The sequence below is a fragment of the Nocardiopsis sp. NPDC006139 genome (assembly GCF_040614155.1).
Classification (GTDB): domain Bacteria; phylum Actinomycetota; class Actinomycetes; order Streptosporangiales; family Streptosporangiaceae; genus Nocardiopsis; species Nocardiopsis changdeensis.
In genome coordinates this window covers 343,802-384,349 of the sequence record NZ_JBEXTT010000004.1, presented here as the reverse complement: position 1 = coordinate 384,349, position 40,548 = coordinate 343,802, and the positions used below count along the sequence as shown (strand labels likewise).

The 40,548-nt window shown below is 73.6% G+C and carries 34 protein-coding genes and 1 tRNA gene (1 of these 35 running past the window's edge); 21 read left to right on the top strand and 14 right to left on the bottom strand.

The window, feature by feature from the left end:
* Nucleotides 1–625 (top strand): succinate--CoA ligase subunit alpha (locus ABZ249_RS07800; protein WP_355258735.1); only part of this gene is annotated, 625 nt, incomplete at its 5' end.
* Nucleotides 626–735: 110 nt separating this feature from the next.
* Here the strand turns inward: ABZ249_RS07800 and ABZ249_RS07795 are convergent.
* The gene (locus ABZ249_RS07795) at nucleotides 736–1,239 is read right to left on the bottom strand and encodes a DUF1707 domain-containing protein (RefSeq protein ID WP_355258732.1); all 504 of its coding nucleotides are present in this window, start codon (nucleotides 1,237–1,239) and stop codon (nucleotides 736–738) included.
* A gap of 235 nt (nucleotides 1,240–1,474) precedes the next feature.
* Between ABZ249_RS07795 and ABZ249_RS07790 the strand changes: the two genes are divergently transcribed.
* The gene (locus tag ABZ249_RS07790) at nucleotides 1,475–3,067 is read left to right on the top strand and encodes a DUF6350 family protein (protein ID WP_355258730.1); all 1,593 of its coding nucleotides are present in this window, start codon (nucleotides 1,475–1,477) and stop codon (nucleotides 3,065–3,067) included.
* A gap of 105 nt (nucleotides 3,068–3,172) precedes the next feature.
* Here ABZ249_RS07790 and mfd read toward each other — a convergent pair whose 3' ends face one another.
* A complete protein-coding gene (gene mfd, locus ABZ249_RS07785) occupies nucleotides 3,173–6,772 on the bottom strand; it encodes a transcription-repair coupling factor (RefSeq protein WP_355258727.1) in 3,600 nt (1,199 codons plus the stop codon).
* Between the two features lie 345 nt (nucleotides 6,773–7,117).
* On the opposite strand from mfd, the gene cysC reads away from it, so the two are divergent.
* Complete coding sequence (gene cysC / locus ABZ249_RS07780; protein ID WP_355258724.1) at nucleotides 7,118–8,713, top strand: adenylyl-sulfate kinase; 1,596 nt, start codon at nucleotides 7,118–7,120, stop codon at nucleotides 8,711–8,713.
* 68 nt (nucleotides 8,714–8,781) lie between these two features.
* Nucleotides 8,782–9,522 carry a MazG family protein gene (locus ABZ249_RS07775; RefSeq protein ID WP_220563272.1) on the top strand — a complete coding sequence of 247 codons (741 nt, stop codon included), beginning with the start codon at nucleotides 8,782–8,784 and terminating at the stop codon, nucleotides 9,520–9,522.
* Between the two features lie 198 nt (nucleotides 9,523–9,720).
* Here ABZ249_RS07775 and ABZ249_RS07770 read toward each other — a convergent pair whose 3' ends face one another.
* Complete coding sequence (locus tag ABZ249_RS07770) at nucleotides 9,721–10,932, bottom strand: FAD-dependent monooxygenase (RefSeq protein ID WP_355258720.1); 1,212 nt, start codon at nucleotides 10,930–10,932, stop codon at nucleotides 9,721–9,723.
* A 145-nt stretch (nucleotides 10,933–11,077) separates the two neighbouring features.
* On the opposite strand from ABZ249_RS07770, the gene ABZ249_RS07765 reads away from it, so the two are divergent.
* The 7 genes from ABZ249_RS07765 to ABZ249_RS07735 all read left to right on the top strand — a co-directional run bounded on the left by ABZ249_RS07765 (nucleotide 11,078) and on the right by ABZ249_RS07735 (nucleotide 17,422).
* Nucleotides 11,078–11,644 carry a helix-turn-helix domain-containing protein gene (locus ABZ249_RS07765; protein WP_355258717.1) on the top strand — a complete coding sequence of 189 codons (567 nt, stop codon included), beginning with the start codon at nucleotides 11,078–11,080 and terminating at the stop codon, nucleotides 11,642–11,644.
* Nucleotides 11,645–11,749: 105 nt separating this feature from the next.
* A complete protein-coding gene (eno, locus tag ABZ249_RS07760; protein ID WP_355258714.1) occupies nucleotides 11,750–13,033 on the top strand; it encodes a phosphopyruvate hydratase in 1,284 nt (427 codons plus the stop codon).
* A 183-nt stretch (nucleotides 13,034–13,216) separates the two neighbouring features.
* Complete coding sequence (locus ABZ249_RS07755) at nucleotides 13,217–13,588, top strand: septum formation initiator family protein (protein ID WP_355258711.1); 372 nt, start codon at nucleotides 13,217–13,219, stop codon at nucleotides 13,586–13,588.
* A gap of 67 nt (nucleotides 13,589–13,655) precedes the next feature.
* Nucleotides 13,656–14,234 (top strand): DUF501 domain-containing protein, encoded by a 579-nt coding sequence (locus ABZ249_RS07750; RefSeq protein ID WP_355258708.1) that lies wholly within the window; start codon nucleotides 13,656–13,658, stop codon nucleotides 14,232–14,234.
* Nucleotides 14,231–15,217 carry a Ppx/GppA phosphatase family protein gene (locus tag ABZ249_RS07745; RefSeq protein WP_355258705.1) on the top strand — a complete coding sequence of 329 codons (987 nt, stop codon included), beginning with the start codon at nucleotides 14,231–14,233 and terminating at the stop codon, nucleotides 15,215–15,217. The genes ABZ249_RS07750 and ABZ249_RS07745 overlap by 4 nt, the downstream gene beginning before the upstream one ends.
* A 454-nt stretch (nucleotides 15,218–15,671) precedes the next feature.
* Nucleotides 15,672–17,051 (top strand): NAD(P)/FAD-dependent oxidoreductase, encoded by a 1,380-nt coding sequence (locus ABZ249_RS07740; RefSeq protein ID WP_355258702.1) that lies wholly within the window; start codon nucleotides 15,672–15,674, stop codon nucleotides 17,049–17,051.
* Between the two features lie 297 nt (nucleotides 17,052–17,348).
* Nucleotides 17,349–17,422 (top strand) — tRNA-Leu (locus tag ABZ249_RS07735).
* A 17-nt stretch (nucleotides 17,423–17,439) separates the two neighbouring features.
* Here the strand turns inward: ABZ249_RS07735 and ABZ249_RS07730 are convergent.
* The gene (locus ABZ249_RS07730; RefSeq protein WP_355258699.1) at nucleotides 17,440–19,152 is read right to left on the bottom strand and encodes a helix-turn-helix domain-containing protein; all 1,713 of its coding nucleotides are present in this window, start codon (nucleotides 19,150–19,152) and stop codon (nucleotides 17,440–17,442) included.
* A 208-nt stretch (nucleotides 19,153–19,360) separates the two neighbouring features.
* Here ABZ249_RS07730 and pruA point away from each other — a divergent pair, with 208 nt between their 5' ends.
* From pruA to ABZ249_RS07715, 3 genes are all read left to right on the top strand, one after another.
* On the top strand, nucleotides 19,361–20,986 hold the full coding sequence (gene pruA, locus ABZ249_RS07725) for an L-glutamate gamma-semialdehyde dehydrogenase (protein ID WP_355258696.1): 1,626 nt from the start codon (nucleotides 19,361–19,363) through the stop codon (nucleotides 20,984–20,986).
* A gap of 143 nt (nucleotides 20,987–21,129) precedes the next feature.
* Entirely contained in the window at nucleotides 21,130–22,056 is a 927-nt protein-coding gene (locus tag ABZ249_RS07720; RefSeq protein ID WP_355258693.1) for a proline dehydrogenase family protein, read from the top strand.
* A gap of 196 nt (nucleotides 22,057–22,252) precedes the next feature.
* Entirely contained in the window at nucleotides 22,253–23,203 is a 951-nt protein-coding gene (locus tag ABZ249_RS07715) for a Bax inhibitor-1/YccA family protein (protein ID WP_355258690.1), read from the top strand.
* Between the two features lie 101 nt (nucleotides 23,204–23,304).
* Here the strand turns inward: ABZ249_RS07715 and ABZ249_RS07710 are convergent, their stop codons facing one another.
* The 3 genes from ABZ249_RS07710 to ABZ249_RS07700 all read right to left on the bottom strand — a co-directional run bounded on the left by ABZ249_RS07710 (nucleotide 23,305) and on the right by ABZ249_RS07700 (nucleotide 26,249).
* Nucleotides 23,305–23,574, bottom strand: coding sequence for a DUF4287 domain-containing protein (locus ABZ249_RS07710; RefSeq protein WP_355258687.1), 270 nt, complete (start codon nucleotides 23,572–23,574; stop codon nucleotides 23,305–23,307).
* Between the two features lie 275 nt (nucleotides 23,575–23,849).
* The gene (locus ABZ249_RS07705; RefSeq protein WP_355258684.1) at nucleotides 23,850–25,070 is read right to left on the bottom strand and encodes an acetyl-CoA C-acetyltransferase; all 1,221 of its coding nucleotides are present in this window, start codon (nucleotides 25,068–25,070) and stop codon (nucleotides 23,850–23,852) included.
* Nucleotides 25,071–25,202: 132 nt separating this feature from the next.
* Complete coding sequence (locus ABZ249_RS07700; RefSeq protein WP_355258681.1) at nucleotides 25,203–26,249, bottom strand: SGNH/GDSL hydrolase family protein; 1,047 nt, start codon at nucleotides 26,247–26,249, stop codon at nucleotides 25,203–25,205.
* A gap of 324 nt (nucleotides 26,250–26,573) precedes the next feature.
* Here ABZ249_RS07700 and ABZ249_RS07695 point away from each other — a divergent pair, with 324 nt between their 5' ends.
* The 3 genes from ABZ249_RS07695 (at nucleotide 26,574) to ABZ249_RS07685 (ending at nucleotide 30,236) form a co-directional block, all read left to right on the top strand.
* On the top strand, nucleotides 26,574–27,950 hold the full coding sequence (locus tag ABZ249_RS07695; protein ID WP_355258678.1) for a cystathionine beta-synthase: 1,377 nt from the start codon (nucleotides 26,574–26,576) through the stop codon (nucleotides 27,948–27,950).
* Between the two features lie 138 nt (nucleotides 27,951–28,088).
* Nucleotides 28,089–28,829 (top strand): acyltransferase, encoded by a 741-nt coding sequence (locus ABZ249_RS07690; RefSeq protein ID WP_355258675.1) that lies wholly within the window; start codon nucleotides 28,089–28,091, stop codon nucleotides 28,827–28,829.
* A gap of 261 nt (nucleotides 28,830–29,090) precedes the next feature.
* Complete coding sequence (locus ABZ249_RS07685; protein ID WP_220563255.1) at nucleotides 29,091–30,236, top strand: cystathionine gamma-synthase; 1,146 nt, start codon at nucleotides 29,091–29,093, stop codon at nucleotides 30,234–30,236.
* A 180-nt stretch (nucleotides 30,237–30,416) separates the two neighbouring features.
* Here the strand turns inward: ABZ249_RS07685 and ABZ249_RS07680 are convergent, their stop codons facing one another.
* On the bottom strand, nucleotides 30,417–30,686 hold the full coding sequence (locus ABZ249_RS07680) for a hypothetical protein (RefSeq protein WP_355258672.1): 270 nt from the start codon (nucleotides 30,684–30,686) through the stop codon (nucleotides 30,417–30,419).
* A gap of 294 nt (nucleotides 30,687–30,980) precedes the next feature.
* On the opposite strand from ABZ249_RS07680, the gene ABZ249_RS07675 reads away from it, so the two are divergent.
* Nucleotides 30,981–31,709 (top strand): GntR family transcriptional regulator, encoded by a 729-nt coding sequence (locus tag ABZ249_RS07675; RefSeq protein ID WP_220563253.1) that lies wholly within the window; start codon nucleotides 30,981–30,983, stop codon nucleotides 31,707–31,709.
* Between the two features lie 177 nt (nucleotides 31,710–31,886).
* Nucleotides 31,887–32,699 carry a GntR family transcriptional regulator gene (locus tag ABZ249_RS07670; RefSeq protein ID WP_355258669.1) on the top strand — a complete coding sequence of 271 codons (813 nt, stop codon included), beginning with the start codon at nucleotides 31,887–31,889 and terminating at the stop codon, nucleotides 32,697–32,699.
* A 30-nt stretch (nucleotides 32,700–32,729) separates the two neighbouring features.
* On the opposite strand, the gene ABZ249_RS07665 is transcribed toward ABZ249_RS07670, so the two are convergent.
* On the bottom strand, nucleotides 32,730–33,851 hold the full coding sequence (locus tag ABZ249_RS07665; RefSeq protein WP_355258666.1) for a hypothetical protein: 1,122 nt from the start codon (nucleotides 33,849–33,851) through the stop codon (nucleotides 32,730–32,732).
* A gap of 47 nt (nucleotides 33,852–33,898) precedes the next feature.
* The gene (locus ABZ249_RS07660) at nucleotides 33,899–35,314 is read right to left on the bottom strand and encodes a sigma 54-interacting transcriptional regulator (RefSeq protein ID WP_355258663.1); all 1,416 of its coding nucleotides are present in this window, start codon (nucleotides 35,312–35,314) and stop codon (nucleotides 33,899–33,901) included.
* A 144-nt stretch (nucleotides 35,315–35,458) separates the two neighbouring features.
* Between ABZ249_RS07660 and ABZ249_RS07655 the strand changes: the two genes are divergently transcribed.
* Together ABZ249_RS07655 and ABZ249_RS07650 are read left to right on the top strand one after the other, a co-directional pair.
* On the top strand, nucleotides 35,459–36,610 hold the full coding sequence (locus ABZ249_RS07655) for an FIST N-terminal domain-containing protein (protein ID WP_355258660.1): 1,152 nt from the start codon (nucleotides 35,459–35,461) through the stop codon (nucleotides 36,608–36,610).
* 144 nt (nucleotides 36,611–36,754) lie between these two features.
* On the top strand, nucleotides 36,755–38,155 hold the full coding sequence (locus ABZ249_RS07650; protein ID WP_355258657.1) for a hypothetical protein: 1,401 nt from the start codon (nucleotides 36,755–36,757) through the stop codon (nucleotides 38,153–38,155).
* Between the two features lie 215 nt (nucleotides 38,156–38,370).
* Here the strand turns inward: ABZ249_RS07650 and ABZ249_RS07645 are convergent, their stop codons facing one another.
* The 4 genes from ABZ249_RS07645 to ABZ249_RS07630 all read right to left on the bottom strand — a co-directional run.
* Nucleotides 38,371–38,859: an RDD family protein gene (locus tag ABZ249_RS07645; RefSeq protein ID WP_355258654.1), complete on the bottom strand. Its 489-nt coding sequence runs from the start codon at nucleotides 38,857–38,859 to the stop codon at nucleotides 38,371–38,373.
* 10 nt (nucleotides 38,860–38,869) lie between these two features.
* Nucleotides 38,870–39,361 carry an RDD family protein gene (locus ABZ249_RS07640; RefSeq protein WP_355258651.1) on the bottom strand — a complete coding sequence of 164 codons (492 nt, stop codon included), beginning with the start codon at nucleotides 39,359–39,361 and terminating at the stop codon, nucleotides 38,870–38,872.
* Between the two features lie 276 nt (nucleotides 39,362–39,637).
* Complete coding sequence (gene greA / locus ABZ249_RS07635; protein ID WP_220563246.1) at nucleotides 39,638–40,138, bottom strand: transcription elongation factor GreA; 501 nt, start codon at nucleotides 40,136–40,138, stop codon at nucleotides 39,638–39,640.
* A 141-nt stretch (nucleotides 40,139–40,279) separates the two neighbouring features.
* Nucleotides 40,280–40,548 carry the 3' portion of a DUF4307 domain-containing protein gene (locus ABZ249_RS07630; RefSeq protein WP_355258647.1) on the bottom strand. It continues 184 nt past the right edge of the window, so only the last 269 of its 453 coding nucleotides appear in the window; its start codon lies beyond the right edge, outside the window — the gene reads right to left on this strand; it ends in the stop codon at nucleotides 40,280–40,282.

Below are 40,548 nucleotides of genomic sequence, written 5' to 3'. Positions count from 1 at the left end.
CGTGATCGAGGCGATCGACGCCGGGATCGGCCTGGCGGTGGTGATCACCGAGGGCGTGCCGGTGCACGACACCGCCGAGTTCTGGTCCTACGCCCAGAGCAAGGGCAACAGGACGCGGATCATCGGCCCGAACTGCCCGGGTCTGATCACCCCGGGCCAGTCGAACGCGGGCATCATCCCGGCGACCATCACCAAGCCGGGCCGGATCGGGCTGGTGTCCAAGTCCGGGACGCTGACGTATCAGATGATGTACGAGCTGGCCGACATCGGTTTCTCCTCGGCGGTGGGTATCGGCGGGGACCCGATCATCGGGACCACGCACATCGACGCGCTGGCGGCGTTCGAGGCCGACCCGGACACCGATGTGATCGTGATGATCGGTGAGATCGGCGGGGACGCCGAGGAGCGGGCGGCGGCGTTCATCAAGGAGAACGTGTCCAAGCCGGTGGTCGGGTACGTGGCGGGGTTCACCGCGCCCGAGGGCAAGACCATGGGGCATGCGGGCGCGATCGTGTCGGGTTCCTCGGGGACCGCGGCCGCGAAGAAGGAGGCGTTGGAGGCCGCCGGCGTCAAGGTCGGCAAAACCCCCAGCGAAACCGCCAAGCTGGTGCGCGAGCTGTTCTAGCCGCTCAGGTCGTCACGGCCCCGCACCGCGCCTCCGGGCGCGGGCGGGGCCGTCGCCGTTCCCGGACCCGGTCCACGCCGGGGCCGCCGTTCCGCCGAGCCGCCCCCGGCTCAGCCGCCGGTGATCTCGCCCGGGCCGCCCCCGCGGCGCCGGCGGCGGGCCAGGGCGGTGATGAGGCCGGGCACCACCAGCAGGCAGAAGAAGCCCAGGAAGACGGAGATGGCCGTGACGTTGCCGGAGATGAACGTCGGCACGCCCCACACGAAGAGCAGGAACCCGCCCCAGCCCATGACGGACGACAGGTTGTCGTCGTCCTTCTTTTTCTTCTTCGCCACGGACCGGCCGGTCGCGGCCAGGTCCACCGGCCCCTCGCCGTTCGCCGCGGGGACGACCGCCGCGGAGGCGGACAGGAAGCCCGGGTGCAGGTTCGGGGGCAGGTCCTCGAACAGCGGGACCAGGTCCTTGCCGGTGACGGCGCGCAGGGCCGCGGCCGAGCGCTCCTCGTGCTCGTCGACGGTCAGCCGACCCTCCTGGAACGCGGTGCGCAGGGACTCCAGCGCCTCGTCGCGTTCGCCGTCGGAGAGGCGGTAGGGGGCGGGATCCGGGCCTGTCATCTTCGTCCGTTCGAGCGGGGGAACCGGCTTCTCCATCGTATGACGGACGTACCGGCCAGGGGGTTCCGGAACGGTCCCGCGGGGACGGGGAAGCACGACACGCGCGGCGGGGATGGCGCGGAGCAATCCGGTCCCTGGCAGCATAAGTCGGGTGAGCACGCCAGGATCACCCCCCGACCCAGCCCGCCGCACGGGAACCGCGGAAGCGCCGCGCCCGGTCTACTCGACCGGGGGCGTGGCGGCCGCGACCGCCGCGGGCATCGGCCTGGCGGTCATCGTCACCCTGACCATGGTCGGGTGGGTGGCCGCGCCCCACGACACGTTCGGCGAGGAGATCGTCGACCTGCTCCAGGGGGCCGTGCTGGCCTGGCTGGTGGGCCACCACGTGTCGTTCTCGGTGCCGGAGGGGAGTATCAGCCTCCTCCCGATCGGCCTGGTGCTGCTGCCGGGGCTGCTGCTGTACCGGTCGGGGCGGTGGGTGGCGCGCAACTGCGAGATCGCCCGGCTGCGGCACGTGCACCGGGCGGCGATCGCGATCGCCGGGCCGTACGCGGCGATCGCCGGGACGCTGGCGCTGCTGGCCCGCACCGACACGGTGGAGCCGAGCATGCCGCGGGCGCTGCTCATGGGGTTCGTCATCGCGTTCCTGGCCGGGGGGCTGGGGGTGCTGCGCCAGCTGATGCGCGACAAGGGCGTGGTGGCCAGGGACCTGCTGGGGCTGATGCCCGCCCGGTCGCGGTCGCTGCTGGTGGGGATGCTCGCCTCCACCGGGACACTGCTGCTGGGCGGGTTCCTGCTGTTCCTGGTGGCGCTGGCGGTGAGCCTGCCCGAGGCGGTCGAGACCACGCGGCTGCTGGCCCCGGGGTGGGTGGGCGGCCTGCTGCTGCTGCTCATCCAGCTCGCCTACCTGCCCAACGCGGTGGTGTTCGCGGTCTGCTACGCCCTGGGCCCGGGGTTCGCGGTGGGGGAGATGACGGTGGTGGCCCCGACGGGGGTGTCGGTGGGGCCGCTGCCGCTGCTGCCCATGCTGGCGGCGCTGCCGGAGAACGGGGCGGCGCCGGTGTCGTCCCTGGCGGCGCTGGCGGTGCCGTTCGTCGCGGGGGCGGTGGGCGGGGTGCTGACCCAGCGCAGCGCGCCGGACGTGGTGAGCGAGGCCGCGCCGCTGTGGGGGTTCGTGTGCGGGGTGACCACCGGGCTGCTGTGCGCCGCTTTGGGCGAGCTGGCGGGCGGGTCGCTGGGCGGCCACCGGCTGTCGGACGTGGGCCCGTCCGCCTGGCAGGTGGGGCTCGTGGCCGCGCTGGAGGTGGGGGTGGCCGCGGCCATCGCGGCGTGGGTCGCCAACTGGTGGTACACCCGCCGCTCCCCGGCGGCCGCGACCGCCGCCCCGACCGCGACGGCCGGGGACCCGGCCGAGGACGCCCCGGAGCCGGAGGCCGAGCGCGCCGCGCGGGTGGAGCTGCCCGCCGACGTCCCGGTGGGCGAGGGGCTGGCCACGGTCACCCCCCTGCGCCCGCGGGAGGACAAGGGCGGTGGGGTCGCCGTCGAGGAGGCGCCCGAGGCCCCGGCGGAGGACGCCGCGCCGGCCGGGCCCACCGCGGAGGAGGAGCGCGAGCGCAAGGAACGGGAGCGGGCCGAGCGCGCCGAGGCCAGGGCCGCCGCCCGGGCGGCCAGGGCCGCGGACAGGGAGCGCAAGCGCGAGGAGCGCCGCGCCCGCCGGGCCGAGCGCCCCCGCCTGTGGCGCCGCAGGGCCGCCGAGGACGACTCCGAGGACCTGTACGGCATCACCTACGAGGCCGGCCCCGACGAGGTCGACGGCCCCCGCCCCTGACGTGCGCGGACAACCCCGCACCGGGGCCCGGCGTCCCTGGGACACGGCCCCCGGGGCCTGAGACGGGGGCGGGGCCGCGCCGGCGGCGCGGCCCCGTGGGGGTTGCTACTTCTCGGCCGGGACCGGGGGCTTGCGCTTGTCCGGCTCGAAGATGGCGTTGACCAGCTCCGTGCACCAGGCCAGCAGCTCCAGGTCGCGCAGCGGCTTGCCGCCCATGCCGCCCGCCTTGGGGACCGGCACCAGCAGGGTGCGGGTGGCCTCCTTGAGCAGCGACTTGGGGTACATCCGCCGCAGCCGCAGTTCCTGCGACTCCCGCAGCTCCACCGGGGTGAACCGGATCTGGTTGCCCTGGAGCACCACGTCCTGGAGCCCCGCCGCGCGGGCCAGGACCCGGAACCGGGCCACCGCCATGAGGTTGTCCACCGGCTGGGGCGGGGTGCCGTACCGGTCGGTGAGCTCCTCGTAGGCGGCGAGCACGTCGTCCTCGCAGGTGATGCCCGCGATCCGCTTGTACGCCTGGAGCCGCAGCCGCTCGCCCGGCACGTAGTCGTGCGGGATGTGCGCGTTGACCGGAAGCTCGACGCGGGTCTCGGTCTCCTCGGCGGCGCTCTGGTCGCCCTTGAGCTCGGCGACGGCCTCGCCGACCATGCGCACGTACAGGTCGAAGCCGACCCCGGCGATGGTGCCCGACTGCTCCGCGCCCAGGATGTTGCCCGCGCCGCGGATCTCCAGGTCCTTCATCGCCACGTACATGCCCGCACCGGTCTCGGTGTGCTGGGCGACGGTGGCCAGCCGCTCGTAGGCGGTCTCGGTGAGCGGCTTCTCCGGCGGGTACAGGAAGTACGCGTACGCCCGCTCGCGGCCTCGGCCGACCCGGCCGCGCAGCTGGTGCAGCTGGGAGAGGCCGTAGGTGTCGGCGCGGTCCACGATCAGCGTGTTGGCGTTGGGGACGTCCAGGCCGGACTCGACGATGGTCGTGGAGACCAGCACGTCGAAGTTCTTCTCCCAGAAGTCCACCATGACCTTCTCGAGCTGCTGCTCGTTCATCTGGCCGTGGGCGTAGGCGACCCGCGCCTCGGGCACCAGCCGCTTGATCTCGGCGGCGACCCTGTCGATGGACGCGACCCGGTTGTGCACGAAGAACACCTGGCCCTCGCGCATCAGCTCCCGGCGGATCGCCGCGGTGATCTGCTTGTCCTCGTACGGCCCGACGAAGGTCAGCACCGGGTGGCGCTCCTCCGGCGGTGTGAGGATGGTGGTCATCTCCCGGATGCCGGTCAGGCCCATCTCCAGGGTGCGCGGGATCGGCGTCGCCGACATGGCGAGCACGTCCACCTGGGTGCGCAGCCGCTTGAGGGCCTCCTTGTGCTCGACGCCGAACCGCTGCTCCTCGTCGATGATGACCAGGCCCAGGTCCTTGAACCTGGTCTCGGAGGACAGCAGCCGGTGGGTGCCGATGACCACGTCGACCTCGCCGGAGCGCAGGCCCTCCCGGGTCAGCTCCACCTCGGCGTCGGTCTGGAACCGCGACATCGGCTTGACGGTGACGGGGAAGGACGCGTACCGCTCGGTGAACGTGGACAGGTGCTGCTGCACCAGCAGGGTGGTGGGCACCAGCAGCGCCACCTGCTTGCCGTCCTGCACCGCCTTGAACGCGGCCCGCACCGCCACCTCGGTCTTGCCGTAGCCGACGTCGCCGCAGATCAGCCGGTCCATGGGGACGGACCGCCCCATGTCCTTCTTGACCTCCTCGATGGCGGCGAGCTGGTCGGGCGTCTCCACGTAGGGGAACGCGTCCTCCAGCTCCCGCTGCCAGGGCGTGTCGGGGCCGAACGCGTGCCCGGGCGAGGCCTGGCGGGCCGAGTACAGGCGGATGAGGTCGCCCGCGATCTCCCGGACCACCTTGCGGGCGCGGCTCTTGGCCTTGCTCCACTCGGCGCCGCCCATCTTGGACAGCGCGGGCGCGTCGCCGCCGACGTACCGGGTGACCTCGCCGAGCTGGTCGGTGGGGACGAACAGCCGGTCGCCGGGCTGGCCGCGCTTGGACGGCGCGTACTCGATGAGCAGGTACTCGCGGGTGGCGCCCTGGATCTGGCGGCTGACCATCTCCAGGTACCGGCCCACGCCGTGCTGCTCGTGGACGACGTAGTCGCCGGGCTTGAGCTGGAGCGGGTCGACGGTGCCCTTGCGGCGGCTGGGCATGCGCCGCATGTCGCGGGTGGAGGACTTCTGTCCGGCCAGGTCGGTCTCGGTGAGCACGACGGTGCGCACCGTGCGCAGCAGGAACCCGTGGTCGACCAGCCCGGTCGTCACGGTGGCCACGGCCGGGGCGGGCGGCCCGGCGAGGTCCTGGACCAGGTCGGCGCCGAGCCCGGCGTCGCGCAGCATCGCCACGAGCCGCTCGGCGGGGCCGTGCCCCTGGGTGACCAGCACGACGCTCCAGTTGTCGTGCAGCCAGCCCTTGATGTCGGCCAGGGCGCGCTCGGTGTCGCCGCGGTAGGAGTCGGCGGGCACCGCGCCCACCACCACGGCGTCGTCCTCCTCGCGGGTGCCGGCCTCGCCGGAGCTGAACGGGGTCAGCCCCCACCAGGGCGTTCCCAGCCGGGAGGCCAGGGAGCGCAGGTCGGCGATGGACATGTACGCGGAGGCGCCCAGGTCGATGGGTGACTCGCCGCCGGAGGCGGCGTTGATCCAGGACGCTTCGAGGAACTCGGCGCTGGTGGCCTCCAGTTCGATGGCGCGGGTGCGGATGCGCTCGGGGTCGCAGCCCACCACCATGGCGCCCTCGGGGAGCAGCTCCAGGAGCGGTTCCATGCGCTCGGCGAGCACGGGGGCGAACGCCTCCATGCCCTCGACGGCGACGCCGTCGGCGAGCTTGGTGAGGACCTCGGCCAGCGCCGGGTGCTCGGCGGCCAGGGCGCGGGCGCGCTCCCGGACGGTGTCGGTGAGCAGCAGCTCCCGGCAGGGCGGGGCGAACAGCCCGGAGGCGGCGTCGTCGTGGTCGCCGCCCTCGCCGGCCGCGATGGACCGCTGGTCGGCGACCTGGAAGTAGCGGATGTCCTCGACGCTGTCGCCCCAGAACTCCAGGCGCAGCGGGTGCTCCTCGGTGGGCGGGAACACGTCGAGGATGCCGCCGCGCACGGCCATGTCGCCGCGCTTCTCCACCAGGTCGACCCGGGAGTACCCGGTGTCGGCCAGGGAGCGCACGACGTCCTCCAGGGACACCTCGTCGCCCTGGCGGACCCGGACGGGTTCGAGGTCGCCCAGGCCGGCGACCAGGGGCTGGAGCACGCTGCGCACGGGCGCGACGACGACCCGCAGCGGTGTGGTCAGCGGGTCGGAGGGGTCGGGGTGGGCGAGTCTCCGCAGCACGGCCAGGCGCCGGCCGACGGTGTCCGAGCGCGGGGACAGCCGCTCGTGCGGCAGTGTCTCCCACGCGGGGAACAGCGCCACGGAGTTCTCGGGCAGCAGCGAACCCAGCGCGTCGGCCAGGTCGGCGGCCTCCCGCTCGGTGGCGGTGACGGCCAGGACGGGGCGGCCGGCGCCCAGGGGCGCGTCGGCCGCCAGCGCGCCGACCATGAAGGGGCGCAGTGCCGCGGGTGCGACGAGGTCGAGGTGGGGATCGCGGCCGCCGCGGGCGGTCTCGATCGCGCTGTGCAGTGCCGGGTCCCGTGAGACGTCGGCGAGAAGTCCAGTGAGGCTCATAGCACCAAAGAAAGAAGAAGAGTTCCGGTTCAGGCGGAAGGTCGCGGCCTGCACGGTGAGGGGCGGCGGCACGGCTGCGGGCGCCGCCCGGGTCTGTTCAGACTATCGAGTCCGCGGCCCGCACGCGGGCCGGGTCCGGACGGGAGCCGTTGCGGTGTCCCGGTCGGGGACGGGCCGCACGGCGGGCGGTGCCTTCATGGGAACCTTTCGTGACCTGCGCGTATTCCGCCCCTCGTGGGGCCTGGGGGCCGCCGGTGCGGTGCGGCGCGGCGGCGCGCGCCCCGTCCGGCATACGCTAGTGGCGATTTCGGTGAACCCCGGTCGGACCGTCGGAGAGGAAGTCGCGTGGTGAGTGTCGACAGGCGCGGGAGCACGTCGGAGGGGGCCTCCGGGCGACCGGACGCCCCGGTCCTCGCCCCCGGCCCGGACGCGCTCGCGCATCTGGAACTGATACTGAGCGGGGCGTACCCGCTGCCGGGATTCATGACACGCGAGCAGGCGGAGTCGGTGGAGCGCGCGGGCAGGCTGCCCGATGGGCGCGCGTGGCCGGTTCCGGTCATCCTTCCCGTCCCGGCGGATTTCACCGTCGAGGGCGGCACGGTGGTCCTGACCGACCCGGAGGGCGCCCCGCTGGCGGAGCTGGCGGTCGCCGAGCGCTGGAAGGACGGGGCGGGGGAGTACCGCCTGGCGGGGGAGGTGTCGCTGCTGAGGCCGCCCACGTACGGGGTGCTGCGCGAGCTGCGGGCCACCCCGGCGGAGGTGCGCGCCCGCCGCGACCTGGAGGGCCGGGTGGAGGGGCCGCTGCTGGCGGTGGTCACCGACCGGCCGCTGCACCACCGGGCCCTGCACCAGATCCGCGCCCAGGCGGAGGCCCTGGCCCAGGCCCCGGGGGTGGAGGCGGACCGCGCCGAGGTGCTGGTCCTGGTCGACACCGGGCTGGAGGACGAGGGCATGACGGCCGCGGTGCTGGCCGCCCGGCCGCTGCTGCCGCCGCACACCTCGTTCGCGGTGTGCACGCTGCCGCGCGCGGCGGCCCGGGCGAGCGGGCCGTTCGGCGGCCCGTGGGGGGACCGGGACGCGCTGCTGGCGGCGCACGTGGCCGCCGTGTACGGCGCCACCCACCTGGTCGTCGAGGCGGGGCGGGACGGCCCGGACGTGGACCGCGTCATGGCCCGGCGCCCGCCGGTGACGCTGCTGGACCCCGAGCCGTGGCTCTACGACGCCGACGAGGGCCTGTGGGAGCCGCTGACCCGGGTGGACCCGGCCCGGGCCCGCCGGGAGCCGTCCGACGCCGAGGTGGAGGCGGAGCTGGCGCACGGCCGCGAGCTGCCGGTGTGGTTCACCCCGGCGCGGGTGGCCGCGGAGCTGGCGCGGCTGCGCCCGGCGCGCACCCGGCGCGGGCTGACGGTGTTCTTCACGGGGCTGTCGGGGTCGGGCAAGTCGACCATCGCGCGGGGCGTGTGCGACGGCATCCGCCGGGCGGGCCGCACGGTGACGCTGCTCGACGGCGACGTGGTGCGGCGCATGCTCTCGCACGGGCTGACCTTCTCGACGCAGGACCGGGAGCTGAACATCCGCCGGATCGGCTACGTGGCGGCGGAGATCGGCCGCCACGGCGGGGTGGCGGTGTGCGCGCCGATCGCCCCCTACGCCCGGGGCCGCGCCGAGGTGCGGGCCATGGCGCAGGAGGCGGGCGGCGACTTCTTCCTGGTGCACGTGGCGACGCCGCTGGAGGTGTGCGAGGCCCGCGACCGCAAGGGCCTGTACGCCAAGGCGCGGGCGGGGGAGATCCCCGCGTTCACCGGGATCTCCGACCCCTACGAGGAGCCCGTGGACGCGGACTTGGTGGTGGACACCGTGGACGCGGACCCGGCCGACTCGGTGGCGGCGGTGCTGGCCGCGCTGCGCGCGGGCGGCTGGCTGCCCGAGCAGGACCACTGACCCCTCCGCCCGCGGTCGGCCCCCGCGCCCGCGGCCGGCCCCCCTTCGACGATGGACGAGGACCCGATATGACCGAGCCCCAGCCCGCCGGGCACCGCCTGCTGCGCCTGGTGGAGGTGATGCGCACCCTGCGCGCCGAGTGCCCGTGGGACCGGGACCAGACCCACGGGTCGCTGGCCAAGTACCTCATCCAGGAGGCGTACGAGACCCTGGAGACGATCGAGGAGGGCGACTTCGCGCTGCTGCGCGAGGAGCTGGGCGACGTGCTGCTCCAGGTGGTGTTCCACGCGGCGATCGCGGCCGAGCGGCCCGAGGGCGACCCGGCGCGGTTCACGGTGGACGACGTCGCCGACGCGATCATCGACAAGATGACCCGCCGCCACCCGCACGTGTTCGGCGGGGCGGAGGTGTCGGGCACCGACGAGGTGTGGTCGAACTGGGAGGCCATCAAGGCCGCCGAGCGGGCCGCCAAGGCCGAGGCCGCGGGCGGTGCGGACGTCTCCATCCTGGACGGGGTGCCCTTCGCCCAGCCCGCGGTGATGCTGGCGGCCGAGGTGCAGGGGCGCGCGGTGCGCAACGGGTTCCCCGCGGACCTGGTGGGCGACGACGGCGGCGAGGGCGGCGGGCTGTTCGCCGCGGTGGCCGACGAACGCGGCCGCGGCCGCGACGCCGAGACCGACCTGCGCTCGGCGGCCCGCCGCTTCGACGCGCGGGTGCGCGCGGCCGAGGCGGCCGCCCGCGCGGACGGCCGCGACCCGCGGGAGCTGTCCGGGGAGGAGTGGCGCGCCTACTGGGCCGCCACCGCCTGACCGGTCCGCACCGGCCGTCCCCGGCCGCCCGGCCCCGAGCCGCCCCGGCCCCTGTGGGCCCATCCGTCCCGTCCCGACCGTCCCGAGCCCCCGGCCCGTGCGGCCCATCCGCCCCGGCCGTCCCCGGCCGCTCCGGCCCGGGGCGGGATCATCCGCCCGGAGCCCCCGATCCGTGCGGGCCCGTGCGGGCCGCCCGGGTCAGGGCCGGGCCGGGTCCGGGGCGGGGGCGTCCAGGTCCAGGGCCTCGGCGGCGTTGGACAGCCGCCTGTCGAACCGGCCCAGCAGGGAGAGCAGCGGCCCCCCGGCCCGCAGCACCGTGTCGCGCAGCAGGATCCCCCGCCGGGTGCGCGGGGCCAGGACGCCCAGGCCCGCGTCGGCGATGGCCTGGTTGGCGTCCACGTAGGGCCGCATCCGCGCCTCGTAGGCGGCCAGGGCGCCGGCCGCGCCGTCGTGCCGGGCCAGCTCCCCGGCGAGCACGTACGCCCCGACCAGGGCCAGGCTGGTGCCCTGCCCGGACATGGGGGAGGGGCAGTACCCGGCGTCGCCCAGCAGGACCACCCGGCCGGCCGACCAGGTGTCCATGTGGATCCGGGTCACCGAGTCGAAGTAGAAGTCCCCGGCCCCGTCCATGGCGTCCAGGATCCGGTCGTTCTCCCAGCCCAGGCCCGCGAACTCCGCCCGCAGGTACGCCTTCTGCTCGGCGGGCGGCCGGCGGTCGATCCCGGAGGCCGCGGGGGAGCGGAGGAGGAAGACGGCCTTGGCGCCCTCGGCGCGGGGCGTCCGGTACATCCCGGCGGCCTTGCCGGGGACGTTGAAGAGCCGCGCCTCCCGGTCCAGGCCCAGGTGGTCGGGGATCGTGAAGATGCTGATGTAGGCGCCCAGGAACCGGGCGTACCGCCCCTCGGGGCCGAACGCGAGCCGCCGGGTGGCGGAGTGCAGCCCGTCGGCGCCCACGACCAGGTCGAAGGTGCGCGGTGCGGCGTTGAGGAAGGTCGCCCGCACCCGGTCGCCGTCCTGTTCCAGGGCCGTGAGGGTGTCGTCGTACAGGTACTCGGTGTGCGCGGTGGTGGGCGCGTGCAGGATGCGCACCAGGTCGCCGCGGAGGATCTCCAGGGACCGGCCGTCGTCCACCGCGTCGGCCGAGGAGAACCGGGCGGACCGGCGGCCCCGCGCGTCCACGAACGCCGCCCCGTCCATCTCGGTGACGTTGCGGCGGATCTCGGCGAGCGCGCCCATGCGCTCCGCCACGTCGACGGCGACGCCGCGCAGGTCGATGGCGTAGCCGCCGGACCGCAGGTCCGGGGCGCGTTCGACCACGGTCGCGCGGATGCCGTGGTGGTGCAGCCAGTGGGCGAGGGCGGGTCCGGCGACGCCGGCTCCGGAGATCAGGACGTCGTTCACGGCGGGCATGGGGGTCCTCCTCGGGGTCCCGCGGCGGGTGTGCCGTCCCCTTTCACGGTAGAGAGCTACTTACCGGGCGTCAAGTAACTTACCGGTCGGAAGGTCAGGGTTAGACTCGTGGGGACGGTCGGCGGCAGGAACAGGAGTGAGGTCTGTGCCCAGAACGCACGGTGACACCAGGGCGGAGATCCAGGGGGTCGCCCTCGACCTCTTCGGCAGGCAGGGCTACGAGAAGACGAGCCTGCGCGAGATCGCCGAACGCCTGGACATCACCAAGGCCGCGCTCTACTACCACTTCCGGTCCAAGGAGGACCTGCTCCGGGCCCTCGTCGAGCCCCTGCGGCGGGACATGGAGGGGTTCCTGGAGGGCGTGGACGGGCTCGCCCGCGACGCCCCCGAGGAGGTCCTCGGCGCCTACTTCGACATCTGTGTGCGCCACGGCACCCTGCTGACCGCGCTGCTCAACGACCTGGCCTCCCTCAGCCGGATCGGGCTGGTCGGGGACATCATGGGCTGGCGGCGCCGCCTGGACGCCGCGCTCGTGGGGGAGGACGCCGGGATGCCCGCCAGGATGGGCGCCGTCATCGCCCTGGGCGGCCTCCAGGACCTCGCCGTGTACCTGGACCCCGAGGAGGCGGCCGAGTGCCGCGACCGGGCCGTGGCCATCGCGGCGGCCGCGCTGCTGGAGGGTACGGGACCGCGAACGGACGGCATGGACTAGACCAATTTCACAGGGTGCGCGCGCTCACACCCGGGGCGGGTCGCTAGTCTCGTGTGCGGGTCCTGGAACAGTGGTCCACAGAAACACCGAAGAGACGGAGAGACCGTGGCGTCCATCGAGGCAGTTCAGGCGCGAGAGATCCTTGACTCCCGCGGCAACCCCACCGTCGAGGTCGAGGTCGGGCTCGACAACGGCATCATCGGGCGCGCCGGCGTGCCCAGCGGTGCCTCCACCGGCAAGTTCGAGGCGGTCGAGCTGCGCGACGGCGGCGACCGCTACGGCGGCAAGGGCGTGAGCAAGGCCGTCGCGGCCGTCAATGACGAGATCGCCAACGAGCTGCACGGGTTCGAGCCCGACGACCAGCGGCTGATCGACCGCGCGCTCATCGAGCTCGACGGCACCCCCGACAAGTCCCGGCTGGGCGCCAACGCCATCCTCGGCGCCTCCCTGGCCACGGCGCGCGCCGCCGCCCTGGAGGCGGAGCTGCCGCTGTTCCGCTACCTCGGCGGCCCCAACGCGCACGTGCTGCCCGTGCCGATGATGAACATCCTCAACGGCGGCGCCCACGCCGACAGCAACGTCGACATCCAGGAGTTCATGGTCGCCCCCATCGGCGCGTCCACCTTCTCCGAGGCGGTCCGCTGGGGCGCCGAGGTCTACCAGGCCCTGAAGTCCGTGCTCAAGGGCCACGGCCTGGGCACCGGCGTCGGCGACGAGGGCGGCTTCGCCCCCAACCTGGACAGCAACCGCGCCGCCCTGGACCTCATCGTCGAGGCCATCGAGAAGGCCGGGTACACCCCGGGCACCGACATCGCGCTGGCCCTGGACGTGGCCGCCTCGGAGCTGTTCTCCGACGGCGTCTACACCTTCGAGGGCAAGCCGCGCACCTCCGCGGAGATGTCCGCCTACTACGCCGAGCTGGTCGAGGCCTACCCCCTGGTCTCCATCGAGGACCCGCTCGACGAGGAGGACTGGGAGGGCTGGAAGGCCCTCACCGACTCCCTCGGCGACAAGGTCCAGCTGGTCGGCGACGACCTCTTCGTCACCAACCCCGAGCGGCTGTCCCGCGGCATCGAGAGCGGCACCGCCAACTCGCTGCTGGTCAAGGTCAACCAGATCGGCACCCTCACCGAGGCGCTGGACGCGGTCGCCCTCGCCCAGCGCAGCGGCTACACGGCGATGATCAGCCACCGCTCCGGCGAGACCGAGGACACCACCATCGCCGACATCGCGGTGGCCACCAACGCCGGGCAGATCAAGACCGGCGCCCCGGCGCGCAGCGAGCGGGTCGCCAAGTACAACCAGCTGCTGCGCATCGAGGAACTGCTGGAGGACGCCGCCGTCTACGCGGGCGTGTCGGCCTTCCCGCGCTTCGCCCGGCGCGGCTAGTCTGCCCCAGTGTCCCGCGAATCGCAGCAGCCGCCCGCAAAGGCCCGTAAGGCGACCAAAGCCGACAGGCCGCGCGGCCGTGCCGCCCGGCGGGACACGAAGGCACCGGACCGGAAGAAGCAGAAGAAGCAGCAGGGGAGGGCGTCGCGACCGGCGCCCTCCCCGCCCCGGACCGTGCGGCCCATGCTCACCAGCCGGGCCGCGATCCTGGCCCTGGTCGTGTGCGTGATCGCGCTCAGCCTGGCCTATCCGCTGCGCGAGTACGTGGCCCAGCGCGCCCAGATCGCCCAGCTCCAGGAGGAGCGGGCGCGCATGGAGGCGAGCGTGCGCGAGCTGCGCGCCCGCGAGGAGGCCCTGAGCACCGACGAGTACGTCGAGCGCGAGGCCCGGCTGCGCCTGCACTACCAGTACCCGGGCGAGACCGCCTACATCGTGGTGCGCCCCGAGGACGAGGACGAGCCCGGCGCCGAGGCGGGCCCCGGCGAGCCGTGGTTCACCGCGCTGTGGCGCTCGGTGCGCGAGGCCGACGACCCCGCCGCGGGCGGCGCGCCCTGACCGGAGGCCCTCCGGCCCGGCCCCTGGCGGGGCGCGGACGCCCCGGGGGCCCTATCCTGGACCGGTCATGACTTCCGCAGATCAGCCCGCATCCGGGCGTACCGGGGACCCCGTCGACGCGCGCGACGTCGCCGCCATCGAACTCCAGCTGGGCCGCGCCCCGCGCGGCGTGCGCGGGGTCGCGCACCGCTGCCCGTGCGGCCTGCCGGACGTGGTGCGCACCGCGCCGCGGCTGGAGGACGGGACCCCCTTCCCGACCTTGTACTACCTGACGTGCCCGCGCGCCGCGTCCGCGATCGGCCGGCTGGAGAACTCCGGCCGGATGCGCGAGATGCAGGACCGCCTGGCAGAGGACCCGGAGCTGCGCGCGGCCTACACCGAGGCGCACGAGTCCTACATCGCCGAGCGCGCCGAGCAGGCGCGCCGCGACGGCGTGGAGCCGCTGCCGGAGGGGATGCAGAGCACCGGCGGCATGCCCACCCGGGTCAAGTGCCTGCACGCGCTGGTCGCCCACGAGCTGGCCGCGCCGGGGGTCAACCCGTTCGGGGCCCAGGCTCTGGAGGAGCTCCCGCACTGGTGGGACCGGGGCCCCTGTGTGTGCGTCGACGAGAACGCCCCCGAGGGCGCGGAAGGGAACGGGTCATGAGCGGTGTCGCGGCGATCGACTGCGGGACGAACTCGGTCAGGCTGCTGATCGCGGACGTCGTCCACATCGACGGTGACGAGGTCCAGGTCGTGGACGTCGACCGGCGCATGGAGATCGTGCGGCTGGGCGAGGGCGTCGACGAGACGGGGGAGTTCGCTCCCCAGGCCCTGGAGCGCACCTTCGAGGCGCTGCGCGGCTACGCCGAGGCCATCGCCGCGCACGGCATCGAGCTGGGCCCGGAGGCGGTCCGGATGGTCGCCACCAGCGCCACCCGGGACGCGCGCAACCGCGGGGTGTTCATCGACGGCGTGCGCGAGATCCTGGGAGTGGAGCCGGAAGTGGTCACCGGCCTGGACGAGGCGGAGCTGTCCTTCGTGGGCGCCACCGCCGAGTTCGCCGCGGAGGCCGCGGAGGACGGCCACCCCGACCTCAAGCCGCCGTTCCTGGTGGTGGACATCGGCGGCGGCTCCACCGAGTTCGTCCTGGGCGGCGGGACCGGGGACGAGGACGAGCTGGTGCGGGCCGCGCTGTCGGTCAACATCGGCTGCGTGCGGATGACCGAGCGGCACCTGCGCAGCGACCCGCCCACCGCGGAGGAGATCGCGGCGGCGACCGCCGACATCGACGCCGCTCTGGACGAGGTCGAGCGGGTCGTCCCGCTGCGCGAGGCGGGCACGGTGGTGTGCGTCGCGGGCACCGCGACGACGGTCGCCGGGATCGCGCTGGACCTGCCCGAGTACGACTCCGAGCGGATCCACCACACGCGCGTGTCCGCGGAGGAGCTGGACCGGATCACCGGGAGCCTGCTGGCGTCCACGTCGGTGCAGCGGTCGGAGATCGGCGTCATGCACCCGGGCCGGGTCGACGTGATCGGCGCGGGCGCGCTGGTGCTGTCCCGGGTCCTGGCCCGCACGGGGGCGGACGCGTTCACGGCCAGCGAGCACGACATCCTGGACGGCGTGGCCTGGAGCCTGGTCGTCTAGGCCGCGCTCCTCCGAACCTCCGCCCCTTTCCGGCCGTGCCGGGCGCCTCAGGCGCCCCGCGCACGCCGGCGGGGCGGGAGGGCGTGCCGAGAGCCGGGTCCGCCGGTGTCCGGCGGACCCGAGTGCACGGGGGCGGAACCTCGTGTTCTAGGGTTCACCAGGGTCTTTCGGGGTCCGGGCAAGGGACCTCCGGGTGAGACGTGTCACCCCACAGGACCCTTGTGAACGCTTTCACAACCGCTCTGAGCTGCGGAAACGCAATCCGGGTCGGCTGGAAAGTGGTGGGAAGGTGGCCAGGTGTGAACCTTCTCTGTGGGTAGGTGCTTGTGAAAGAATGCACAAGCAGCGACAAAAAGGTCGGGCTCCCGTAACAGCCACGACTCGCAACACGAGTGGGAGCCTCCACCCCCGGGGCAACGGGGGAGGCCGAAGAAACCGTTAGGGCGGATATGCGATGACCGAGAGCAGGAACTACCGGCTGGTGCACGGCGGAGGGGACGAGGCGGAGATCCCGCACATCCTCATCGTCGGTGGCGGTTACCTCGGGATGTACACCGCGAAGCGGCTGGAGAAGAAGCTCGGTGCCGGTGAAGCGCGGATCACCGTCATCGACCCCAACTCGTACATGACGTACCAGCCGTTCCTGCCCGAGGCCGCGGCCGGGAGCATCGCCCCCCGCAACGTGGTCGTTCCGCTGCGCAAGGTCTTCAAGCGGGTCCGCGTCCTGGGCGGCCGGGTCGTGCGCATCGACAACGCCGACCGCACCGTCCGCTACGAGCCCAACCTGGGCGAGCCCGAGACCATCTCCTACGACTACCTGGTGATGGCCGCCGGCGCCGTCTCGCGCACCCTGCCCATCCCCGGCCTGGCCGAGTGGGGCATCGGCATCAAGACGGTCGAAGAGGCCGCCTACCTGCGCAACCACGTGCTCGACCAGCTGGCCATCGCCGACTCCACCGACGACGAGGACGTCCGCCGCAAGGCGCTGACCTTCGTGTTCGTCGGCGGCGGGTTCGCCGGCGCCGAGGCCATCGCCGAGCTGGAGGACATGGTCCGCGACGCGGTCCGCATCCACCCCTCGATCGAGCAGTCGGACGTGCGGTTCTACCTCATCGAGGCCGCCGACAAGATCCTGCCCGAGGTCGGCCCCGAGGTCGGGACCAAGGCCCTCAACCAGCTGCGCCGCCGCGGCATCGACGTCCGGCTCAAGACGTTCCTGGAGTCGGCCGTCGACCAGCGCATCAAGCTCAGCGACGGCGCCGAGTTCGACGCCGGCACCCTGGTGTGGACCGCGGGCGTCAAGCCCAGCCCGGTGGTCTCGGCCAGCGACCTGCCGCTGGGCCCCAAGGGCCACGTCGACACCAGCGAGTACCTCATCGTCAACGGCGCCGAGAACGTGTTCGCCGGCGGCGACAACGCCCAGGTGCCCGACGGCAACGGCGGCTACTACCCGCCCAACGCCCAGAACGCGGTGCGCCAGGCCCCGGTGCTGGCCGACAACGTCATCGCCACCCTGCGCGGCGAGAAGCCCAAGGCCTACCGCCACAAGAACCTCGGCGCGGTGGCCGGGCTGGGCATGCACAAGGGCGCCGCCCAGCTGTTCGGGAAGATCGGGCTCAACGGCCGCCTGGCCTGGTACGCGCACCGCGCCTACCACCTGTTCGCGGTCCCGACCTTCAACCGCAAGTTCCGGGTGCTGTCGGACTGGACCCTCGGGTTCTTCCTGCGCCGCGACTTCGCCGCGCTGCCCGACATGATCGAGCCCCGCCAGGCCTTCGAGGAGGCCAGCAACCCGCAGGTGGTCGAGGGCGGCCACCTGCGCCGGGTGAGCTAGGGCGTGTTCGGCGGATCATTCCGGGTCGCGGCCGCGAGGCTTCCTCTCGCTACGCCGCCTGCGCTTGGACAGCCGAACCCGGGCTGACCTGCGCCGGTCGTCTTGCGAGAGATCGCCTCGCGGCCGCTCCCGGCATTCGGCGCAAGCGCCGAAACGCTCGAAAGCATCCACCGAACACGCCCTAGCGCGGACGAGGACCGGATCGAGGCCGTCCCCCCGGGGACGGCCTCTTCGCGTGTCCCGTTCCGGCCAGTCCGCGGCAAATCGCGCGATCGGCCCGGCCGGTATGATGGGCTCGCCCTCGTAGCCCAATGGTAGAGGCAGGCCCCCTAAAAGGGTCACAAGTGTCGGTTCGAGTCCGACCGGGGGTACTCGCGGGCCCGGCGCCTCACGGCGCGGGCCGTTCCTGCTCCATCAGCAGTTGCAGCTGTGTGAACAGCCGCTCCCCGGGGTCGGACAGGTCGATCCCGCTGACCTCCGCCGCCCGGCGCACCCGGTACCGCAGGGTGTTCGGGTGGATGTGCAGCCGCTCCGCCGCCGCCCGGGCGTCCCCGAACGCCTCCAGGTAGGCCGACAGCGAGCGCACCAGCTCCGCGCCGCCGTCCCGGTCGTACTCCACCAGCCGCGACACCCGCGGGTCCCGCAGCGAGGGCTCCTCGCGCAGCAGCGCCAGCGTCTCCCGGACGAGCACCCGCGAGCGCACGTCCTCGATGGACGCGACCTCCCGGTCGGCGTCGCCGCGCATCGCCTCCAGCACCCGGTCGGCCTCCGCCCGCGAATCGGGGGCGTCGGCCAGCCGCCGCACCGGCGAGCCCACCGCCGCCCGCACCCGCAGGCCCAGGGCCGACCGCGCCGCCTCCACGATCCGGCCGCACAGCGTCATCACCGTGCGCTCGACCCCGTCGCCGTCCCGGGTCAGGTCGGGCAGCAGCGCGTAGACCCGCCCGTTCAGCTCGGTCACCAGGGCACTGCGCCGGTAGGCGGCGGTGTGCACCGACACCAGGTCGAGGAACCGGCGGCGGCGCAGCTCCCGCTCGGGGCGGTCGGCCCGCTCCTGGCCCTCCTCGCCCACCGGGGCGAACGCCGCCACCAGCGCGGCCCGGCGGCTGTGCACCTCCACCGTGTCCGCCAGGGCCGCCGCGTCGATCCGCCCTTCTAGGAGGCTGGACAGCAGGTCCTCGCGCAGCCGCAGCCCGGCGCTGGCCCGGGTGCGCTGGCGGATCATCTGCAGCGCGGCGGTGCGGGCGGCGCCCAGCAGCGCCTCCTCGGCGTGCTCGGACAGGGGGCGCGAGCCCTCCTGCACCCAGATCGCGCCCAGCGGCCGGTCGCCGGCGTGGATGCCCACCGCCAGCCGCCGCCGGATGCCCAGATCCGGGTGCTCGTCGATGCGCACCACCTCCTCGCCCGCGCGCAGCCGGGCGAACACCCCCCACTCGCGCAGCAGCGCCAGGTACGACTCCGGGCCGCGCCGCCCCAGCACCGACAGCCGCCGCAGCTCGTCCACCTCGGCGCCGCTGGAGTAGGCCAGCACCCGGCTCGCCGAGTCCTCGATGCTCACCAGTCCGCCGGTCAGCCGGGCGATGGTCTGGGCCATCGAGAACAGGTCGCCGTCGGCCTCGCCGGTGTCGCCGTCCTCCAGCAGCCGGGCGTCGTCGACGATGCTCTGGCACACGGCCTGGAACCGGTCCCAGCGCACCTCCGGCCGCACCGCCAGCAGCGCGATGCCCGCCTCCTGGGCCTCCGCGCGCAGCGGGGCCAGGTCGTCGCCGCCCACCCGGGGGCGGCGGACCGGGCTCCCCTCGGGCGGGGCCCCGGTCTTGACCGCGACCGCGCTCGCCCCCTGTTCGGCGATCCGCCGCACCAGCCGCCGGGCCGAGCCGCCGCGGGCCCCGATGAGCAGGACCAGGTCGCCGCCGCGCACCTCGGTCCGGTCCTCGGGGTCCAGGATGAGGACGTTGTCCACTTGGACATCCAGCCCCTCCGGGGCCGCGGCCACGTCCAGGACCGGGTCGCCCAGGGCGAGCAGCAGGCGGCGCAACGGGACGCCCGGGCGCGGCTCCGTCGCCTCTCGGTCGTGACCAGCGGGAACGTCAGAAGTCACGGGAGCCTCCGATGGCATGCGGCGAACGGCGGGCAGGACGCCGCGAAACGGGACGGTGGTGGACCTTCGGGTTTCATTTTGTCCTAGAGGACAAACAGGTCGGGCAAAGAGTGGCCCGCTCCACAAGGTTCGCACGGTCCTGTTCTGGGAGCGTTGGATGAGACAGCCCCTGCTCTGTTCAGGGATAAGACTTCCAGGGAGGTGCCCCATGGACGCCGTGACCAACGTCCCGCTGCCGGTGAACGAGCCCGTTCTCTCGTACGCGCCCGGCAGCGCCGAGCGCACGGAACTCGTCGCCGAGCTCGAGAGGCTCGGCAAGGAGCGCATCGACCTGCCGATGCGCATCGGCGGCGAGAGCCGCATGGGCGGCGGCGAGCCGATCGACGTCGTGCAGCCGCACAACCACGCCGCCGTGCTGGGCACCATGCGCAACGCCACCCACCAGGACGCCCGCGACGCCATCGCCGCCGCCAAGGCCGCCGCCCCGGCCTGGCGCGCGATGTCCTTCGACGACCGCGCCGCCATCCTGCTGCGCGCCGCCGAGCTGCTCTCCGGCCCCTGGCGCGCCACCATCAACGCCGCCACCATGCTCGGCCAGTCCAAGACGGCCCAGCAGGCGGAGATCGACGCGGCCTGCGAGCTCATCGACTTCTGGCGCTTCAACGTCGCCTACGCCCGCGAGCTGATCGCCCAGCAGCCGCTGAGCGTCAAGGGCGTGTGGAACCGCATGGAGCAGCGGCCGCTGGAGGGGTTCGTCTACGCGATCACCCCGTTCAACTTCACCGCCATCGCGGGCAACCTGCCCACCGCCCCGGCCCTGATGGGCAACGTGGTCGTGTGGAAGCCCTCCCCGACGCAGCAGTTCGCCGCCGAGCTGACCATGCGCCTGCTGGAGGAGGCCGGGATGCCCCCCGGCGTCATCAACATGGTCACCGGTGACGGCCTGGCCGTCTCCGACGTCGCCCTCAACGACCCGGAGCTGGCCGGTGTGCACTTCACCGGCTCCACCCGCACCTTCCAGCACCTGTGGAAGACCGTCGGCGAGAACATCTCCTCCTACCGCTCCTACCCGCGCATCGTGGGCGAGACCGGCGGCAAGGACTTCATCGTCGCCCACCACACCGCGGACCCGGAGATCCTGCGCACCGCCATCGTGCGCGGCGCCTTCGAGTACCAGGGCCAGAAGTGCTCGGCCGCCTCGCGCGTGTTCGTGGCCCGCTCGGTCTGGGAGAAGATGGGCGACGCCCTCATCGCCGAGACCGAGGCCCTGACCATGGGCGACGTCACCGACCTGTCGAACTTCATGGGCGCCGTCATCGACCGCCGCTCCTTCGACAAGCTGGCCAAGGTCCTGGAGGACGCCAAGTCCGACCCGACCCTGGAGATCGTCGCGGGCGGCACCGCCGACGACTCGGTGGGCTACTTCGTGCGCCCGACCATCATCGTGGGCACGGACCCGTCCAACGACGTGTTCCGCACCGAGTACTTCGGCCCGGTCGTCGCCGTCCACGTCTACGAGGACGACCGCTACAGCGAGATCCTCAAGGTCGTCGACGAGGGCTCGGCCTACGCGCTGACCGGCGCGGTCATCGCCAACGACCGCACCGCGGTCGCCGAGGCGGAGGAGGCCCTGCGCTTCACCGCGGGCAACTTCTACATCAACGACCGGCCGACCGGCTCCATCGTGGGCCAGCAGCCCTTCGGCGGCGGCCGCGCCTCGGGCACCAACGACAAGGCCGGGTCCGCGCAGAACCTGTCGCGCTGGTCCAGCCCGCGCTCCATCAAGGAGACGTTCGTCGCCCCGACGACCTCCTCCTACCCCCACCAGGGGTAGCACCCGGGTTCCGCACCCCTCCCGTCCTGAGGGGTGCGGACTCCCCGCCCCCCGAAGCACCGCCGGCGCGGCCGGGCCGACCCCCGGCCGCGCCCCGCCCGCGCGCGACACGACCGTCCGCGCTCGTCTCCTTCGAGGTCACCATGCTCCGCAAGCCTCTGCTGCTCGCCGCCAGGTCCACCGCCTGCCGCCGGATCGTCGAGCGCACTCCCGTCACCCGTGCCATGGTCCACCGGTTCGTCGCCGGCGAGGACCTGGGCACCGCACTGCCCGCCGTCGAGCGCCTGGCCGGCGACCGCCTCGTCACGCTGGACTTCCTCGGCGAGGACACCAAGGACCGCTCCCAGGCCGAGGGCACCGTCCTGGCCTACGAGGACCTGCTGGCGGCCCTGGGCGAGGCCGGGCTGGGCGACCGCGCCGAGGTGTCGGTCAAGCTGTCCGCCGTCGGCCAGTTCCTGGACCGCGACGGCGAGAAGATCGCCCTGGAGAACGCCCGGCGCATCGCCGAGGCGGCCAAGGCCATCGGCACCACGGTCACCCTGGACATGGAGGACCACACCACCACCGACTCCACCCTGGGCATCCTGCGCGAACTGCGCGAGGACTTCCCGTTCGTGGGCGCGGTGCTCCAGGCCTACCTGCGCCGCACCGAGGCCGACTGCCGCGACCTGAGCGGCGCGGGCTCCCGGGTGCGCCTGTGCAAGGGCGCCTACGACGAGCCCGAGTCGGTGGCCTTCCGCGACAAGCACGAGGTCGACAAGGCCTACGTGCGGGCCCTGCGCATCCTGATGGAGGGCGAGGGCTACCCGATGGTCGCCTCGCACGACCCGCGGATGATCGCCATCGCCGGGGAGCTGGCCGCCGCCAACGGCCGCGGCGCGGACGACTACGAGTACCAGATGCTGTACGGCATCCGCGAGGAGGAGCAGGTCCGCCTCGCCGCCGAGGGCAAGCGCATGCGCGTCTACGTCCCCTACGGCACCGAGTGGTACGGCTACTACATGCGCCGCCTGGCCGAGCGCCCCGCGAACGTGCTGTTCCTGGCGCGTGCGCTGGTCACGCGCAACTAGTTCCACACTGGTCCCACCTGGGACGACGGGGGCACGGGCCGGGGTCGAGACCCCGGCCCGTCATCGTGTTCGCCCGGGGTTCACGCGCCCCGCCCGGAGCCGTTTCCCAACGGTGACCTGCGCGCCGGAACCCCGCCGGAGTCCGGTGCGTTACCTTGTGGGCAGCAATCCACGGTTTCGAAAGGTCTTCCTGGACATGCGGATGCGCAGTTCCAACCCCGTTCTCAAGCGGGCGCTCCAGCAGGCCGGCCCGGCAGGGTACGGCCAGCAGCAGGGTCACCCCCAGCAGGGGTACGGACAGCCGTACCCGCAGCAGGGCTACCCCCAGCAGGGCTACGGCCAGCAGGGTTACGGCCAGCCCTACCCCCAGCAGGGCTACCCGCAGCAGGGTTACCCCCAGCAGGGCTACCCGGGCGGCCCCGCCCAGGGCCACGGCGAAGCCCGGATGACCATCGACGACGTCGTGGTGCGCACGGGCATGACACTCGGCGTCGTGGCGCTCACGGCCGTCGTCAACTACTTCGTCTTCCAGGCCAACCCGGGCCTGGGCCTGGGCCTGTGGATCGTCGGCATCATCGGCGCCCTCGTCCTCGGCCTGGTCATCGCGTTCACGAGCAGCACCAACCCGGTGGCCATCCTGGCCTACGCGGCCTTCGAGGGCCTGCTCGTCGGCGGTCTGACGGCCTACCTGGCCGCCCTGCTGGTGGGCACCACCGGCGACGCGGGTGCCGGAGGCACCCTCATCACCCAGGCGGTACTGGGCACGGTCCTGGTCTTCGGCGTGATGCTGGCGCTGTACAAGTTCCGCGTCATCAAGGTCACCGACGGCTTCGCCAAGGTGGTCATGTACGCCACCCTGGGCGCCGCGGCCCTGATGCTGGTCAACTTCGTCGCGAGCTTCTTCATCAGCGGCGGCATCGGCATCCGCGAGCCCAGCCCGCTGGGCCTGGTCGTCGGCCTGGTCTTCATCGTCATCGCGGCCTGCACCCTGGCCCTGGAGTTCCGGGGCATCGAGGAGGGCATCAACGCCGGTATCCCGGCCAAGTTCGCCTGGCAGTTCGCCTTCGGCCTGACCGTCTCCCTGGTCTGGCTCTACATCGAGATCCTGCGCCTGCTCTGGATCATCAAGACGATCTTCGCCGAGTAGCCGACGGCGACCGTTCGTCCGCAGTACGGAGAAGGGCCGTTCCGGCAGTGCCGGGACGGCCCTTCGCCCGTTCGTGGAGCGGGTGCGGTCCGGGGCCGGCCTCAGGCCGACTCCGTGCTCCGCTCGCCCGCGCGGCGCGGTGCGGGGATGGAGCGGTTGCGTCGTCGTCGGTCGTATTCGGTGACGAGGGCCTGGGCGTACCACGGGGGCAGCCCGTACTCGTCGGCGAGCCAGTTGGCCCGGTCGGAGCAGCGGAGCAGGCCCGGTCCCTGGTCGAGGGCGTCGAACCACTCGTGGAGTCCGCGGCCGGTGACGGCCGGGATGCGTTCGATGAGCTTGGCGTGGACTTCCGGCGAGTGGGTTACCGGCATGGGCACCTCCGGCAGTGCGTTGGCGTTTGACGCTTACCTGCGACACTGCATCAGGATCACGGTATGGACAAGCCCCGGACACCGGCTTTTACCTTGCGCGTGCGGGAACGTTTGCCAAGGTGCCCTGGACGACCGTTACCGCCGGTGCTAAGCGGTCCCCGCACGTGTTCCGGAGTCGCCTCGGGCGGCGGGGCGAAAGTCCGGAAAACGCGGAGAGGTGCGGAAAAAGCAGGAGGGGCCGGAGCGCGCGCCCCGGCCCCCTGTACGGGAGCGGGTCAGCTCAGGCGCTCGAAGACGGCCGCCATGCCCTGGCCGCCGCCGACGCACATGGTCTCCAGGCCGAAGGTCTTGTCGTGGAACCGGAGCCCGTTGATCAGCGTGCCGGTGATGCGGGCGCCGGTGCTGCCGAACGGGTGGCCGACCGCGATGCCGCCGCCGTTGACGTTCAGCTGCGCGTCGATGTCCACGCCCAGCTGGTCGGCGGAGGGCAGGACCTGGGCGGCGAACGCCTCGTTGATCTCGACCAGGTCGATGTCGCCGATCGCCATGTTGGCGCGGGCCAGGGCCTGCTTGGAGGCCTCGACCGGGCCCAGGCCCATGATCTCCGGGCTCAGGCCGGTGACGCCGGTGGACACGATGCGGGCCAGCGGGGTCAGGCCCAGCTGCGCGGCCTTGGTGTCGCTCATGATGACCAGCGCCGAGGCGCCGTCGTTGAGCGGGCAGGCGTTGCCCGCGGTGACGGTGCCGTCGGGGCGGAACACCGGCTGGAGCTGGGAGACCTTCTCGTAGGTGGTGCCGCGGCGGATGCCGTCGTCGGTGGTGACCACGGTGCCGTCGGGCAGGGTGATCGGGACGATCTCGCGCTCCCAGAAGCCGTTGTCCAGGGACTTCTCGGCGAGGTTCTGCGAGCGGACGGCGAACTCGTCCTGGCGCTGCCGGGAGACGCCGGTGATCTGGGCGACGTTCTCGGCGGTCTGGCCCATCGCGATGTAGACGTCCGGCAGGGCGCCGTCCTCGCGCGGGTCGGTCCAGGCGGCGGTGCCGGCCTGGGCGCGCTTCTCGGTGCGGGCCTTGGCGTCGGCGAACAGCGGGTTCTCGTTCTGCGGGTTGTCGCTGCTGCCGTTGGCGAAGCGGCTCACGGCCTCCACGCCGGCGGAGATGAACACGTCGCCCTCGCCGGCCCGGATCGCGTGCAGGGCCATCCGGGTGGTCTGCAGCGAGGAGGAGCAGTAGCGGGTGATGGTGGTGCCGGGCACCGTGTCCAGGCCGAGCTGGACGGCGACCACGCGGGCCATGTTGAAGCCCTGCTCGCCGCCGGGCAGCCCGCAGCCGAGCATGAGGTCGTCGATCGAGGACGGGTCCAGCTGCGGGACCTTGGCCAGGGCGGCGCCGATGACCTGGGCGGCGAGGTCGTCGGGGCGGATGTCCTTGAGCGAACCCTTGAAGGCGCGCCCGATCGGGGAACGGGCGGTGGCGACGATGACTGCTTCGGGCATGGCGGCGTCCCTATCGGAGTGGAGCTACAGGTGTGCGACCGGCGTGGTGCCGGACGCGGCAGATCTTGTTACCAGTCAGTAAACCCGGAGGTCGCCCTCCCGCGCCACCCGGGGTCGTCCTTGTCCGTGATCTCACCGATCCCCGGGTTCGGGCCGCGGGGCCTCGGCGGGCGCCCCCGCGTCCGCGGGGACCCGCGCCCGGTCGGCGGAGGGGCCCCGCAGGCCGGCCAGCGGCCGGCGGACCAGGGCCGACCAGCGGCCCCGCCGCCCCTGCGCGGGGTCGCCGGCGGCGGACACCTCGGTGCCGGGGTTCTCCGCGGCGACCACGGCGGCCCGGTCCACCGGCAGGATGCCCGCGGTCGGCAGCGCGTCCGGTTCCGGGAGCAGCCCCAGCGCCGTGCACACCGACGGCAGCACCGCGAACGCCGCCTGGGCGTAGCCGCGCGCCGAAGGGTGGAACCGGTCGGGGCCGAACATGAGCGAGGGGTCGGCCCGGAACTCGTCGGCCAGCAGGTCGCTCAAGGAGACCGTGCGGCCGCCCGCCTCGGTGACGGCGATGGTCTGGGCGGCCGCCAGCTGGCGCGAGGCCCGCCGCGCCACCGAGCGCAGCGGCCACCCGATGGGGCGCACCGTGCCCAGGTCCGGGCAGGTCGCCACCACCACCGCCGTCCCCCGGTCCGTCAGGCTCCGCACGACGTCGCGCAGGTCGGACACCGCGTCGCTGGGCCGCACCCGGCGGATGACGTCGTTGGCGCCGATGAACACCACCGCCACGTCGTAGCGGGTGCCCTCGGCCAGCGCCCCGGACCGCTCCGCCTGCCCGGCCAGGGTGGCCGAGGTGGCGCCCGGGAACGCGGTGCAGCGCAGCCGCACCGGCCGGTCGGCGGCGTTGGACAGGCCGGTCGCCAGCAGCACCGAGGGGGTCTGGGCCGCGGTCTGGACGGCGAACCCCGCCGCGGTGGAGTCGCCCATCATGAGCATGCGGATCGGCGGCCCCTCGCCCTGGCCGTGCAGCCCGTTGACGACGGGCCTCTCCCACTCGGTGACCCCCACCGCCCGGCGGGCCAGCCGGGCCTGGAGGTAGAGGAGGGCCAGCGTTCCCGCGCCCACCAGGGTGAGCCCGCCGCCACCGAACGCGGTGGCCGCGGCTATCCGCCGTGCGCGTGCGGCTCGCAGCATCGGGACGACCTCCGCGGCGTCGGGCCTCCGACCCGCGCCCCTGCGCGGCGGGCCGGTCGGACCATCGAGGCTACCGGCGGGGGGAGGCCTGGTCACGTACCCCGGCGGAACAGCGTCCGAACCCCGGGGTGAGCACGGTCGAACCCGGGGGCCACGGCCCCGTCCGGACCGGGACCGGCCGAGCGCGCGGAACCCGCTGATGGGGGCGTTAGAGTCGGGTGGGAACGGGCCGGACCGGCCCTGTGGCCCCCGGGCCTGCGCCATCGGGGGCGCGAGTCGAACGGCGGGCCGGAACCCGGTCGCCACGATGCAAGGGAGCATGAAGTGCGGGTATACGACTCACTGATCGACCTGGTGGGGAACACCCCGCTCGTCCGGCTGCGGAAGGTGACCGAGGGCCTGGGGCCGAACGCCCCCACGGTGGTGGCCAAGGTCGAGTACTTCAACCCGGGCGGCTCGGTGAAGGACCGCATCGCCCTGCGCATGGTCGAGGCCGCCGAGAAGAGCGGCGAGCTCAGGCCGGGCGGCACCATCGTGGAGCCGACCTCCGGCAACACCGGCATCGGCCTGGCGATGGTCGCCCAGGAGAAGGGCTACCGCTGCGTCTTCGTCTGCCCGGACAAGGTGGGCCCGGACAAGCTCTCGGTGCTGCGCGCCTACGGGGCCGAGGTCGTGGTGTGCCCGACCACGGTCGCCCCCGAGCACCCGGAGTCGTACTACTCGGTCTCGGACCGGCTGGCCCGGGAGATCCCCGGCGCGTGGAAGCCGAACCAGTACGAGAACACGAACAACCCGGAGTCGCACTACCACTCCACCGGTCCGGAGATCTGGGAGCAGACCGAGGGCCGTATCACGCACTTCGTGGCGGGCATCGGCACCGGCGGCACCATCAGCGGCACCGGCCGCTACCTCAAGGAGGTCTCCAAGGGGGCGGTGAAGATCGTGGGCGCCGACCCGGAGGGCTCGGTGTACTCGGGCGGCTCGGGCCGCCCGTACCTGGTGGAGGGCGTCGGCGAGGACATCTGGCCGGGCACCTACGACACCGGGATCTGCGACGAGATCGTGGCGGTCAGCGACAAGGACTCGTTCCTGATGACGCGCCGCCTGGCCCGCGAGGAGGCCCTGCTGGTGGGCGGCTCCTGCGGCCTGGCCGTGGAGGCGGCGCTGCGGGTGGCCCGCGACGCCGGGCCCGACGACGTGATCGTGGTGCTGCTGCCCGACGGCGGGCGCGGCTACCTGGGCAAGATCTTCAACGACGAGTGGATGTCCGACTACGGCTTCCTGTCCGCCGACACGGAGGGGGCCACTGCGGGCGAGGTGCTGGCCGCCAAGGGCGGGGAGCTGCCCGACTTCGTGCACACGCACCCGGAGGAGACCGTCGGCACGGCGGTCGCGATCATGCGCGAGTACGGGGTCTCCCAGCTGCCGGTCATGAAGGAGGAGCCGCCGGTGATGGCGGCCGAGGTGGTGGGCTCCCTCGCCGAGCGCGACGTCCTGGACGCCCTGTTCGACGGCCGGGCGCAGCTGGACGACCGGGTGGAGGCGCACATGGGCCGCCCGCTGGCCACGGTGGGCACCGGCACGCCGGTGGCCGACTGCGTGCGGCTGCTGCGCACGTCGGGCGCCCTGGTGGTGCTGCGCGACGGCAAGCCCGTGGGCATTCTCACCCGGCAGGACCTGCTGGCCCACCTGTCGAACTGACGGACCGGACACGGCACCGCGGGCCCGGACCGCGCTCGGAACCGAGCGTTGTTCGGGCCCCGGTGCGAACGGAACGGACATCGGGGCGCATACTCGAACACTGCTAATGTTCGCGGCGAGGCTACTGGCAGGTAACACATGGGAGCTCGCGTGTCGCGGCTGTTGTCCTGGATCATCCGTTCGCTCTGGTCGTACGCGCGCGGTCACGCGGAGATCCGCTCCGGTTCCCGTGCCGCGCGCAGGTTCGCGCGTTTCGGCGACGGCTCCGCCATCGCCTTCCCCACGGCCACGCTCTACGGCGAGCCCTGGATCGAGATCGGCGCCTTCACGGTGCTGGGCGGGGACATGACCCTGGCCGCCGGGATGGGCCCCGACTACGACCTGGGCCCGGGCACGGTCGTGCGGATCGGCTCGGGGTGCGCCATCGGGCGCGGCTCCCACATCGTCGCCCACAAGTCGATCGACATCGGCGACCACGTGTACACCGGCCCCTACGTGTACATCACCGACCAGAACCACTCCTACGCCAACACCGAGATCCCGGTCGGCCTCCAGTGGCCGGTCGACGACCCGGTGAGCATCGGCGCGGGCACCTGGATCGGCGCGAACGCGGTGATCCTGCCCGGCGTCCACCTGGGCCGCAACTGCGTGGTGGCGGCCGGGACGGTCGTGCGGCCGGGCACCTACCCCGACCACGCGGTCGTCGCGGGCGTCCCGGGCAGGGTCGTGCGCACCTACGAGCCCGAGCTGGGCTGGCGTCCGCCGCTGCGCGACACGGGCACGCCCACCCGCGTGCCCACCCCCGCCGCCGGGCCGCTGCCCGGCGCCCCGGAGAAGCCCCCGCAGCCGGGCACCCCCACCCGCTTCCCGCCGGTCTGACCCCGGCTCCGGGCCGTGTCCCGGTCCGTCCCGGGGGCGATCGGTCGGCCGGGGTGCCGTTCGCGCAGGAGAAGGGGCCGGGGAGACCGGTCCGGTCCCGGTTCGGGGCCGTGGTCCGATCCCGGTTCCGGGCCGCGGTCCACCGCTGGCCCGGGTCGCGGTCCGGCCCGGGGCGATCGGTCGGCCGGGGCGCCGTTCGCGCAGGAAGAGGGGCTGGGGAAAACGGGTCCGGGCGGGTCCGCGGGCACTATCGTGGTGCCCATGAAGTTCGACGGATTCGAGACGCTGGCCATCCACGCGGGCCAGGAGCCCGACGCGGGCACCGGGGCCGTGGTGGTGCCGATCTACCAGACCAGCACCTACGCCCAGGACGGCGTGGGCGGGCTGCGCCGGGGCTACGAGTACTCCCGCACCGGCAACCCCACCCGGGCCGCCCTGGAGGAGTGCCTGGCCGCACTGGAGGACGGCGTGCGCGGCCTGGCGTTCGCCTCCGGCATGGCGGCCGAGGACACCCTGCTGCGCACGGTGCTGTCCCCGGGCGACCACATCATCATCCCGGGCGACGCCTACGGCGGCACCTTCCGCCTGGTCTCCAAGGTGGTCGAGCGCTGGGGGGTCTCCTGGGACGCGGTCGACCAGACCGACACCGAGGCGGTGCGGGCGGCGGTGCGCCCGGAGACCAAGGTGATCTGGACCGAGACGCCCACCAACCCGCTGCTCAACATCACCGACATCGAGACGGTCGCGCAGATCGCCCACGACGCCGGGGCGATCCACGTCGTGGACAACACGTTCGCCTCGTCCTACCTGCAGCGGCCGCTGACCCTGGGCGCGGACGTCGTCGTCCACTCGACCACCAAGTACCTGGGCGGGCACTCCGACGTCGTCGGCGGCGCGCTCGTGGTGGCCGACGCCGAACTGGGCGAGCGGCTGGCATTCCACCAGAACACCATGGGAGCTATTCCGGGGCCCTTCGATTCCTGGCTGACCCTGCGGGGGGTCAAGACCCTGGGCGTGCGGATGGACCGGCACAGCGCCAACGCCGAGAAGGTCGTGGCCGCGCTGGAGGGCCACCCGGCGGTGCGCAAGGTCTTCTACCCGGGTCTGGAGGGGCACCCGGGGCACAAGATCGCGGAGCGGCAGATGCGGTCCTTCGGTGGGATGGTCTCCTTCGCTCTGCGCGACGGGGAGAAGGCTGCTCTGAGGGTGTGCGAGCGTACGCAGGTCTTCACCCTGGGCGAGTCCCTGGGCGGGGTGGAGTCCCTGATCGAGCACCCGGGGCGGATGACGCACGCCTCCACCGCGGGCTCCCCGCTGGAGGTCCCGGCGGATCTGGTCCGGATCTCCGTGGGCATCGAGTCGGCTGACGACCTGGTGGCCGACCTGCTGCAGGCTCTGGAGGGCTGAGGCGCCGGCGGGCCCCTTCGGGGGTCCGCCCGCCGTATCCGCAGCGCCCGAGGTCCTGCCGCGCGGGCTCCTCGGCGACTCTGCCGGGCCCGGCGCGGCGCTCCTGCTCTGTCGACGGGGGTGGGCTGCAACGGGGTGGGCACTCCGTTGTGCCGTGCGGGGTGCTCCTGCCGCCCCGGGCTAGACCGTGGTGGGCGTACGGTCTCGCTCGGGGGCGGGTCGGGGAGCGGGGACCCGGGGGGTGTTCCCGCGCTGGGCGGGGTTGGCGAAGTGCAGGCCGACGACCAGGCTGCCGGTGCGGGAGAGGGCGCTGTTGTCGTCCTCCTCTCGCAGGGAGCGGTAGCCCCCCTTGCCGTCCTGGCGGCGGATGCCGATCGAGACGGCGAGGAAGAACCCGGCCGCCAGGGCCAGGAGGAGGCCGCCTACGGCGATGATGACGCTTGCGAACATGGGCTGTTCTCCGTTTGGGTCCGAGCTGTTCCTTATCGGTCGAGAGTGCCGCCACCCGGGGGGTGGGGCCCGGCACCGCGGGTGCGGTGTCCGTCTGCGGGCGGTTGGTGACCGGTCCTGGGGCCTCGATCGTCGCTTTTCCGTATGACCAACTGGCAGCGCCACCGTGTACTAAGGGTGGCCTTCATCTATGATGGGTTCAACAGAACCGGGCGGACTCGTTTGCTTGGTGTACCGATCACCTTGTTGGTACAAGTGAAGTTGTTCTAGTGCTACCCCCTTGAGGGCTGACTTATGCGGGCAGAAAGCAGATATCGACAGATCGCCCGAGCGCTGCGGCGGGAGATCAGGGAGGGGAGCCTGCCCCTCGGCGGGCAGCTGCCCTCGGAGAAGCAGCTCGAAGAGCGTTTCAGCGCCTCCCGCAACACCGTCAGGCTGGCGCTGGGCATGCTCCGCAACCAGGGGCTGATCGTCAGCCGCCCCGGCCGCGGCCACTTCGTGCAGGACGTCGTCCCCGAGACCTTCCACGCCAACCGCTCCAAGGGCGCCGACGGGTTCAACGAGTCCAACATGGCCGGGCAGACCCTGGAGGAGCTCCAGCTCCTCAGCGCCAACGCCGACCTCGCCAGCCGGCTGCGCGTCCCCGAGGGCGACATGACGGTGGTCCGGCGCATGTACCGCTTCTCCGGCGAGATCTCCGGGTCCATCAGCTCGGCGTTCTACCCGATGGACCTGGTCCAGGGGACGCCGCTCATGCTGCCCGAGGACGTGGAGAGCGGCCTGTCGGTCATGGCCGAACACGGCCACCGGCAGGTCGGGTTCGTGGACGAGCTGGAGACCCGGATGCCCAGCCCCAGCGAGGCCGCCCAGCTGGAGCTGCCCCCCGGGGTGCCGGTGCTGTGGGTCCACCGCACCGACCTCTCCGAGGAGCGGCCGATCCGGGTGGTCGAGACCGTCTACGCCGGTCACAGCATCCGCTACCAGTACGAGCACGGTGACATCAGTGCCTACCACCGCGACTGACCCGCGCGCCCGGCGGGCGCCCGCCGCTCCGGGGCGGGCGTTCCGGTGGTACGCGGGCCCCTCCGCGGGGGAGAACCCGGGACGGGGTCCGTCCGTTGACGGGGAAAGGCCGCCCGCTCCGCGCAGGCGGCCCCCCGCGGCCGACGGCGGCCGGGCGGACGGGACGTAAGGACACGCATGAGCACGTCGAAGAAGACGGTGGTCGCCGATCACCTGCGCGAGGCCCTCTCCCGCGGCGACTTCAAACCGGGCGAGCGGCTACCGGGCGAGGAGGAGCTCGCCGAGCAGTTCGGCGTCTCCCGGGCCACCGCCCGGCTGGGCATGCGCATCCTCCAGGACGAGGGGGTCATCGACATCCAGGCGGGGCGCGGCGCGTTCGTCGCCGACCACCGGCCCATCGTCCACCTGGCCACCCCGGTCTCCGGCGGCACCGACTCCGAGCGCTTCGAGGACGGCTACCAGCCGCACCTGCGCGAGGCCGGGTACGACCTGATCGAGCAGCAGATCAAGGTCAGCCTCGACACCATGCGGCCGCGGGTGGCCAAGCGCCTGCGCTGGGGCGGCGAGGAGCAGGGGCCCAACGGCGGCCTGGTGGTCATCCGCTCCTGCGACCGGTTCGTCGAGGGCGGCCTCTGGCAGTCCCAGGTCACCTTCTTCCCCTTCACCATCGCCAGCAACACCCCCCTCATGTCCCCCCAGCACCTGGAGCAGGGCGTCACCTCCGTGCTGCGCGACCTGGGGTACCGGGAGGAGTGGAACTGGGACATCGTGGGCGCCCGCATGCCGTCCCAGGACGAGGCGGACTCCTTCAACCTGGGCCCGGGCATCCCGCTGCTCGTCCACGAGCGGGTCGTCTACGACGGCGACCGCCCGTTGCGGTTCACCGAGACGATCATGCCCGCCAACCGCCACCAGCTGCTGTACTCCGGCGGCGACGCTCCGGAGGAACTGCTGCTCATGGCCTCGGACGTCAACATCTTCGAGCGCTGAAACGCACGTGCAGAAGCATGTGAGCCCGGCTCATGCACGCGGCCACGGCCGCCCGCCGAGGTAGGAGTCGAGCAGCAGGGGCGCCAGGGCCTCCGCGTCGGCGGCGACCGCGTCCACGCCGCGCCGCCGCACCACCAGGTCGCGGAAGGCTCGCAGCCGCGGGTCGTCGGAGAGCAGGAAGAACGTCACCCGCGCCCCCTCCCGCACCGCGGCGTCCAGCTCGGCGACCGTCACCTCCGCGGTGCGCGGGCTCGCCGGCCAGGAGAACCGGGCGTCGCCGTCCTCTCCCAGGTGGGCGGTGGGCTCCCCGTCGGTGACCACCAGGACGCGGTGGGCCAGGCCGGGGTGGCGCCTGCGGTACCCGCGCGCCAGCCGCAGCGCGTGGTGCAGGTTGGTGCCGGGGACCCGGCCCCACGGGTGGGCGACCAGCTCGGCGGGATCCGTCTCGCGGGCGGTCTCGCCGAACCCCACCCACTGCACCCGGTCACCGGGGTGGCGGCGCACCAGGGCGTCCAGCGCCAGCGCGGTGCGCACAGCGGCCTCGTGCAGGGATCGCGCCGCCATCGAGTGGGACAGGTCCACCAGCAGCGACACCGCCCACCCGGAGGACGGCTCGGTCTGCGCCGACCGCAGGTCCCGTGCCCGCAGCGCGGCGGTGTCGGCGGTGTCGGCGGCCCGGCGCAGCATCGCCCGGCGCATGCTGGCCACCGCGTCCAGCGGCCGGTCCGCCCGGTAGGGGACGTCGCGGCCGGTCGGGTCGGTGCCCGGATCGCCCCGCAGCCCGCCCCGGTGCGGGCCCGGGCGGGGGGCGGCGCGCGCCTCGCCCAGCGCCACCTCGGCCAGCCGCCGCAGCTCGCGCGGGCTCAGCCCGTGGTCGGCGCGGTCCAGCCGGTCCCACAGCTCACGGGCCCCGGGCCCCAGGGCGCGGCCCAGCAGGGCTCCGGGGGAGTCCAGGGCGTTCAGGGCCGACCGGTCGCCCTCCGCGTAGCGGGCCACCGCCTTCTCCACGGCTCCCACGCCGTCGTCGGCGCCGGGGGCCTGCGCGATCAGGTCGAGCAGGGCGCGGGCGGCCCCGACGGCCTCCTCGGGCGGCGGGTCGGGTTCGGCCAGGGGGTCGGGGCCTCCCATGTACTCCCGGTACCGGAACCTCACAACCACTACCTCCAGGGGTGCGCGACGACCCGTTATGTTCCCGGCTTTCAGAACCGGTAGACCCCTCCGTCGGCAACGATGTCCTTGGACAGGCGTCGTTCCAGGTAGAGGCCCTCCAGCGCGAACTCCACCACCGCCGCGGCCAGCCCGGGGGAGGCCGGGCCGTCCTCGTCCTCGGGTGCGGCGGCCGCGATCATCGCCGCCAGCCCGGGCACCGCCCCGATCCGGCGCAGCAGCTCGGCCGCCCCCACCAGGTCGCCGCTCTCCACCGTGCCGCCCGCGGCGAACCGGTCGGCCAGCGGGGCCAGGTCCACGTCCCCCAGCCGGGCGCGGAAGGTGTCGGAGACGGCCCGGCGCAGCAACCCGAGCAGGATCGCCTCGCCGTCCTCCTCATGGCCCATCGCGAACTCCACCTTGCCCAGCAGCGAGGGCACGGCGGAGGCCAGGTCGCACACCCGGGCCACCGGGACCTCCTCCCCGGCCAGCGCGGACCTGCGCAGGGCGGAGGCCGCAACCGTCTCCACCGCGGCGACCGCGAACCGGACCGACACGCCGGAGCGGGGGTCGACCTTGCGGGAGCCGCGGGCCAGCCTCGTGAACCGGGCGACGGCCTCCCACAGGTGCCCGGGGACCACGGTGCCGCCGGGCACCGACGCCTCCTGGCGCAGCACCGCCCGCTCGTCGTCCAGGGTCGGCGGGTAGTGGGTGCGCACCTGGGCGCCGAACCGGTCCTTGAGCGGGGTGACGATCCGCCCCCGGTCGGTGTAGTCGTCGGGGTTGGCGCTGGCCAGCAGCAGCAGGTCCAGCGGCAGGCGCAGCGCGTACCCGCGGATCTGGAGGTCGCGCTCCTCCAGCACGTTGAACAGCGCCACCTGGGCGCGGGCGGGCAGGTCGGGCAGCTCGTTGACGCAGAACACGCCGCGGTTGGCGCGCGGCACCAGGCCGTAGTGGACGGTCTCGGGGTCCCCCAGGGAGCGGCCCTCGGCCAGGCGGGCCGGGTCGATGTCGCCGATCAGCTCGGCGGTGCCGGTGTCGGGGGTGGCGAGCTTCTCCCCGTAGCGCTCGGAGCGGTGGCGCCACACCACCGGCAGGTCGCCGCCCTCCGCGGCGGCCCGCCGCAGGCAGGAGGGGCACACCGGGGCGTAGGGGTGATCGTTCACGGAACACCCGGCGACCGCCGGGGACCACTCGTCCAACAGGCCGGCGACGGCGCGGATGAGCCGGGTCTTGCCCTGGCCCCGCTCGCCGAGCAGGACGACGTCGTGCCCGGCCAGCAGGGCCTTCTCCAGGGCGGGCAGCACGGTGGCGTCGAACCCGTGCGTCCCCGGGAAGCGCGGGCGGCCGGAGGCCATGCGGGACAGCAGGTTCGCGCGGATCTCGGCGGCCACCGTGCGGTGCTCGTGGCCGGACGCGCGCAGTCCGGCCAGGGTCCCGGGCAGTGCGGGGGGAGGCGGAGGTGTCACCCTCCAGAACCTACTCCGTCGGACGGCGGCCGATGGCGGCCGAGGCCGGTCCCGGCCGGGCTCCGCAGCGGGCTCAGGGTGGGACAATGACGGAGTGTGGCACCCGCGTCGGGCGGGTCCGGTGACGAGTGAGGGGTCCAGCCGGTGGCTCGGTTCGGCGATGCACTGACGACCGGGGCGGACCTGGTGAACGCGGCCGAACGCGCGGCGCTCACCGCCCTGGCCCGTCTCGACGGTCCGGCCGACCTGGTGTGCTTCTTCGTCTGCGGCGCCGACACCGAGGAGGTCTCGCTGGCCGGGACCCGCGTGATGGAGCTGGCGGGCGCCGCGCTCACCCTGGGGTGCAGCGCCGTCGGGGTCATCGGCGGCGGCCGCGCGGTGGAGGGCCAGGGGTCGGTCAGCGTGTGGTGCGCCCGGCTGCCGGGGGTGGAGCTCACCCCGTTCCGGCTGGACACGGTGGTGGAGGGCGAGCGGCTCACCGTCGTGGGCATGCGCGAGCCGGGTCCGCGCGACCGGGCCGCCCTGCTGCTGGTCAACCCCTACGAGTTCCCGGCGCGCGAGTTCGTGCGCGAGTCCACCCGGGCGCTGGGCGGGCTGCCGCTGGTGGGCGGCATGGCCGAGGGCATGCTCGGCGAGGGGTCGGTCCGGCTGTTCTGCGACGGCTCGGTGGCCGAGAACGGCGCGGTGGGCCTGCTCATCGGCGGCGAGGGCGTGCTGGGCACCGTGGTGAGCCAGGGCTGCCGCCCGATCGGGCCGGCGATGACGGTCACCGCGGCGCACGACAACGTGGTCGAGGAACTGGCCGGGGAGTCCGCCTACACCCGCCTGGAGGCGGTGCTGGAGACGCTCTCGGACGAGGACCGGGACCTGGCGGAGCACGGGCTGCAGCTGGGCATCGCCATGGACGAGTACGCCGACCACCACGAGCAGGGCGACTTCCTCATCCGCTCGCTGACCGGCGCCGACGCCGGGGCGGGGACGCTGGTCGTCGACGAGTCGGTCGAGGTCGGGCAGACGGTCCGCTTCCAGATACGCGACGCCGGGACCGCGGACGAGGACCTGGCCCTGCGGCTGGCCGACTTCGGCGAGCGCCACCGGGTGGGGGCGGGGCTGCTGTTCTCGTGCAACGGACGCGGTGCCGCCCTGTTCCCGCACGCCGACCACGACGTGCTGGCGGTGCGCCGGGTGCTGGGCGCGGAGGCGGTGGCGGGGTTCTTCGCGGCGGGGGAGATCGGCCCGGTCGGCGGGGTCAACCACCTGCACGCGTTCACGGCCTGCCTGCTGGCCTTCGCCTGAGCGGGCGCCGCCCCCGCCGCGAACCGGACCTTTACCGCCGTATCACCGACACCCGACACGAGTTCCTTGAGTGTGCGCATACCGGGGCGCTTACTAAGAGTGCACTATTTATTCACTCTGTGTGATCAAGGTGAAAGGTTCGTCATGCCCGGGTGCGCACCCACTTCGATCCGCATGCGCGGCAGGCGCTGGGCGGTGGCGGGGGCCCTGGTCCTGCTGCTCCCGGTCGGCCCCCGGCCCGCCTTCGCGGAGACCGGCTGGCTCCCCCAGGACCTGGGGTCCGCCGACCGCATCGGCCTGGTCCTGGCCTCCGGAACGCTGCGCCTGGACGGGGCGGCCGAGCCCCCGGCCTCCCTGCGCCGCGAGCGCGGGGCCCCGGCCACCGGCCTGGCGACCTTCCCCGAGCAGGCCCTGGAACGGCCCACCGACACCGTCGACGTGCGGGTGGGCTCCTCCGGCGACCCCGAGGACGTGCTGGCCGAGGTGCGCGGCGTCCGCGCCGACGGCATGTGGACCGAGTGGTACCCCGCCCCCGACCGCGGCGGCCGCATCACGCTGGACGCCGACGTCTCCCGGGTGCAGCTGCGGGTGGGCATCGACGGCGCCGACACCGCCGTCACCGGACTGGGCGTGCGCCCGCTGGAGGGCACCGGGGACATCCCGGCCGGCCTGCCCGACGACCCCTCGCCCGAGGCCGCGCCCCGGCCCGAGGGCGACGGGGGACCCGACGGCGGCGGGGAGCCCGACGGGGACGGCGGCGACCCGTCCGGGGACGGGGCCGGGGGCGGTGACGACATCCCCGAGCGCCCGTTCTCCGCGCGGCTCTTCGCCACCCGCATCGGCCTGGTCGGGGAGACCACCGCCAACGGGCACACCGTCCGCGCGAACGACCACTTCGTGGCCCTGCCCTCCCGGCGCGGGCTGGCCGCCCGGGGCGGCGGCGAGTACACCGTCCGGGTGTGCACCACCGGCGCCCTGGGCCCGGAGGGCAAGGGCGACACCGAGGGCCACGAGGCCCGCTGCGCCTACCTGCCCGTCTGGGACGTGGGCCCGTGGAACATCACCGACGACCACTGGAACGCCGACCGCCAGTCCTGGCGCGACCTCGACCGGGGCCGCCCGCAGGCCCAGGCGGCCTACTCCGAGGGGCACAACGGCGGCCTGGACGGGTTCGGCCGCCGGGTGCGCAACCCGGCCGGGATCGACCTGGCCGACGGCGCGTTCAACGACGGGCTCCGGCTGCCGACCAACGGTTGGGTGCAGGTCGACTACCTGTGGACCGGCGAGTACCGCCACCGCGTCGAGGTCACCGCGCCCGCCGGGGGCGGGCCGGTCGAGGTGCGCGGCGGCGCGGGCCCGGAGCACCCCGCCGTCGGCACGGCCGCCCACAGCGCGAACATCGACGTCGTCTGCCAGGAGGCCGGGGCCCGGGTCACCGGCCCGCAGGGCACCGGCGACGCCTGGTACCGGATCGGCGAGGGCCACTACATCCCGGCGGTGTACGCCGAAGGCGGCGCCGACGCACCCGTCTGCGCCTCTTTTTGAACCTCCGCTGCGCTTCGGTTCGTGCTCGGCGCCCCCTGAGGGCGGGAACCTTCGGCCCTGCGTCGACATCCTCGCCCGCCCGTCGCCCACCACCACCCTCAACGGATGGCCTACGGCCACAGGCCTTCCTCGAGGACGTCTCCTCCGGGCCTCCAGAACCCCGCCGGGCGCCTCACGAACCCCCGGTGGCACAGGAGAGCAGCTGGGAACAGGTCCTAGGCCGGGGCCGGGGGGCGGACGACGGCGGTCCGGGACAGCCGGTCGTGCAGGGCGAGCCCGTCGGGGGAGGCGGCGCCCAGGCTCTCGACCAGCGTGAAGCACAGGCCGACGCAGGGCACCGCCTGGGGCAGGCAGAGCACGGCGGCGCGCGCCGCGGCCTGGCCGCGGGTGGGGCGGCCGCCGCCGGGGCCGACCACGGAGATGCCCGTCATCATCTTGCCCGGGGTGGCGCCGCGCGCGACCAGGAAGCCCCACTCGTACAGGAACAGCAGCGCCACCCCGCCGAACAGCAGCAGCCCCGCCCAGCCCATGGCCGCGAGGTACCCGTCCACGGGGAGCGCCGAGGCCGGCAGCGCCGCGAGGGCGAACAGCGCCGAGACCGCGGTCGCCGCCAGCACGATGTCGATGAACCGGGCCGTCGCGCGCAGCGAGAACGGCGCCGGCTCCGCGTCGGGGCCGGCACCGTCCGGTAGGGGCCGGGGCATCGGGACCTCCTCAGGGATGGGAGTGCACGACGACGGTCTTGGACACGCGGTCGTGCAGTGCGAGCCGGTCCTCGCCCACCGCCGCCATGCTCTCCATGAGGCTCAGCACGTGGCCGAGGCAGGGCAGGGACTGGGGCAGGCAGAAGAAGGCCGAGCGCCCGACGGCCTGGCCCTGGGTGAGGCGGCCGCCGTCGGCGCGGGTCACCTTGATGCCGAGCATCATCTTGCCCAGCGTGGCGCCCCACGTGACCAGGAACAGCCAGTCGTAGAAGAACAGCAGCACGCCCCAGCCGAAGAAGAACAGCAGGGCCCACACCGTGCCCTCGGCGTCGCTCGTCTCCGTCGAGAATCCGTTCAGGGCCCCCGTGATGGTCAGCATGCCGATGAAGAACGCCGTGGCCGCGATCGCCGCCAGGATGTAGTCGATGAACCGGGCGGCCAGGCGGCGGCCGAAGGAGGCGGGTCCGGGGCCGGCGGGCACCGGTTCCGGTCCGTGCGGCATCCACCCGCCCTGCGGGCCGTAGGGGGTCGGGACGCCCGGACCCGGGCCGCCCTGCGGAGGGGGGCCGCCGTGGCCGGGACCCTGCGGGTTCCAGTAAGGCGAGGACATCGTGCCCTTTCGGTGGTCGGGGAGGCGGCACCCGTCGGCCGCCCTCAGAGGGTACGACGCACCGGGGAGCCCCGGAGACCCCCGGGACCGCGCCCGCTCCCGCCCCACATGCGGTGAGGGGCGGCATCCGCCGCCCCTCACCGCTTCGATCCCCGCCGGGGACCCGCCCTACATGCCGCTGTAGGGGACCGCCTCGATGATCTCGACCCCGAGGCTCTTGCCGTTGGGCAGCTGGTAGCTGACCTTCTCGCCGACGGCCTTGCCGTTGATGGCGGAGCCGAGCGGGGAGCGCGGGGAGTACACGTCGATCGGGGAGCCGCTCTCCTCGCGGGAGGCGAGCAGGAACGTCACCTCCTCGTCGTCGCCGTCGAACATGACGGTGACGGTCATACCGGGGCCGACCACGCCCTCGGTCCGAGGGGCCTCGCCGACCCGCGCGGTGCGCAGGATCTCGGTGAGCTGGAGGATGCGGGCCTCCATCTTGCCCTGCTCCTCCTTGGCGGCGTGGTAGCCGCCGTTCTCCTTGAGGTCGCCCTCCTCGCGGGCGGCCTCGATCTTCTCCGCGATCTCGATGCGCCCGCTCCCCGTCAGGTGGTCCAGCTCTGCCTTGAGCCGGTCGTACGCCTCCTGGGTGAGCCAGGTGACGTTGTCATCGCGGGTCTGGGTCACGGGAACTCCTTGTGTACTAGTAGCAAAGGCCACCAGGCGGCCAGAGCTGAACTTACGAGAATATCACCGTGCGTCATGGCACACGGTTCCCGAAAGGCCGGCTCCACCGCCCGAACCGGTGGGGAAAGGGGTTCGGCGGTGTCAGTCCTGCGAACCTTGTTCCCTGCACGAGGCCACTTCTACCGTTGCGGCCTGACGAACCGTTTCAACGGTCGTGGTGACCATGCGGTTCCCGGCCTCCGTCGCCATGGTCCTCTGGCCCACCTCCACCAGGCGCTCGTCCAGCGCGCGGATCAGGCACACGGCCCCGTCGCGGCTGTTCACCTCGTAGGTGATGGTCGCCTCGGCCGCCGTCGGCGCCGAGGAGGAGACCACCTGGTGGTACACGCCCCCGCCCAGCCCGGTGTAGC

What these genes read in the sequence shown, in the direction of transcription:
- ABZ249_RS07685 (WP_220563255.1), top strand. Translation starts at nt 29,091, where the DNA reads ATGAAGTTCGACGGATTCGAGACGCTGGCCATCCACGCGGGCCAGGAG.
- ABZ249_RS07640 (WP_355258651.1), bottom strand. Translation starts at nt 39,361, where the DNA reads ATGCCGCACGGACCGGAACCGGTGCCCGCCGGCCCCGGACCCGCCTCC.
- ABZ249_RS07675 (WP_220563253.1), top strand. Translation starts at nt 30,981, where the DNA reads ATGCGGGCAGAAAGCAGATATCGACAGATCGCCCGAGCGCTGCGGCGG.
- ABZ249_RS07740 (WP_355258702.1), top strand. Translation starts at nt 15,672, where the DNA reads ATGACCGAGAGCAGGAACTACCGGCTGGTGCACGGCGGAGGGGACGAG.
- mfd (WP_355258727.1), bottom strand. Translation starts at nt 6,772, where the DNA reads ATGAGCCTCACTGGACTTCTCGCCGACGTCTCACGGGACCCGGCACTG.
- ABZ249_RS07715 (WP_355258690.1), top strand. Translation starts at nt 22,253, where the DNA reads ATGCGGATGCGCAGTTCCAACCCCGTTCTCAAGCGGGCGCTCCAGCAG.
- ABZ249_RS07705 (WP_355258684.1), bottom strand. Translation starts at nt 25,070, where the DNA reads ATGCCCGAAGCAGTCATCGTCGCCACCGCCCGTTCCCCGATCGGGCGC.
- ABZ249_RS07795 (WP_355258732.1), bottom strand. Translation starts at nt 1,239, where the DNA reads ATGACAGGCCCGGATCCCGCCCCCTACCGCCTCTCCGACGGCGAACGC.
- ABZ249_RS07690 (WP_355258675.1), top strand. Translation starts at nt 28,089, where the DNA reads ATGGGAGCTCGCGTGTCGCGGCTGTTGTCCTGGATCATCCGTTCGCTC.
- ABZ249_RS07770 (WP_355258720.1), bottom strand. Translation starts at nt 10,932, where the DNA reads ATGCCCGCCGTGAACGACGTCCTGATCTCCGGAGCCGGCGTCGCCGGA.
- ABZ249_RS07680 (WP_355258672.1), bottom strand. Translation starts at nt 30,686, where the DNA reads ATGTTCGCAAGCGTCATCATCGCCGTAGGCGGCCTCCTCCTGGCCCTG.
- ABZ249_RS07775 (WP_220563272.1), top strand. Translation starts at nt 8,782, where the DNA reads ATGACCGAGCCCCAGCCCGCCGGGCACCGCCTGCTGCGCCTGGTGGAG.
- ABZ249_RS07700 (WP_355258681.1), bottom strand. Translation starts at nt 26,249, where the DNA reads ATGCTGCGAGCCGCACGCGCACGGCGGATAGCCGCGGCCACCGCGTTC.
- ABZ249_RS07710 (WP_355258687.1), bottom strand. Translation starts at nt 23,574, where the DNA reads ATGCCGGTAACCCACTCGCCGGAAGTCCACGCCAAGCTCATCGAACGC.
- ABZ249_RS07755 (WP_355258711.1), top strand. Translation starts at nt 13,217, where the DNA reads ATGCTCACCAGCCGGGCCGCGATCCTGGCCCTGGTCGTGTGCGTGATC.
- pruA (WP_355258696.1), top strand. Translation starts at nt 19,361, where the DNA reads ATGGACGCCGTGACCAACGTCCCGCTGCCGGTGAACGAGCCCGTTCTC.
- ABZ249_RS07670 (WP_355258669.1), top strand. Translation starts at nt 31,887, where the DNA reads ATGAGCACGTCGAAGAAGACGGTGGTCGCCGATCACCTGCGCGAGGCC.
- ABZ249_RS07745 (WP_355258705.1), top strand. Translation starts at nt 14,231, where the DNA reads ATGAGCGGTGTCGCGGCGATCGACTGCGGGACGAACTCGGTCAGGCTG.
- ABZ249_RS07720 (WP_355258693.1), top strand. Translation starts at nt 21,130, where the DNA reads ATGCTCCGCAAGCCTCTGCTGCTCGCCGCCAGGTCCACCGCCTGCCGC.
- ABZ249_RS07650 (WP_355258657.1), top strand. Translation starts at nt 36,755, where the DNA reads ATGCCCGGGTGCGCACCCACTTCGATCCGCATGCGCGGCAGGCGCTGG.
- ABZ249_RS07645 (WP_355258654.1), bottom strand. Translation starts at nt 38,859, where the DNA reads ATGCCCCGGCCCCTACCGGACGGTGCCGGCCCCGACGCGGAGCCGGCG.
- ABZ249_RS07750 (WP_355258708.1), top strand. Translation starts at nt 13,656, where the DNA reads ATGACTTCCGCAGATCAGCCCGCATCCGGGCGTACCGGGGACCCCGTC.